The sequence below is a fragment of the Sporomusa acidovorans genome (genome assembly GCF_900101845.1).
Classification (GTDB): Bacteria; Bacillota; Negativicutes; order Sporomusales; family Sporomusaceae; genus Sporomusa; species Sporomusa acidovorans.
Map to the genome: position 1 here is coordinate 1 of NZ_FNAM01000011.1, position 57,671 is coordinate 57,671.

General features: G+C 46.8%; 55 protein-coding genes, 2 pseudogenes and 3 riboswitches (1 of these 60 running past the window's edge). Of the genes and pseudogenes, 7 read left to right on the forward strand and 50 right to left on the reverse strand.

Translation table 11 applies throughout. The features are described 5' to 3' along the window. Window positions 1-313 precede the first annotated feature (313 nt). From BLR65_RS09500 to BLR65_RS09525, 8 genes are all read right to left on the reverse strand, one after another. Window positions 314-4,705, reverse strand: a complete 4,392-nt coding sequence (locus tag BLR65_RS09500; protein ID WP_093793961.1) for a TonB-dependent receptor domain-containing protein — start codon at window positions 4,703-4,705, stop codon at window positions 314-316. Between the two features lie 96 nt (window positions 4,706-4,801). After that, window positions 4,802-4,927 carry a hypothetical protein gene (locus tag BLR65_RS31355; RefSeq protein ID WP_281241510.1) on the reverse strand — a complete coding sequence of 42 codons (126 nt, stop codon included), beginning with the start codon at window positions 4,925-4,927 and terminating at the stop codon, window positions 4,802-4,804. 5 nt (window positions 4,928-4,932) lie between these two features. Beyond that, complete coding sequence (locus BLR65_RS09505; protein WP_093793962.1) at window positions 4,933-5,397, reverse strand: OmpH/Skp family outer membrane protein; 465 nt, start codon at window positions 5,395-5,397, stop codon at window positions 4,933-4,935. Between the two features lie 213 nt (window positions 5,398-5,610). After that, window positions 5,611-5,809, reverse strand: a riboswitch (cobalamin riboswitch). A gap of 168 nt (window positions 5,810-5,977) precedes the next feature. Continuing rightward, a riboswitch (cobalamin riboswitch) is annotated at window positions 5,978-6,166 on the reverse strand. 21 nt (window positions 6,167-6,187) lie between these two features. Continuing rightward, the gene (locus tag BLR65_RS29675) at window positions 6,188-6,340 is read right to left on the reverse strand and encodes a hypothetical protein (RefSeq protein ID WP_169716996.1); all 153 of its coding nucleotides are present in this window, start codon (window positions 6,338-6,340) and stop codon (window positions 6,188-6,190) included. A 129-nt stretch (window positions 6,341-6,469) separates the two neighbouring features. Next, window positions 6,470-6,653: riboswitch (cobalamin riboswitch) on the reverse strand. A 320-nt stretch (window positions 6,654-6,973) separates the two neighbouring features. After that, window positions 6,974-7,495, reverse strand: coding sequence for a PIN domain-containing protein (locus BLR65_RS09510; RefSeq protein ID WP_093793963.1), 522 nt, complete (start codon window positions 7,493-7,495; stop codon window positions 6,974-6,976). Between the two features lies 1 nt (window position 7,496). Beyond that, complete coding sequence (locus BLR65_RS09515; RefSeq protein WP_093793964.1) at window positions 7,497-8,564, reverse strand: XRE family transcriptional regulator; 1,068 nt, start codon at window positions 8,562-8,564, stop codon at window positions 7,497-7,499. A gap of 506 nt (window positions 8,565-9,070) precedes the next feature. Continuing rightward, the gene (locus tag BLR65_RS09520; RefSeq protein ID WP_093793965.1) at window positions 9,071-10,117 is read right to left on the reverse strand and encodes an aminotransferase-like domain-containing protein; all 1,047 of its coding nucleotides are present in this window, start codon (window positions 10,115-10,117) and stop codon (window positions 9,071-9,073) included. Further along, complete coding sequence (locus BLR65_RS09525) at window positions 10,086-10,424, reverse strand: GntR family transcriptional regulator (RefSeq protein WP_093793966.1); 339 nt, start codon at window positions 10,422-10,424, stop codon at window positions 10,086-10,088. Before BLR65_RS09525 ends, BLR65_RS09520 begins: the two co-directional genes overlap by 32 nt. Window positions 10,425-10,548: 124 nt before the next feature. Here BLR65_RS09525 and BLR65_RS09530 point away from each other — a divergent pair, with 124 nt between their 5' ends. Next, the gene (locus BLR65_RS09530) at window positions 10,549-11,748 is read left to right on the forward strand and encodes an MFS transporter (RefSeq protein WP_093793967.1); all 1,200 of its coding nucleotides are present in this window, start codon (window positions 10,549-10,551) and stop codon (window positions 11,746-11,748) included. A gap of 36 nt (window positions 11,749-11,784) precedes the next feature. Here the strand turns inward: BLR65_RS09530 and BLR65_RS09535 are convergent, their stop codons facing one another. The 7 genes from BLR65_RS09535 to BLR65_RS09565 all read right to left on the reverse strand — a co-directional run bounded on the left by BLR65_RS09535 (window position 11,785) and on the right by BLR65_RS09565 (window position 18,254). Beyond that, window positions 11,785-12,003 (reverse strand): hypothetical protein, encoded by a 219-nt coding sequence (locus BLR65_RS09535; protein WP_143122543.1) that lies wholly within the window; start codon window positions 12,001-12,003, stop codon window positions 11,785-11,787. A gap of 194 nt (window positions 12,004-12,197) precedes the next feature. Beyond that, window positions 12,198-13,544 (reverse strand): MFS transporter, encoded by a 1,347-nt coding sequence (locus BLR65_RS09540; RefSeq protein ID WP_093793969.1) that lies wholly within the window; start codon window positions 13,542-13,544, stop codon window positions 12,198-12,200. Window positions 13,545-13,597: 53 nt separating this feature from the next. Continuing rightward, a complete protein-coding gene (gene iolC, locus BLR65_RS09545) occupies window positions 13,598-14,596 on the reverse strand; it encodes a 5-dehydro-2-deoxygluconokinase (RefSeq protein ID WP_093793970.1) in 999 nt (332 codons plus the stop codon). Window positions 14,597-14,638: 42 nt separating this feature from the next. Then, window positions 14,639-15,457, reverse strand: a complete 819-nt coding sequence (locus BLR65_RS09550) for a class I fructose-bisphosphate aldolase (RefSeq protein WP_093793971.1) — start codon at window positions 15,455-15,457, stop codon at window positions 14,639-14,641. A gap of 126 nt (window positions 15,458-15,583) precedes the next feature. Beyond that, the gene (locus BLR65_RS09555) at window positions 15,584-16,618 is read right to left on the reverse strand and encodes an alcohol dehydrogenase catalytic domain-containing protein (RefSeq protein ID WP_093793972.1); all 1,035 of its coding nucleotides are present in this window, start codon (window positions 16,616-16,618) and stop codon (window positions 15,584-15,586) included. Between the two features lie 17 nt (window positions 16,619-16,635). Next, the gene (locus BLR65_RS09560; protein ID WP_093793973.1) at window positions 16,636-17,481 is read right to left on the reverse strand and encodes a MurR/RpiR family transcriptional regulator; all 846 of its coding nucleotides are present in this window, start codon (window positions 17,479-17,481) and stop codon (window positions 16,636-16,638) included. 266 nt (window positions 17,482-17,747) lie between these two features. Further along, the gene (locus BLR65_RS09565; RefSeq protein WP_176772719.1) at window positions 17,748-18,254 is read right to left on the reverse strand and encodes a hypothetical protein; all 507 of its coding nucleotides are present in this window, start codon (window positions 18,252-18,254) and stop codon (window positions 17,748-17,750) included. A gap of 989 nt (window positions 18,255-19,243) precedes the next feature. Here BLR65_RS09565 and BLR65_RS09575 point away from each other — a divergent pair. Continuing rightward, window positions 19,244-19,741, forward strand: coding sequence for a GNAT family N-acetyltransferase (locus tag BLR65_RS09575; RefSeq protein WP_093793976.1), 498 nt, complete (start codon window positions 19,244-19,246; stop codon window positions 19,739-19,741). A 190-nt stretch (window positions 19,742-19,931) separates the two neighbouring features. On the opposite strand, the gene BLR65_RS09580 is transcribed toward BLR65_RS09575, so the two are convergent. Both BLR65_RS09580 and BLR65_RS09585 read right to left on the reverse strand, forming a co-directional pair. Continuing rightward, the gene (locus BLR65_RS09580) at window positions 19,932-20,429 is read right to left on the reverse strand and encodes a GNAT family N-acetyltransferase (protein ID WP_093793977.1); all 498 of its coding nucleotides are present in this window, start codon (window positions 20,427-20,429) and stop codon (window positions 19,932-19,934) included. Between the two features lie 53 nt (window positions 20,430-20,482). Then, window positions 20,483-23,884 carry a UvrD-helicase domain-containing protein gene (locus BLR65_RS09585; RefSeq protein ID WP_245692659.1) on the reverse strand — a complete coding sequence of 1,134 codons (3,402 nt, stop codon included), beginning with the start codon at window positions 23,882-23,884 and terminating at the stop codon, window positions 20,483-20,485. 398 nt (window positions 23,885-24,282) lie between these two features. Here BLR65_RS09585 and BLR65_RS09590 point away from each other — a divergent pair. After that, a pseudogene (locus BLR65_RS09590) lies at window positions 24,283-25,083 on the forward strand (P1 family peptidase); the annotation flags it as partial. 657 nt (window positions 25,084-25,740) lie between these two features. Here BLR65_RS09590 and BLR65_RS09595 read toward each other — a convergent pair. Together BLR65_RS09595 and BLR65_RS29680 are read right to left on the reverse strand one after the other, a co-directional pair. Further along, window positions 25,741-26,610, reverse strand: coding sequence for a class I SAM-dependent methyltransferase (locus tag BLR65_RS09595; protein ID WP_093793978.1), 870 nt, complete (start codon window positions 26,608-26,610; stop codon window positions 25,741-25,743). A 162-nt stretch (window positions 26,611-26,772) separates the two neighbouring features. Next, window positions 26,773-26,955, reverse strand: coding sequence for a hypothetical protein (locus BLR65_RS29680; protein WP_169716984.1), 183 nt, complete (start codon window positions 26,953-26,955; stop codon window positions 26,773-26,775). Between BLR65_RS29680 and BLR65_RS31600 the strand changes: the two genes are divergently transcribed. Beyond that, window positions 26,929-27,225 carry a transposase gene (locus BLR65_RS31600; RefSeq protein ID WP_342741378.1) on the forward strand — a complete coding sequence of 99 codons (297 nt, stop codon included), beginning with the start codon at window positions 26,929-26,931 and terminating at the stop codon, window positions 27,223-27,225. The genes BLR65_RS29680 and BLR65_RS31600 overlap by 27 nt on opposite strands. Here BLR65_RS31600 and BLR65_RS31755 read toward each other — a convergent pair. The 3 genes from BLR65_RS31755 to BLR65_RS09615 form a co-directional block, all read right to left on the reverse strand. Next, the gene (locus BLR65_RS31755; RefSeq protein WP_093793979.1) at window positions 27,124-27,351 is read right to left on the reverse strand and encodes an ArsR/SmtB family transcription factor; all 228 of its coding nucleotides are present in this window, start codon (window positions 27,349-27,351) and stop codon (window positions 27,124-27,126) included. The genes BLR65_RS31600 and BLR65_RS31755 overlap by 102 nt on opposite strands. A 73-nt stretch (window positions 27,352-27,424) precedes the next feature. After that, the gene (locus BLR65_RS09610) at window positions 27,425-27,625 is read right to left on the reverse strand and encodes a small, acid-soluble spore protein, alpha/beta type (RefSeq protein ID WP_093793980.1); all 201 of its coding nucleotides are present in this window, start codon (window positions 27,623-27,625) and stop codon (window positions 27,425-27,427) included. Between the two features lie 165 nt (window positions 27,626-27,790). After that, entirely contained in the window at window positions 27,791-28,255 is a 465-nt protein-coding gene (locus BLR65_RS09615; protein WP_093793981.1) for a hypothetical protein, read from the reverse strand. A 254-nt stretch (window positions 28,256-28,509) separates the two neighbouring features. On the opposite strand from BLR65_RS09615, the gene BLR65_RS09625 reads away from it, so the two are divergent. Next, on the forward strand, window positions 28,510-29,145 hold the full coding sequence (locus BLR65_RS09625; protein WP_093793982.1) for a LysE family translocator: 636 nt from the start codon (window positions 28,510-28,512) through the stop codon (window positions 29,143-29,145). A gap of 84 nt (window positions 29,146-29,229) precedes the next feature. Here BLR65_RS09625 and BLR65_RS09630 read toward each other — a convergent pair whose 3' ends face one another. The 8 genes from BLR65_RS09630 to BLR65_RS09665 form a co-directional block, all read right to left on the reverse strand. Continuing rightward, a complete protein-coding gene (locus BLR65_RS09630; protein WP_093793983.1) occupies window positions 29,230-30,390 on the reverse strand; it encodes a pyridoxal phosphate-dependent aminotransferase in 1,161 nt (386 codons plus the stop codon). Between the two features lie 374 nt (window positions 30,391-30,764). Beyond that, on the reverse strand, window positions 30,765-32,309 hold the full coding sequence (gene citF, locus BLR65_RS09635) for a citrate lyase subunit alpha (protein ID WP_093793984.1): 1,545 nt from the start codon (window positions 32,307-32,309) through the stop codon (window positions 30,765-30,767). After that, the gene (locus BLR65_RS09640; protein ID WP_093793985.1) at window positions 32,306-33,181 is read right to left on the reverse strand and encodes an HpcH/HpaI aldolase/citrate lyase family protein; all 876 of its coding nucleotides are present in this window, start codon (window positions 33,179-33,181) and stop codon (window positions 32,306-32,308) included. The genes citF and BLR65_RS09640 overlap by 4 nt, the downstream gene beginning before the upstream one ends. Further along, a complete protein-coding gene (citD, locus tag BLR65_RS09645) occupies window positions 33,141-33,467 on the reverse strand; it encodes a citrate lyase acyl carrier protein (RefSeq protein WP_093794066.1) in 327 nt (108 codons plus the stop codon). Before citD ends, BLR65_RS09640 begins: the two co-directional genes overlap by 41 nt. A 23-nt stretch (window positions 33,468-33,490) precedes the next feature. Then, window positions 33,491-34,813, reverse strand: coding sequence for a 2-hydroxycarboxylate transporter family protein (locus tag BLR65_RS09650; protein WP_093793986.1), 1,323 nt, complete (start codon window positions 34,811-34,813; stop codon window positions 33,491-33,493). A gap of 137 nt (window positions 34,814-34,950) precedes the next feature. Further along, on the reverse strand, window positions 34,951-35,613 hold the full coding sequence (locus BLR65_RS09655) for a response regulator (protein ID WP_093793987.1): 663 nt from the start codon (window positions 35,611-35,613) through the stop codon (window positions 34,951-34,953). Continuing rightward, window positions 35,606-37,201 (reverse strand): DcuS/MalK family sensor histidine kinase, encoded by a 1,596-nt coding sequence (gene dcuS, locus BLR65_RS09660; RefSeq protein ID WP_169716997.1) that lies wholly within the window; start codon window positions 37,199-37,201, stop codon window positions 35,606-35,608. The genes BLR65_RS09655 and dcuS overlap by 8 nt, the downstream gene beginning before the upstream one ends. A gap of 97 nt (window positions 37,202-37,298) precedes the next feature. After that, window positions 37,299-37,625 (reverse strand): winged helix-turn-helix transcriptional regulator, encoded by a 327-nt coding sequence (locus BLR65_RS09665; protein ID WP_093793989.1) that lies wholly within the window; start codon window positions 37,623-37,625, stop codon window positions 37,299-37,301. A gap of 115 nt (window positions 37,626-37,740) precedes the next feature. Here BLR65_RS09665 and BLR65_RS09670 point away from each other — a divergent pair, with 115 nt between their 5' ends. Next, window positions 37,741-38,394, forward strand: coding sequence for a flavodoxin family protein (locus BLR65_RS09670; protein WP_093793990.1), 654 nt, complete (start codon window positions 37,741-37,743; stop codon window positions 38,392-38,394). 69 nt (window positions 38,395-38,463) lie between these two features. Here BLR65_RS09670 and accC read toward each other — a convergent pair whose 3' ends face one another. The 18 genes from accC to dapA all read right to left on the reverse strand — a co-directional run bounded on the left by accC (window position 38,464) and on the right by dapA (window position 54,776). Next, the gene (gene accC, locus BLR65_RS09675) at window positions 38,464-39,816 is read right to left on the reverse strand and encodes an acetyl-CoA carboxylase biotin carboxylase subunit (protein WP_093793991.1); all 1,353 of its coding nucleotides are present in this window, start codon (window positions 39,814-39,816) and stop codon (window positions 38,464-38,466) included. 51 nt (window positions 39,817-39,867) lie between these two features. Further along, the gene (gene accB / locus BLR65_RS09680) at window positions 39,868-40,314 is read right to left on the reverse strand and encodes an acetyl-CoA carboxylase biotin carboxyl carrier protein (protein WP_093793992.1); all 447 of its coding nucleotides are present in this window, start codon (window positions 40,312-40,314) and stop codon (window positions 39,868-39,870) included. A gap of 58 nt (window positions 40,315-40,372) precedes the next feature. Continuing rightward, entirely contained in the window at window positions 40,373-41,380 is a 1,008-nt protein-coding gene (locus tag BLR65_RS09685; protein WP_093793993.1) for a 5-oxoprolinase subunit C family protein, read from the reverse strand. Further along, entirely contained in the window at window positions 41,377-42,135 is a 759-nt protein-coding gene (pxpB, locus tag BLR65_RS09690; RefSeq protein ID WP_093793994.1) for a 5-oxoprolinase subunit PxpB, read from the reverse strand. Before pxpB (BLR65_RS09690) ends, BLR65_RS09685 begins: the two co-directional genes overlap by 4 nt. A 36-nt stretch (window positions 42,136-42,171) precedes the next feature. Further along, entirely contained in the window at window positions 42,172-42,963 is a 792-nt protein-coding gene (locus tag BLR65_RS09695) for a putative hydro-lyase (protein ID WP_093793995.1), read from the reverse strand. Between the two features lie 25 nt (window positions 42,964-42,988). After that, entirely contained in the window at window positions 42,989-43,753 is a 765-nt protein-coding gene (locus tag BLR65_RS09700; RefSeq protein ID WP_093793996.1) for a LamB/YcsF family protein, read from the reverse strand. Window positions 43,754-43,827: 74 nt separating this feature from the next. Beyond that, window positions 43,828-45,054, reverse strand: a complete 1,227-nt coding sequence (locus BLR65_RS09705; protein WP_245692663.1) for an NRAMP family divalent metal transporter — start codon at window positions 45,052-45,054, stop codon at window positions 43,828-43,830. Continuing rightward, window positions 45,032-45,256: a hypothetical protein gene (locus tag BLR65_RS29025; RefSeq protein WP_143122544.1), complete on the reverse strand. Its 225-nt coding sequence runs from the start codon at window positions 45,254-45,256 to the stop codon at window positions 45,032-45,034. Before BLR65_RS29025 ends, BLR65_RS09705 begins: the two co-directional genes overlap by 23 nt. A gap of 9 nt (window positions 45,257-45,265) precedes the next feature. Beyond that, window positions 45,266-46,207 (reverse strand): 5-oxoprolinase subunit C family protein, encoded by a 942-nt coding sequence (locus BLR65_RS09710; RefSeq protein WP_093793997.1) that lies wholly within the window; start codon window positions 46,205-46,207, stop codon window positions 45,266-45,268. Further along, the gene (gene pxpB / locus BLR65_RS09715; protein WP_093793998.1) at window positions 46,204-46,962 is read right to left on the reverse strand and encodes a 5-oxoprolinase subunit PxpB; all 759 of its coding nucleotides are present in this window, start codon (window positions 46,960-46,962) and stop codon (window positions 46,204-46,206) included. The genes BLR65_RS09710 and pxpB (BLR65_RS09715) overlap by 4 nt, the downstream gene beginning before the upstream one ends. A 28-nt stretch (window positions 46,963-46,990) precedes the next feature. Then, complete coding sequence (locus BLR65_RS09720; protein WP_245692681.1) at window positions 46,991-47,884, reverse strand: LysR family transcriptional regulator; 894 nt, start codon at window positions 47,882-47,884, stop codon at window positions 46,991-46,993. 241 nt (window positions 47,885-48,125) lie between these two features. Next, window positions 48,126-49,085 (reverse strand): aminopeptidase, encoded by a 960-nt coding sequence (locus tag BLR65_RS09725; protein ID WP_093794000.1) that lies wholly within the window; start codon window positions 49,083-49,085, stop codon window positions 48,126-48,128. 26 nt (window positions 49,086-49,111) lie between these two features. Continuing rightward, complete coding sequence (locus tag BLR65_RS09730) at window positions 49,112-50,179, reverse strand: S-methyl thiohydantoin desulfurase family protein (RefSeq protein ID WP_093794001.1); 1,068 nt, start codon at window positions 50,177-50,179, stop codon at window positions 49,112-49,114. Between the two features lie 72 nt (window positions 50,180-50,251). Further along, entirely contained in the window at window positions 50,252-50,923 is a 672-nt protein-coding gene (locus tag BLR65_RS09735) for an AroM family protein (protein WP_093794002.1), read from the reverse strand. Continuing rightward, a complete protein-coding gene (locus tag BLR65_RS09740) occupies window positions 50,908-51,576 on the reverse strand; it encodes a hypothetical protein (protein ID WP_093794003.1) in 669 nt (222 codons plus the stop codon). Before BLR65_RS09740 ends, BLR65_RS09735 begins: the two co-directional genes overlap by 16 nt. A 363-nt stretch (window positions 51,577-51,939) precedes the next feature. Beyond that, a complete protein-coding gene (locus BLR65_RS09745; RefSeq protein WP_093794004.1) occupies window positions 51,940-52,356 on the reverse strand; it encodes a C-GCAxxG-C-C family protein in 417 nt (138 codons plus the stop codon). Window positions 52,357-52,403: 47 nt separating this feature from the next. Further along, entirely contained in the window at window positions 52,404-53,636 is a 1,233-nt protein-coding gene (locus BLR65_RS09750; protein ID WP_093794005.1) for a DUF401 family protein, read from the reverse strand. Between the two features lie 261 nt (window positions 53,637-53,897). Continuing rightward, on the reverse strand, window positions 53,898-54,776 hold the full coding sequence (gene dapA / locus BLR65_RS09755) for a 4-hydroxy-tetrahydrodipicolinate synthase (protein ID WP_093794006.1): 879 nt from the start codon (window positions 54,774-54,776) through the stop codon (window positions 53,898-53,900). A gap of 362 nt (window positions 54,777-55,138) precedes the next feature. Between dapA and dcuC the strand changes: the two are divergent. After that, window positions 55,139-55,645 (forward strand): annotated as a pseudogene (dcuC, locus tag BLR65_RS09760) (C4-dicarboxylate transporter DcuC); the annotation flags it as partial. A gap of 13 nt (window positions 55,646-55,658) precedes the next feature. Here the strand turns inward: dcuC and BLR65_RS09765 are convergent. Beyond that, complete coding sequence (locus BLR65_RS09765) at window positions 55,659-57,398, reverse strand: ABC transporter ATP-binding protein (RefSeq protein ID WP_093794007.1); 1,740 nt, start codon at window positions 57,396-57,398, stop codon at window positions 55,659-55,661. 78 nt (window positions 57,399-57,476) lie between these two features. Next, a protein-coding gene (locus BLR65_RS09770; protein WP_143122545.1) for a hypothetical protein crosses the window boundary here: on the reverse strand, window positions 57,477-57,671 show its 3' portion. 2,751 nt of this gene lie beyond the right edge of the window; the window shows 195 of its 2,946 coding nt (coding positions 2,752-2,946); the start codon falls outside the window, past its right edge; its stop codon occupies window positions 57,477-57,479.

Below are 57,671 nucleotides of genomic sequence, written 5' to 3' on the forward strand. Positions count from 1 at the left end.
AAGTCGCTGTCCCCTTCAAATAAGCTCTGATGATTTATTCCCCGGAAAACTATATGGTAATAACCCGTAGCGCTTAACTTTCTGACCTGTCTGGACATTTTTATCACCTCTCTTTTACATTTTACCATTTTTAGGACGAAAAAGGAACGTCCCTATATGTCCCTTTTACATTTCAGTACATGACACGAATGCTACCACTACCCCCTGAAACAATTAACCTGTCACCATGTTTTTTATAAGCAACTAGGCCTGGACAAAGCAGTGTCCAGGCCTAGTTGCTGTAATAAATGCAGTGTTGTGCCGAAGTCTCTGTTTAGAAGAAATACTGTACCGTCATGTAGTACGTCCGGCCCTGCTGCGGATAGGATACATTGCCGATCTCGTCCAATGGACCGGCGCCGGTTCTGCGCCACAACTGTTCAGGACCTTTGTTAAACAAGTCGTTGACGCCGGCGGTCAATTTGGTTGTACTGTTTAAGTCATATTTCATACCGATATTGGTCAAACCGAGCGAGTCATACAGGGCGGAAGTTTCGCCAAAATGGACGCCGGTCTTACCCAGATAATGATATTCGCCAAAGACGGTGAGTTTATCACCGGGGAAGCGATAGCTTAAGCGGGTATTGGTCTCCCACTTCGGCACCCAGGGAAATGGCTTGCCTGCCTGGGATTCCGATTTCGTAACCATATTGTACATGCCGCTTTTGGTGATTAACGAATCGTTCCAGGTAACGGACTGTAGCAGGTTCCACCGCTGCCAGTTCATTTTGCTCTCCAGTTCAACGCCCTGGATTTTGCCGGCAGCCAGATTAGAATAATAACCATAGCCATACGGATCTAGCGCATAGGTACTCAAATTTTTGACATCCCGGTTAAAATAGGTCAACGTCACATCAGTGTCAGCCTGTAACGCTTTACCCTGCCAGTTGGCGCTGACATCCCAGCTGGTGCCATGCTCGACATAGGAATCCAGCATAAAATCACTCTTTTTACTTCGATACTCCTCCCAGCGAGACCTTACATTAACACCGTCACCGAACAGTTCATAGAAGTTCGGGAATTTGTAATAGGTCCCATAGGTGCCGCGGAAGGTCCAGTGGTCATTCTGCACTTTTTTGAGACCAAGACCGTAGGAGTATTTCCATTCTCTAAGATCGGGATCGCCCAAATCCACATCCATCGTCATCTTCTGGCCCCGCAGCACCGGGGTAAAGAACAGATTGCCGCTCTTGTTCAAGGTCATGGTATCCTGCACCTGGAAAAAATAGTTATTGGTACTGTAATCGGTTTTGAAATATTGCTTGTAAGAATCAATTACGCCGGTAAAACTGTCATTCTGCGGCCAGACATCAAAATTGTTGGTGTCGACCTTCATGGTCTCCCGGGAACAATCAAAGAGAAATTCCACCAGATGATTTTTGCCCATTTTCCAACTGCCGTCGATCGCTCCCTCATAACGCCGGTTGCGGAACTCGTTATCAGCCGTTGCAAAAAGCATGGCAAGACTATCGGGTTTAAACTGAGCACAAGCAGCTTCTTTATGCTGGTAGGAGGTATCCAGTTTCCAGCCCCATTCCAGGTTACCGGCAGTTTGTCGCCGTCCCAGCGACAATTCTGTCTTGGTCGTTTCCAGACACCGTTTCCGATATTTATCATAATTACCAGACGTTCCAATATGCTTTTTGATCTCGTCTAGCGGCATATCTACATAATAATCATATGCCGATTCAGGTAGTTTTGTTTTGTTATTTTTATAAGTCAGTTTGGCAAACCAGTGGTCATCCTGCCATTTTAAGAGGGCATCCGTGTTATGATAGTCGTTATTCATCCGCCAGCGGGATTCGGTAACATCATCGGATACTTCTCCACACGGATGGTGCTTGTCATAGCGAAAATCGCCTTGGGACTGATCCCGGTTTAAAGCAAACAACAGACTTCCCTCGCCAAGTGGCGCAGTCAGTTCCAAATTGCCGGTATAGCCGCTAAAAGAACGCATGCCGGTGGAGATGCTGCCTTTGCTTTCCTGCGGTTTTTTGGTCACGATATTGATGGCGCCGCCTAAAGGCGAGCCGGCAAACCGGGCCGGCACATAGCCGCGGTAGACTTCGACCCGTTCGACATTTTCAACAGGAATGGTGGACAGGTCAACGGCTGCGTCAGCAGAGGAATTGACCAGTACACCGTCAATGTAGATATTAACCTGCCCGCCGCTCGAACCGCGGACTCTGGCGACCGCGTAGTGGCCGGTGCCGCTCAGCCGCTGGACATAGACGCCCGGTACGGTCTGCAGGAGATCAGGGAGGTTCTTCATTTCGCCTTTGTATTCGGGCACATGGATAACCGAGACGGTGCCGGGGGACAGGTTTTTCTCCCAGTCAGGACGTTTGGCTTCGACGACCAGCGGCGCCAGTGTGAAGCTGCCGGGTTCATTGCCGCCGGTAACAATCGGAGCTGTCTCCGGCCCAGCCGTACCGGCAGCGGTTGTTGGGCGTTCATCAGTATCCATTAAACCGGCAGGTTCTGTCTGACCGGCTTGTCCGGTCTTGACCTGCTCTTCCTGGCTGGCCTGTGTTTTCTGATCGGCCTGATCAGCCGGCGGTGTCAGCTTGTCACCGACAACTGTTTTGTCCGTTCCGGCAGCTTCTTGGCCGGACTGTATGGTCTGACCGTCTTGCACCGTCTTATTGGTTTGTGCCGGTTGCGCTGCTTGCGTTGCCTTATCGGCAGCCGTCTTTGTCCCGACAGCCGTTGTTGTCTGCGGTTTCGCAGCCGCTTTTGCCGCCAGGGAAACTTCCGGCGCAGTCATGCTGCGGTCAAAGGCTACGTTCTGCGCGGCCGCCCGTTCGACGGACGAAGGACCATTGAAACGCCAGGACATACCGGCGTTGACCTGCCAGTCGGTATTGACTTTGCCGCCAACAGTTTTGGTCAGTTCGACAAAGGCATTTTTGTCTTTGCCTGTCTGCAGATTGGTGCCCAGGGCAAATTCATACCAAGTGTCGTGGCCGGCCAGGGTATCCACCGCCATGCTGGACCCCACTACATATTTTTGATAGGAAGAACTATAAATCATGGCATCGGCGCTCGCACTGCCGCCGTCTTTAAAATCGTGGTTGACCGCGGCTTTAACATACACCCTGCCTTTCCGGTCACCGTTGGTGAAGTTCCGGCCGGCGGTGACGCCCATACGGCCGGTGAGCATTTCCAGCTTGTCCTGGTTATAGCGCATGTTATTGGCCTGGGTATAACTATAGGCTTTCATTGTGCCGTAGGTAAGGCCGACCTGCGGCTCCAGATACCAGCCGTTCGGCAGCTGTTTTTGATAGCCGTAGCGGACACCGGCGCCATAAGCCCAGGTGCTGTAGTCGTTTTCATACAACTCATCATCCGAGTCGTAGAATTTATAGTTGTTGCTCAGTTTGGAGCCGCGGACGGTCAGATCGAGATAGTGCCCCTTGTCGCCGAGCCAGCTGGTATACAGGCCGATGCCGCCGCTCTTTAGATCACCGGCGGAGCTGCTGTAGAGCGCTGCGTCGGTGCCGCTTTCCATGCTATGCTGGTGAAAATCGGCATCCGAATTGAGCATACTGAGGAACAGGCCGGTATACAGCTTGCCGCCGAAAATCTTCCCCTCCCGCTGTTTGTCATAGCCGACCTGAATACCGTTGTAGCTCTGGTCAAAGCTGGAACCGTAGGCGCCGTCAAAGCTGTATTTGCCGCGCCAGACCTGCGCCCAGGCGCCGTCGGCCCCCTCGCTTTGGCCCCGCGCATTGGAGGCGCGCAGGTCTTCGCCCCGTTTCCAGAACAGACCGTCTTCCATCCGCCACAGATTGCGCATCGACAGCTGGGCATTGGCCGCACTGAGCACGCCCTGGGAAATGAGATCGGTACGGGTGGCCGTCCAGTCTATATTGTAATATTTAGAAACAGCGCCAGTATAAGGATCAGTAGAAGGAACGGATGTTAATTCCGGCACAAATAGATACTTGTGTAGTGAATCGTCAATATAATAGGATTCTGCTGCAAAATTAAGGTTGTTGGCCACATTCGAATCTAAATTAGTGAGAGAAACAATATTACTGCTGCTGCCCGACAAATAGTTCGCCTGACTAGCTTCCCAGTCGGTGCCGCAAAAATATTTACGATACCGGATCTGCACCCTGACCGTGGCGGAATCTTCGCCAGCGGCAAGTTGAGGATTATTAAACATAAAGCTATCCGAATAATCATTTTCGTTTACATTCATGCGCAGAATTGCCCCGTCATGTAAAATAGCGTGGTAGGCTACAAAACCTCGATCGCTACGGGTATCGTTGCGGTTCCAAGTATTAGCCGGATAGTTTTCCCCGTATTTATAAGACATATCCACTAAGGCATCTTTGTACAGTTCAAAAGTCCCATTTACCAATTTAAGTGACGTTGCATCCATGGGGCGCCAGATACCGCCGCCTAACACGACGATATCGCCATTGTATTGAACATTCAAAACGCTGGGCCGTTCCTTGGTACCGGACCAGGTCGTCACTGTTTCGCCTGCCCCAATGGTAAAGGACGTATTTTTCATATTTTTCAAGTCTGGTGTTGCATCGTTCAGAATTGCGCTCGCATATGCCGGCGATGTATAGAGCAAGGCCGACACTGCCAATGCCGCCAGCAGTGCCTGCCTTTTTTTCGTTCTGCCGTCTCGTTTCTTTAGTTTCCGCAAGGTTTTCTCTCTCCTATCTGTTGCTAATTGAATCAGCAGTACGCCGCCGCTGACTTCTTTTCTAAATGTCTTGTGTCAAGCCCTGGGTAGTTTCATTCAATGCCTGCTGCGCGTTTTTACTTCTCTGTGTCTTATTGTTCCTCTGCCCAGACCTTGCGCATCATCACCGGGTATTCTGCCGTCAGGTGCCGGCGGATGATGCCGCAATGTAACTACCGGCATGTGGGCTACCGGGTCACCTTGCCAATGACATCAGCGGTGATGTCGGTGCCGCCGTAGACCACGGCCCCGGCGTCAAGGATCACGGTCAGGCCTTTTTCCGCGGCGACGGCCTTAATGGCCGCTTCAATTTTGTCTCCCACCGGTTTCATCAGTTCGTCTTCCCGCTGGGCTTCCTGCTGCGCAAGCTTATCGCTGTAGGCTTTCTTGTCTGCCGGCGGCAGGCCTTTGGCATTGGCGTCATAGTCTTTTTGCGCCTCGGCCCGCATGGCCTGAATCCGGTTCATGAGATCCTGGATGCCGGGGTAGCCGGCGAAGACTTGCTGCCTGTTGACATAGCCGATTGATTGTCCGCTTTTCGCCGGGCTGGCCAGAGCTGCTGTCGGCATAAATACACCAACTATACCGAAGGCAAAAAATACGGCGATGATAGCGGTTATTTGTTTGCGTATTTGTGTATTGGTTTGTTTCATTGGTTATGCTCCTATCCTGTTCATTGTCGATACTGTCCCGCCTTCCCGGTCGCTTAGCAACTGCGGCTGGCAATAAAAAAAACTCCCTTACAGGAGTTGATTATGTCAGGCCGGAGGGAATTCGGGTTCCAGGTGCTGCCGTAATCCCCTTCCTGTCGCTCGCAGGTGCCGCAGCACGCTCTCCGCCGCAAAACGGCAGACTGACACGCTGCTATGGTGATCGCCGGACAGGCAGTTCTCCTGACTCCGGTTCATCGCTCGTTTGCGTCTTCCCAAAGCTTGCGCTCCAGTGACCCAGTACGTTAGCCGTACTGCTGCAAATTTGCTCCCCGTTACAGTGGCGGGACCGCGCCGGTGTTGCACCGGTCTTCCCTATTAAGCCCCAAAGGGCACCTCTCCCCACTTTATGTTGTTGTTTGGCTTTTGTCTTATGTTCCCTCCCTTGCCAGGCCGGAAAAAACGTCCGTTTCCTGCCCGTTTTTATGTGTTGCTCCGGTTCCCTCCTTTGCTGCTCGTTGCCTTGTGCAAGGATAAATGCTCACACAAGCCCCCAATCCTCTCCCTGTTGATCGCAGGTCCGGCAAGGATGTCAGTACAGGCAGTTCTCCTGGCTCTCCGTCATCGTTAGCCCCGCCTTCCCGGCAGCTTTATCTCCTGCCAGTGGCCTTTTAGGGCTAACTCGGGCTTACAGTGGCGAAACCGCGCCGGCTTTCAACCGGTCTTCCCTATTGAGCCCTCTTGACAGGGCACCTGTACCCGCTAAATTTTCATTCACTTAGTGCATCTGCTGCTATATCCGCTCTTCCCAATGGAGCAGCAGTTCATCAGAAACTCTTGTCCGAAAAAGCTTATCCATAACCACAAAATAAAAAAGAAGCCATCTTTGCCCGGTAGACAAGGAGGCTTCTTCGCTGAGCCGGCACAGCCGGCATACCACACGCATGCAAATCTCCCTTCCTGTCGGTCGCAGGTTGCTACCATATTAACCCTATCTTGCGGATTCCAGCGGTGGATTTTTTGCAAAAAATCTTATCGCTATTCTCCTTACAGTCTTAGAGTCGTCACGGTACTAACGGTGATTGTCATACAGGCAGTTCTCCTGGCTCTGGATCATCGCTCTGCCAAACCTTCCCAAGACGGTTATGTCTCAGTGGCACAATCATGGCTTTGCTCTCCAATACAGTGGCGGGACCGCGCCGGCCTTAAACCGGCTTTTCTGTTAGGCCCTTACGGGCACCTATACCAAATTATTTGATTTTCCTTTGTTTTACATTATCATAGCACAAATTTTTCCTTTTGTCATACCTTTTCTGTTTTATTTCGTTTTATTTTGACATTTTTCACCTTTCATGTTTTGCTTGATTTCTATACCGGTAAATAAATCTTCATTTCGAAGAAGCAAAGGGACGTTTAATTTGCTTTCCTTAAAATTGATAGGGGTATTTTCACGTTCCAGTATATGCCATTAACTATCGTCAAATCCAGAGGGAAAAATTAAAAAATTTTATCGAGAAGCGCAGGTTACCAAATATACTTTGCGTTTCATCGAAAAAATATAAAGCCTACTAGTATTCTCTTATTTAATCCACTTTGCAATCAACATATTTACCTTGGGCTGGCTAATAGATTTTTTACCTCTGGCTAGTTCAGGTGCAATCTTTAAAGCGTCAACTATTTCTACATGGCCTGCTAAAACCATTTCATCAAGCAAATCCAAACCATCTTTACAAGACAAGCCTCGTGCTTCCGCTTCCTTACGTAGCTTTGAATCATGCGCAGCAAGATATACTACCTTAAAATGATTTAAACAACGTAATCCAAGTACAATGTTGCTGGCATCCGGTACAGATAAACCGGAGCGTTTAGCCCTAATTTTCTGTATCGCAACAATCTCATTACTATCAAAACTTTCTATAGTAACCCCCAGTTGTTCAACTTCCTCCGTTGACGGAACGACCAGTTCATCCCAGACAAAATCGGGAACTCTTAACTGATAGGGAAGCTGTCCAATTTGTTCCAATAGTCCAAATTGATACAAGTCCATCCACATGGATGAATCGACAATTAAGACAACACTTTTCTGCATGTTTGAATCCACGTTACATTACCTCACAGCATTCGCTATTAGGTAAATAATATAAAAATTCACGGGCTTTCGACTGTGTGATGCACTGTTCTGCTACTGCGCGAGCAACAAGACGTTCAAAACGCTTCGCCTGTTCGGGAACAAACTGGTTAAATTCCTCGTCAGGCTCAATCCTGTGCCAGCCACGCTTGCGAAATTCCCTAAAAAACTTGTTGGCTGTATCTTCCGTTATAATCCCAAGGTCTTTCGCCCGATAAACTAATGCTTGCATACTGAGCCCGTATTTTCTTTTTAGCTCAATTAACTCCTGCTTTCCAAAGCTAGTCCGTTTCTTACCTATATCCCGATAGGCGCTCATTGCTGGAATTAAAAAAGCCCCTGCAAACCGGTTGGCAAATTTCTCTTCGTCTAGTTCGCAATTGACCAAGCTTTGCCGTTCAAGTAAATGAAAAACAATATGCCCCAGTTCGTGCGCTAGGGTAAAACGGCTCCGTGCCAAGGGATACCGACTATTAGTAACAATTAAAAAGGCACCCTTTCCGTTTACGTAACTTACTGCGTCAAATTTATCGGGTCCGTCTATCAACAATACTTTGACCTCAATATCTTCTAATAGTTCCACCAAATCTTCAATGGCATCCTGACCAATCTGTAACCTCTCACGGAATTTCGGTACGAATTCTTCTAATTGATCAAGCTCGGTAATCGGAAAATTCAAACTACATACTGCCGCCTGAAAGTTGATATCTTGTTCTCCGATTTCTAAATACTCCTCCAATTCTTGGTATTTTTCTGCCCAATCAAGCGCTTTTTCTAAAATTGCATCCATCTCACCCTTAGTCAGTTTATTTCGCTTGCGGTATCCCAACAAAGTAAGCTGAACTGTAGGCTCTTCAAAAAAATAGCTAACCGGTACTTTCAGCACTTTAGAAAGCTGAATTAATACTGTCGAGTTCGGTGCGACTTGATCTTTTTCGTATTTTGCTATAGCTGTATGAGACATCCCCATCCGCTCTGCAACATCTTTCAAGGTCATTTGAGCAGCTTTTCTGGCCGACAATAATCTTTTTCCAATATTCATGAAAGCTAACCTCCTTGTTTAATTATATTTTACACTCACAGTTTAATATATTCAATATCGTTATAATTTTATATTTTTAAACTAAAATTATTAAAATTAAAAAACAAAACCATTTAGCTGGTTTTGTTTTTTCTTTGAGCATTAACTTCCTTAGTAAACATGCCGTCTAACACTTTAACGGCTTCTTGCATTTCCGGCAAAACATGGGCGTAGGTATCTTGTCTCATAGCTACCGTACTATGGCCTAGGCGCTCCGAAACATCTAACCTTTGAAAAATCATAAATACCTTTTAATACTGTATTTACCAGTAAAATATAAAAAATCCTGCAATTATCCATTTATTTTGCAGGATTTGTCAATTGAGGCCTTCATTCTCTTTTTGCAGAAACTCATTTACCTCGTTGCCCGCTCCGGGACAACGAGGCGTTCTCTTCTAGGGCTCAAGGGGACGGAGTTGTCGACACCCCCGTCCTGTGCCGTCCCTGGCATTAGCTAATAACCATCTTCATGACAAAGACATCCTCATAAGCTCGTTGTGAATTTCAGGAAGTCCTTTATTAATGTCGTCCACTGTTGTGCGTGCCACGCTAAGGCGTATGCCTTTTTTATAATAATGACTGTTAACGAAACAATCAATTCCTGGAGTAACTAGAATGCTCTGTCGCCTTTTCAGATTTTCCACAAATTGGCTCTCATTAATGCGGTCAGGCAGTTTCAGATAGCTATAAAAACCACTCTCGCCTCCTACCCACTCCATTCCAAGCTTTGCTGCATCAACAAAATGCGTTTTAAGACATTCAAGCCTTGAAAACAATTCATCTTTAACGGAAGATACATGTTTTTTTAACAGATTGCTGCGTATATAGATTTCTAAAGTAGATTGAGACACCAGAGATGGCGAGAAGTAGGAATGGTAATACGAATACCTTACATGTTCAGTAAATATGGGTAATAGGTGCGATGGAATAACGGTTATACCAATTCTAATCCAGGGTATTATTTTAATGAAACTTTTCAAGTAGATATGATGTTTATGATCACCGTAGGAGTATATGGGATCTCCATAGTTACCAAACATGATATCGCCGAAATAATCATCTTCTACTATATATACATCGTATTTTTCAGCCAGTCGCGCGATAGCTTTGCGCTGTTCCTTATTGTAACAAGTACCTAACGGATTATGACTGCTGGGCACTGTGTAAAAAAATTTAATCTTTTCTTTCTTAAAGAGAGCCGCCAAAAAGTCTATATCAACTCCGTCTTTATCTCGTAGTATGCCAAGAATTTTTGCACCGTTAATTTTTAAAAAATTATTATAATACCTGAATGTAGGTTGTTCAATCAAAATAATGTCTTTCTTATTGGGAAAAGGCATTTGGTTTAAAATGTTGAGAGCTTGCTGAACACCCAGATTGACAAAGATATTATCGGTAGCTGTGAATACTTGAAAATTAGCTAAGTATTTTGGCAATAGGTTTCTTAAAGAAGGAACACCGTAAAGCTTATGCCCAGCAAAACTATTTGTACTGCATGTCAACCGCCCGGTCAAGACAGTGCTTCAGGTCGGGAATGTAGATATTACTAAACAACGGATTACCTCTAGAAAAATCAATTATATCAGTATGTTTCTGTTCTGTATTCGGGCGGTTCTCCACAACATAACATCCACTCTGGGGAACAGAATAGATCAAATGCTTGCTCTTTAAAGTGTCATACGCTTTCACTGCGGTACTTTTACTACATTGATAAGTAGCACATAATTCCCGGATAGATGGTACTCTGTGACACTGTCGAAACCTACCTTCCTGTATGAATGTTTCCATGTCATCCGCAATTCGCTCGTATGCTTTCTTCATACATTCAACCCCCAACTGTATCGGTACAGTAAGAGTATAACACAATTGTTACCGTGAATTTCTAGGGATATAATGAATTTAGTGTCAAATCAATGCGAAAGAATCCTTAGGGGGTAACCGAAATATGCTTAAACAACAATACCGGCTTAATATATTTCATATAATCATTGACGGCCTATTTGCTAGTGTGCCAATACTCCTTTCGTTCATGATCATCTCTTTTGGATCTAGTGAGAAAGTTGCTGGTATTATTATGTCTCTGGCTATTATGGTAAGTACTTTTTCAGGATTATTGACAAAATTCTTTTCGCAACAATTCGGAGCGTTGCGCACCTTAATCATGATATCGTTATTATACGGCTTGGGATTTTTTATGAATACTTTTGCCTGCAATATTTATCTTGCTGGATTTTGCTTTATCATAGCAATCGCAGGATATGGTTTATTTCATAATGTTGCTTTTTCCTATCTTACATCAAATTCTGAAAGACAATCACTTGGAAAAACTATGGGTGATTTTACCGCTATTGGCGATATTGGAAGAATTCCTTTTGCTTCACTCGCTGGCTTTATTGCCGCTTTTTCTATGTTTGGGGTACCAGGATGGAGAATTGTCTGTTTAACATATGGCCTAGGAGTTTTGCTATTTTCAGGATATATATATGTTTCCTCTTTCTGCAAAAAAGAAAAAATCAATCAAAAAAACTCGCCCACAGCAAAAACACCAAGCCATATTCCCTCCTTTTCACTTTTACGCAACCCTCAATATGCGCTGCCAATAAGTGCAAACGTACTTGATGCATTGGCGAGCGACCAAATTTTTACCTTTTTACCCTTCCTCCTCTTGGCGAAAGGTATTGACCCAAGAGTCATTGGAACTTTCGCACTTGCCTTTACATTTGGTTGCTTTCTCGGAAAAGTAGCTTGTGGAAGATTGGTTGATACATTTGGCATGCGCAAAGTATTTGTTATATCAGAGGTTATGATGGCGTTACTTCTTGTGCTTCTTGTTATAGGCCAATATCTTTTTATCATTGTCGGGGCTTCACTCTTGCTCGGCATTGTAACAAAAGGCACAATTCCTGTTGTCCAAACGATTATTACAGAGCCAGTTAGAGAAAAACATAACTATGACGATATTTTTGCAATTAATACCTTTTGCCGTGGAACTACCAACATAATTACTCCTCTGCTTTTTGGCTTCATCGCTTCATCATTTGGCGTAATTTGGATTTATGTTATTATGGCTATTGTTGCCGTATGCGCTATCATACCAGTGCTTATGATGGTTAAAAATATACAGCCATTAGTTTTGCAGAAGTAAACTTTAGCATCTCACCCGTAATAAATCGACCAAGATTTAACCCGATAAATGCACCAGCATTATTACTCTTTGCTGTTTTGGCATACCACTAAACTCATGGTAAGTTTTAATCGCCACCGCATAGTCATACGCTTGCCACATACTAAAAGACCAAATAGCAGGATAGAATAGTATCCATTGAAAGTCGATATTTTTAAGAGCTTGCTCAAAATCTCCATTAAAAACATAATAAATACATAAATTAAGCTTTGCCATATAATTAATTACAGTTTCAAGTATCAAGAGAGTTATTCCCATTATATAATCCCGATTATATAATTGCCCGAATCCTGGAAACATAGCTGACCAACTTGTAAAACAACCAATAGATATGAAAGCAAAAACCGCACCTCAGAAGATGCGGTTAAGAGTACGATTATTTAGCTTTCTGACTTTTGATTCGATCTCTATCAAGCATCGGATGAAGCACTTACTGTCGTTTTTTTCGGTTCTGCCAAGGTCATTATTATGATAAAACCAATTATCGCTGACACCGCGAAATAAGAAAAAACGATGTTATAGCTTTGGAACTTATCCAAAAGAGCCCCGGCTATCATTGGTGAAAAAAATCCGCCAAGATTACCGCCGCTATTGACCAGTGCGATGGCTGTCGGATAGGTATCTTTAGTGGTCAGGCCCATTGGATAAGCGGTAAAGGCCGGCCAGCCGACGTTGATCATAAATCCGACAGCAAACAGAGTAAGGGCGACCAGGCTTACGTTTTCAGGGACATTTATCAATATAATCATCATGATACAAGTTGCCAGAGCAGTAATGAGCATTGTGGGCTTTCTTCTCTTGTCAAAAACCTTGTCCGATAGCCAGCCACCGGCCACTGACCCAATAAAGCCGCCAATCCAGGGGGCTGAGGCAACAAAACCCATTTTTAGGAAGGAATAGCCTTTGGCGGTCACTAGGTAGGATGGTATCCATGTCAGCAGTCCCTGCAGCACGCAAACCATAAAAAAGTATGCGCAGGTATCACCGACGACATTCCAGGACTTAAAAATTTTTGCGTTGCTATCTACTAATTTAACTTCCTTAAAGCGGATAAAACGGTCAATCCAGCCCAGATCTTTATAGTCGGTATTGCTTATACCGCCATCACTTTTTTCCCGGATATATTGCAGTTCCTCGGGAGAACAGTTAGGACTTTCTTCCGGCCGATTCCGTACATAAATATACCAGACGATTGCCATCACGATTCCGGGTATGGCAAAGGAGTAAAATACGTAGCGCCAGCCAAAATTAACGGCAATCCATACAGAAATCATGGGAACAATAATCGGTGCAAACATTGTTGCCCCGATATAACCGAGTCCGGTTGCCGTCGCTTTTTCCTGAGACGGGAACCAATTGTTTATAGTTGACGTCATGCCTACGGGCGTAGGCCCTTCGGCAATACCCAAAACAAACCTCAGCCACTTCATACTTACAATCGAGTTTACTGTCCCTAATAAAAAGGTAATAAACGAAAAGCCGAAGATCGATAATGTGGCCAGGCCCCGGACACCATAGCGGCTGTAAAAGAGACCGGCGGGAATTTGAGATACTGCATATCCGAGGAAGAAAAAGCTCATTATCGCCCCTGCCTCAAAGTTACTAATAGGAAAATCGTTTTTCAGAAACGGAATTAATACGCCTACATTACTGCGATCGGCAAAGTTAATTGTGTACGTAATAAAAATGATTGCCAGGACTACCCAGCGAAAGCGCGTAGCACGGGGAACTGATGTACCAACAACAGGATTTGTCATCTAAATTCCTCCCATAAGATGTATTATTAATAGCTAAGAATCAGGGAAACAGCTCAGTCATTCTTTACCCTGTCATAAGCAGTAATGAACGCTTCAACTTCGCACTTTGTCGGCGTGGAATCAGAGCAGCTGTGCCCTCCGATAGTAATGGCCGAGGCTGCCGACGCATATTTCAGCGACTCATCAATGGTCTTGCCGGAAATCAGGCCAAACATGAAGGTCCCTGCATAGGCATCACCCGCCCCAAAGGTTTTCACCACCTTTGCCGGGTACGGTTTTCCGGCATAGACCTTGCCGTCGGCAGTGTAGATTGTCGACCCCATTTTGCCATGCTTGATCGAAACCAGCTTAACATTCCGGGAAAGCAGATTTTTTACCGTCAATTTGTCGTCGGATTTTCCTTGCATAAGCAAAGATTCCATTTTGTCGTATTCATCGCGGGTTGCAACCACCATGTCAGCTTTTTCGGCTGCCAGCATATAGTAAATGGCCGCTTCGGCATCAGAATTCCAAGTCCCCTCGCGATAATCAGGATCAAATACAATTCGCACACCGTTGCGTCTGGCAAATTCCATCACTAAGAAAACCGCTTCCCGCGCAGGACTATACGACAGGGATGTTCCCGAAATCAGGACCGCCTTAAATTTACTGATGTATTCTTCATCAATCTCGCTGCAGGAAATATTAAGGTCGGCAACGTTTTGCCGGTATACCAAACAGTTACATTCGGTCGGTGATTTGATTTCCCCTATCGTTATACCTGACCGTGCCCCACTTTTATCAATGGCAATATGCGAAGTATCAATCCCCTTTTTCTCAAGATACTGCCTAATATACCGGCCAAACTGATCGTCGGACACCTTGCCGATATAGCCAACCTTCAACCCCATATTGCTCATGGCCACTGCCGTGTTCGCCGGCGACCCACCAACATATTTGGTAAAAGTAACCGCTTCTTCCAGTGGGCCGGTCTCGTTGGCATAAATGTCGATTGTGGCCCGGCCCATTGCCACTACATCCATAGGTTTTGCCTGGTCAAATTGTAGACTCATCCTTATCCCTCCCATACTTTTGAAATAACAACATTCGTGGTTTTATTTCTTCTCGTTTTCCAGGTACGCCAATAAATCTAGCGCCTCTTTAACCGAGTTTTTGCCGTGAATAATTGAAGAAATGGCCTTTATTAGCGAGGCCGGATCTCCGTACTGAAAGACAAATCTGCCAAAGGTAACGCCAATCGCTCCAGCGTCGACAACATCATATGCCATCTGAAAGTAATGTTCCAGGTCTTTACCTGGACTTCCACCGGCCACAACAACCTTGGCCGGACAAGCCTGTACCACTTTGGCAAAACTTTCCGGGTCGCCGGTATAACTGGTTTTGACAATATCTACCCCTAATTCGGCACCAAGCCGGGCCGCGTACATAACATACTCTGCCTTGTAATAGCAGTCTTTCGCAATCTGGTTCCCCCGCGGATATATATGGGCAACCAGCGGCATACCAAAAGAAGCCGCATCCTTGGCCATCTTCCCCAGTGCTGCCACTTGAGCGGGTTGAGTATCCCCACATACTATGCAGCCGACGGAAACAGCATCGGCTCCAAGGCGAACAGCCTCTTCCACATCACCGACAACAGTATCCAAGTCCGGCTGATAGGGCGAAAAGGTTGAACACTTAACGACAAGCGGGATTTTACCGGCATGCTTGGCATAACACTTTTCAGCAAGTCCCTTGTGCATTGTTAGCGCATCCGGTTCTCCGGCTACTAATTTGGCAAGCGTGTCTTCAATCGTATCAAGCCCCCGCATAACGCCCCGTGCCATTGCATGGTCAACCGTTATCCCCAGATAGCGACCGTCCCTTTTGCTTAGCAGCCTGTTCATTCGTACTTCTTTACCCAAAAAACTCATGTTGACCTCCTTATTATTTGCCGAGTTTGAAATCGGCTAATATACTAAAATATATTTTTAATTTTATTGATAATTATTTGAAATTTAATTTCAATAGTGGCAAAAAAACAAGTCCGCCATGACAGGCTACGACTTAATTAATATTTTAAACTCACTGCCGCTCTTTTGTTTTTGGTACGCATCTACAAAATCGTCGATTGTATAGACGGCACTGATAAACGGTTTGACGTCAATCTTACCGTCACTTACTAACGAAAAGGCATCTGCATAATTTTTCTGTGTGTACCCTGACGAACCGGCTAGTTGAATTTCCTTATAATGCAGAGCGTTTAGGTCGATATTGCCCAAACCTCTGTCGGGAAAACCACTGAATAGAACAACAGTACCACCCTTTGCGCAGCAATTTACCAGATTGTTAATTTCAGAGGTTGCGGCACAAGCAAAAATTATTTTGTTAAAACCATCTACCCCATTCTTTTGGGCAACATCCAAAATATTCTCTACCGCCGGGTTTATCGCCCGATCAGCGCCTGTAGTAAGTGCTTTCGCTCTTCTATATTCCAATAAATCACTGACAACCACAAAATTAGCTCCACGCAACTTGCTCAGCAGAACATGAAACTGCCCAATGGTTCCTGCACCGACGATTAAGACATGATCACCTTGACCGATATCAGCCTTATTATTGCCGTTTAAACAGCAGGCCAATGGTTCAATTAACGCAGCTTCTTTAAAGGACAAATGACGGGGAATTACGAATATATTTTTTTTTGTGGCGGCAACCGCCGGAATCCGGATATAGCCGGCGAAACCGCCGTCAATGTCATAGCCAATCGTCGAACGATTGAGACAAAGATTTTCTCGCCCGCAAAGACAATTCCGACAGTGTCCGCAGGCAATAATTGGTGCGACACTTACTCGGTCACCGGGTCGAAACAAGGTGACCTGATTACCAACTTCATAAATAGTTCCGCTGATTTCATGGCCGACAACCCGGGGATAAGAAACGCCTTTCGTTTTTTTACCTTCCAGTATTCTTATATCTGTCGCACAAATAGCGCAATAGGCAACCTTTATCAGCAATTCATCGGCTTCAATTCCAGGAGGCGGGGAAATTTCCAATCTAAATTCATTTGGATTGGATAAAACTATCTTTTTCATATAATTCCTTTTTGAATTTAAATTTTTCCGTCCGAAGTTGCGCTACGGGTAATATACATGGCGTTTTTGCATTCCTCATACCTGTTCATAGTATAGGCGATCAACAAAGCGTCAAGCACGGTAAACTCTGCCAGCCGTGAAGCCGATCCCTCGTATTTGTAATTGGTTTCCTTAGCGGCGGTAAAAAGAACAATGTCGCTCACCTTCAGTATTGGCGACTTAGCCTGGTTAGTCAGGGCAATCGTTGTGGCACCAACTTCTTTGGCAAGCCGCAAGCAACGGATAGTCTGCACGCTGCTGCCGGTATGGGATATACCTATTGCCACATCACCCGGCCCCAGTAAGCTGGCAGAAATAGCCTGGGTATCCGTATCCAACTCTGTCCCGCACTTCTTGCCGATTTTGAGGAACTGATGCTTCATGTTTATACCTACATATGCGGATGCGCCCGTTCCGTAGAATTCCAGCCTGTTAGCCGTGTTAATGGCAGCGACGGCACGCTCAAATTCATCGTCATTAAGCACAGCCAATGTATCGGAAATAGCCTGTATTCGTGATTGAAATACCTTGCGCTTAATCACCCTAAGAGTATCATTAACGTCATAATCTTCCAAAATAACTTTCTGAGGATTAACGATATATTTGGCAAAATTAATTTTAAGGTCCTGAAAGCCCTTATAACCTACCGATTTGCAAAAACGCACAACCGTTGCCTCACTCGAGTCAGCCCGCGAAGCCAACTCCCCCACGGTAAGGTAAATGATATCTTCAACATTATTTAAAATATAATGTGCTATTTTGGACTCTGCTTCGGTCAGAGACGGCAACTGATTTTTAATAGCGGTAATGGCCGGTATACTCACAATATTACCTCTCTTGGCGGACGCCTTTATACGGCATGTTTTCTCCTGATTCAGGAAATTGTCCGATAATTTATAATAATTATATCATTTCAGAAAATTAATGTCAATAATTCGCGATTTTTATTGAAATTTAATTTCATGTGTTGTATAGCTTGTTATCCGGCGGCTCATACCATAGGTTGCTTCCTGTAGTCGTGGACTTGACTAACTAAAAATAATACATAATTAAGTAAATACTCAATATAGTGTCATATGCGCCCTTTTATCTACCGTTTGCACCGAAGTACTTTTTCTATGTAATAGCCTACGATAAAACCGGCTGCTCCCATACCCAATCCCCAAAAGATGATTAATTGGTGGTGCCACAATGTACCAAATAACAAACCAAGATTTAACCCGATAAATGCACCAGCATTATTACTTCTTTGCTGTTTTGGCATACCACTAAACTCATGGTAAGTTTTAATCGCCACCGCATAATCATACGCTTGCCACATACTAAAAGACCAAATAGCAGGATAGAATAGTATCCATTGAAAGTCGATATTTTTAAGAGCTTGCTCAAAATCTCCATTAAAAACATAATAAATACATAAATTAAGCTTTGCCATATAATTAATTACAGTTTCAAGTATCAAGAGAGTTATTCCCATTATATAATCCCGATTATATAATTGCCCGAATCCTGGAAACATAGCTGACCATAAAAATGAAATCCAAGGTTTTGGGTACATACCGACCTGCTGTATTATATTTTTACGCACAATAATCACCGTAGTTAGTATTATACATAACTATAATAGTTATCCTTGACTCTCGAATAAACCTTCTACTAACACCTCCTACCTTAATAATTATAAGTAGATATCGGTATAATAAATGGTATCTGTATGTCGCTACCGAGGGGGGGATCACTTGAGAGAATTGCAACAACAAATTGCTGAAAACCATTCGATATACCTGCAATACACTTACAACCTCTGGGTACAGTATACTCTCTTTACTTGGAAGTGGTGGCTTTTATTATTTGTCTTAGTAGACACAAGTGTGTTACCTATAACATATATGTTAATTTATCAATACAATTCAAAGTGGTCTTCCTTCTTAATTGCTATCGTTATCATGTCAGCGTTTTTTAGTTTTATCGCCGAACCCTTTTTAGTATGGCTAGGTATCTATGAGTTGATAACCTGGAAACATTACTATAGCTTTCCGTTATATATTCTATATGGCGTTATTTTAAAGTTCATCGTAGATTTAACTAAGTCAATACAATCTAAAAATAGCAGTTGAGTTCTTCTAAGCTTAGTTCTAAACTCAAACAGTCCATTTATTTCCGTTTTTTTGATTGACCCAACAACTGGTATGTTAACAAATAAAACAAATAATGAATTGATTCTTCATCAGGTGCCTTAGATTCTCCTGTTACTACGATAATTGCTAACACAATCGAAGTTTCTATGGCAATAAATTCTTTAAGTACTTTTGCTTATGTACTAAATAAAGATAAAAAAACCGTTTCGATAAAAAATCAAGCCAAATATTAATAATAAAGTCTTTAATCTAACTTTTGATCCAACATGCAATTATTTCTACACCGCATCTGAAGAAACTTCTACTATTATCGGTTTTTCGATTAATAAAACCAATATTATTGAGAATGTAATTCTGGTCTATCGGTTATTTGACCAAAGATGTTCAAAGCACCGTTTATTGTCGGTGCTTTTTTATTACCAAAAATCTTCCAAGGAGGAATTCCAACATGAAAAAATATTATTTTAGTGAAATGAAAGAAGAATATCTTGATGAGGTGTTGCAAATTTATACTCACTATGTCTTAAATACTACGGCGACTTTTCACTCGCGGCCGTTGAAGCGGGAAGAAATGCGCGAAATCGTATTTTTCAATAACGAAAAATATAAGGCATTTGTAATTTGCGAAGAAACTGAGATTTGTGGGTATGTTCTCATAACTCAGCATAAAAAAAGAGAAGCATATGATGGAACTGCTGAGGTTACAGTATATTTAAAGCCGGCCTATATTGGCAAAGGTCTCGGTAGCATGGCTGTCAAATATATTGAAAAATATGCTAAAAAACAAGGTTTACATGTACTTGTAGCCACTATATGCGGCCAAAACGAGGAAAGCATCCGGTTATTTGAAAAAAATGGGTATAGTCAGTGTGCTCACTACAATGAGGTAGGACAAAAATTTGGGCTACTCCTTGATGTTGTTGCTTATCAAAAAATAATTTCCTGATAAGATATTCTTCTAAGAATCAAACCCGCCAAAATCATCTCCTCCACCGTCATAGTTGTCAAAGCTGGCGGAATCATTGGAGTCCTCAATCCGGTTTTATTTATCATCATCGTCAAAATAAGAATAATAGATTTCCATCAATTCCTCATAAAAGCCCCAGCCGATATCACTGCCGGCATCACCTTCCATATTATGGTTTTAGTACAAGCGTCATATCAAACCATTGCGCGCCACCGTGCGTTGACGCGGAAATTCCGTCATATGCATAGCCAAATGATTCATAGTAAGGAACCAATCTTTCCTTACATGTCAAAATGACTTTTCTTTTACCCGTATTTTTAGCTGTCTGGATAAAATGCTGCATAAGCTGAGCTGCAACCCCCTGCTTGCGGTATTCCGGAATTACGGTCAGCCCAAATACAGTTAAATTTTCGCCATTAGGTATATGATAGCTTGTACTATGGAACATTTCATCAAAAATCACCGGACTGTTGGTGACACAGCCATTAATAAACCCAATCAAACCTCTTTGTACTTCAGCGACAAAAAAGTACTCGGGAAAAGCCGCAATTCTCTCCTGGAATGATTCCCGCGTCGCCGCTTCGGCAGCCGGAAAACACACAGCCTCGACGGCAGTGACACGTTCCAAATCTTCGGGACAAACCCCTCTAACCGTTACTTCTTCCATAAACGTCTCCTTATTTCCATATAAAAATATATATTTATACATTACTGTCGTTATCAATCAAATAGACTGTCCTGCTTATAATGCGGCACCGGCTTTGATTTAACGGCATTCTCCCTGCTAAGTTGCCCGCCGGCTATATCGGCCACGAACGGTGACGGTGTCCGGGATGTCAAAAGAATAAGTTCGTCCCGGGCCCTTGTCATACCGACATAGAAAAGCCGCCTTTCTTCATCCGTGTCACAGCCGGCATTGCTGCTGCGCAAAGGGATCAGGCCGTCGTTTACGCCGCAAATGAACGTTACCGGAAATTCCAAGCCCTTGGCCGCATGCATGGTCATTAAGGTAACCGATTCCGGCGAATACACCTTACTGCCGCAGCGGACAATATCACTTTCCCGGCCGAGCGCGAGATTTTGCATAAAGGAGGACATTTTGCTATGGGTAAGCGCTGTATGTAAAAACAGCTCCATACACTGTACATCTGACAGGTGATTATCGCTGATCCAGGCAGCAATAATTTGCGAGGGCTTTTCCGTATGGATAATTGCTTTATATTTCTTCAGCATGTCTACGAAATTTCGAAGATCGTCCGTTTTATCGACCGGCCCCGGAATCTCTGCCAACAGCCTCTCAAGCGACGGGATGTTTTGTTTGCCGGCGGCATAACGGTTCAGAATGGCAAAATTGAATTCCGGTGAATTGATGGTTCTTGCTTTGAGACAGATTAGCAGGGAAGTGATATCCCTGGGGTTAAGCAAAAATTTAAAGAACGCCAGCGTCTCACGGACTAATCTTTCGGCGAGAAACTCATCCCTTCCGGCAACTACATAGGGAATCCCTTCTTTTTGGCAGCACTGTTCCAAAACCGCTGCCTGACGATTGGTGCGGTACAATACGGCAATATCGGCAAAGCCTCTTGGTTTTCCGGCCGCAGACTTGGCTCCGTGGGCTGCCGCCCGCGTCTGGGTATCAAGCATGTCGATACCGCCCACCAGCCGGTTAATTTCTTTGGCGACAAAAATTCCCTCGGAAAATTCATCATTGGTTTCCACCAGACGCACTTGGGTGCCGTTTTTTCTGGTGGCAGCAAGTGAATAAGTACCCTCTCCCGCCGTCTTTTTAGTGATTACCTCCCGGGCGGCAGCGATAACTTCCGGCGTTGAACGGTAATTCTGCGTCAGCCGAACGTTGCGGATAGTGGGGAACGCTTTCGTAAACTTGGCAAAATAACGAAAATCCGAACCACGGAAGCCGTAAATCGATTGGTCGGGATCACCAATAATAAAAATACTCTTGCTTTTCCTGCCCCATTCTTTGATCAGGCTGTATTGCAGTTCGTTGATATCCTGGAACTCATCCACAAGCAGGTGGGAGCAGAAATGTTCCGGACTTTCTCCGGGCATACCCCCGGTATTATCCTCAGCAAAGCGCTGAAGCACTTCGAGGAGGATGTCATCATAGTCCAGCACATTGTAGTTCTTAAGCTGCGAACAATATGCCTCGTACACCCTGGCCAAGGCCTCTGACTTTTTTTCATCACCCGCCGACGGTAAACTATTTTTTAGCAGCGAAAATTCCTTCAGGGCATCCCGGGCAGAAACCTTTACCTCTAAGTTTTTCACTATTTCTTCCATAATGGCAAGAGCGTTGTATTCATCAATGATTGTAATGTTGTCCTTGCCCCGCCATCGGGACAGCAGCCGCAGGCAGATAGCATGAAATGTGCCGATGGTCATAGCAGCGGCTGTCCGCTTGTTCCCGAAATGCTGTTCCAGTCGCTGACGCATCTCCTGCGCCGCTTTATTGGTAAACGTAACGGCGGTAATCTCTCCGGGCGGTATGCCGCACTGTTCCACCAGATAGGCAATACGGCATACCAGGGTTTTGGTCTTTCCGGTTCCCGGTCCGGCAATGACTGCAATTGCCGGCTCAGTGGCGGCAACGGCTTCCCACTGTTCCTGATTCAGTCCGTAGGGAAAGTCTGCGGCAACTTGTTTCGCAGCATTGCTATTTTCCGGCAAGCTGGCGGCCGCCAAGTTCCGTGCCAGCTCCGTTTCCCGATAGGGAGCCGCTGTGCCGGCAACCGGTTCCGGTATTGCCGGTTTTACGCGATCAATATTTGTAGCAGCGGGAACTGGATCATTCATGAGACAGAGTTGGCCGGAAATCTTATCTATTTCGCTTTTGTCCAGTACTTTTACTTTACCGTATTCACCGTCAAATCCGGGCTGTATATCGACCCGGCCGTCTCGCAACCTGCGGATGCCTTCGGCAATGCAGGGACCTGCGGCTAATTTAATATCCGTAAGCGGTGCCTCCCGAAGAATAAACAGCTCCGGGCCGAGATCCTGCAGCAGATGATCATATTTTCGCTTTACCTTCATACTGCTGGCAGTAGCGCCTATGGAGGAAGCGATGATCTCATACAGGGGAATAAGACTTTCAAAATGCTTGGCGCCCGGCGGGATAAAGCCTTCGGACCTGTCAGCCAGCGCCTCTACCCGATGCAGTACGCCGACGGTAATCTTGCCGCCACATACTGGGCAGATCCCGTCCGCCGCTTTTGTCGCGGCAGGCTGCCAACACACCTTGCAATGCCGATGCCCGTCGTAATGATATTTGCCTTCTTCCGGGAAAAACTCTATTGTACCGTAAAATTCTTTCGTACCGTGGTTTTTTAACGCCTGCAGCATACAAGGATACGAAATTTCCGTATCGAACAGGTTGGCTTCCCGGGCCAGGTTGGCCGGGGAATGGGCGTCCGAATTGGAAACCAGCGTAAAGTTATCCAGCGCGGAAAGCCGCCAATTCATGGGCGGATCCGAGGACAATCCCGTTTCGAGGGCGTAGATGCAGCCGGTAAGGTCGCCGAAACACTCCCGGATATCGTCAAAACCGGAATAAGCACCATAAAGGGAGAAATGCGGCGTCCAAATGTGGGCGGGAATAAAGATAGCCTCCGCACAGGTGTCAAGTACGATCTCCAATAAATCCCGGCTGTCAAGCCCCAGGATCGGCCTGCCGTCCGAGTGCAGATTGCCGCCGATGGCCTCCAGCCTGCGGGCTATCGCTGCCGCCGGTTCCAAGCCCGGCAGCAGAATCAGATTATGAACCTTGCGCACCCGGCCGTTCTTTTTGTATATGGAACTGATCTCGCCGGAGACGATAAATTGCGGCCTGCTAGCCGTTCCGGCAACGTTATCGGCCTGGCAAAACTCTGGTTTGAGGGTATAAAGTCCCTCTCCCGAAGGAACGAGTTTTTCCTCTAATTCCTCCCGCCAAGCCGCGTGTGTGAAATCCCCCGTACCAATAACGTGGAGTCCTTTGCGCAACGCCCAATAGGCAAGCATTTCCGGCACGCACTCCCGGCTGGTAGCCCTTGAGTATTTCGAATGTATATGAAAATCAGCGATAAACATCATAATACCTCCGTTTTCCTGGAATCCGGCAATCATGCAGAGCACCCGGAAGATCTTACCATTCTACATTCTCACCCACATGACAAAACTCCTGCCAAGCATGACGCTAGCAACTTCATTCATCGTCCTGATGCCATCCGGAGTAAAATTCGACGGCATAACCAAAATCCGAAGCCTTACTCAAAGACTTCGGATTTTTTATTTATTCCGCGATCAAGCTTTCGCCAACCTTGATTATTTTTTTACTTATCCAAACTTACCAAATCACATTTTTGTTTCAGTTTACATATTATGATATTGAATAAAAGAGAAGTTTAAATACCCCGCTGTAAAGAAATCCGGACTAATTGAAGATAATCGTTTTATGTTATGACCGTTGCAGTTGAGATTGGCGATATGCTTGGCGATATAGAAAACCCTCCGTAAGCGGAGGTAGCCCCGGTACCCAAAACACCGATATACTCCGCCCTGGCACCGCGGAGTATCCTGTATATGGCGTCCTCCTCACAGGCGGTAGTTTCTTCGGCCTGCCAGCGTCGGGTGGAGTGATGCGTTGGATCGTTGAACAAGGAATCGACGATGTACCGCTTGTACCCGCGGCGGTCATCTACGACCTCCCCTTCGCCAAGGGGTCCCCCCCGCCAAACGCGGCGCTGGCCTACGCCGCCTGCCAGGCTGCAAATGCGGGTCCCGTGCCAGAAGGAAATGTGGGTGCCGGAGCAGGAGCGACAGCGGGAAAAATCTACGGTAGGCCGATGAAGTCCGGACTGGGCACTGCCTCCCTTTGCATTCCTGGCGGTCCCGTGGTGGCAGCCTTGGCGGTAGTCAACCCCGTCGGAGACGTATGGTGCGGGGGGCGTATCGTCGTCGGAGCACTAAATCCTGACGGAACCTTTGTCAATCAGACCCGGGCGATGCTGGCTGGTGTGCCGTCACCGCACAGCCAGACCAGAAACACCACAATCGCCGTAGTGGCGACCACCGCGCTGCTGACCAAGGCAGAAGCCAACCGGGTGGCAGTACTCGCCGAAGACGGAATGGCCCGAGCCATCTCCCCCGATCACACTCAGTCGGATGGTGACACGATTTTCTGCCTCGCCCTGGGTTCAGACCCCAGTGATCTGTCGAGTGACGAACTCGTTACACTGGTGGGCACAGCCGCTGCAGCGGTACTGGAGGAAGCCATTATCCGGGGGGCATTGGCGGCACAATCTGGGATATATGCACCAAAGTAGAAGTTGAATCCGTGACAGTTGATCCTGCCAAAGGTTTCCGTTTCTGCGATCATTTCTCTTTTATTCATAAGTAAAATCTCTAACTTGAGTGCCTTTAATATACATCATCTTGGATGGTGTACACAGCTTTTAAGATAGTCTCAATAAGAATGACCTGAAATTTCAAATAAAACTTCAGGTCATTCTATTTATTTTGCATTCTGATGCGCCGTATCATTTTTCGCTTCGCTGCTGCGTTGAACTCAAATCAACACTTCGGACGGCAAAAAATCGATTTATTCTTCCCCCTTATCACGACAACTAACAAACCAATGAACATATTCCACCATTTGCTGTTTTAATCTCTGTTTGAGAATGATTCTAATCCGAGGAAGAAAAATCCTGTTACTTTTTGTCAAATAAAAAAATATTTCTTGTTTCCCACCTCGCGCCCCATGCCGCTTTGCTACATGGAAAAAAAACAAAAAGCCTCGAAGTCTATTAGAATAGACCTCAAGGCATTTCCCTTATAGTAGCGTCGCCCAATGACAGTTCCGCCTGCCAGTATTGAAATTCATATTCTGATTGGCGAAATCATTTCAGGTATGGAAAATCTTGAATAAGTAATGACTTCTATACGAACTATTTTTCTCCTCCAATTCGCGAATTGCCGTATCTTTAGATTACCCTTGCATAAGCAATTCGTTCAATTTCTGACACCTCTAACCGCCGCCCTAGCGGCTTTAAATATTGTTCCTGGTAAAATGACGCTCCCATATCTTCAACTAAATTAAGATTAAACTGTTGCAAAAAATCTTCTACCTGTAACGGATCGAGTCCAAAATGCCAGATTATTCCATATTTTTCAAGATATTTCACCAGCTCGTTCGCACCTTCAATGTCGGAGTTTTTTTCTACCACACTTTTTAAAATATACGTGAATACGACGATACTCCCTGGAGAACTCCGGGAAATGAAACGCAGGGTATTACTTACGGCTTCTTCGGTAATATACGGTGTAACCCCTTCCCAGATATAAACTACCGGTTTAGAAAAGTCCAATCCCTTTCCGGTAAAAACTTCATCCAGCGTTTGGATATTGAAGTCAATTGGAATGAACACCACATTGCCCGGCAATGAGCCGAGGTAGTTTTCAACTTTTTTCTTCTTATATTCCTGGATAGAAGGCATGTCCACTTCGAAAAACTTAATTTGGCCGCGGCCGGGTAGCCGATACGGCCGTGTATCGAGACCGGCGCCCAATATTACAACTTGTCCTATCCCATTTTCGATAGCCGCTTGCAGCGAATCGTCAATATATTTAGTCCGACAAATTTGTGAACCAAAAATGCCCTTAGTTTTGTTGTCACTGAATCTGATTATCCAATCTCTAATTATTTTAAACTTCATCAGGAATCGGATAGGCCAATTAAAAAAGTTTTTAATTACAGGATCTGTAAACAGTCTGATTTCTTTGTATTGATACTGTTCAATCAAGCGTGCTGCCGCAACATTAAAGGCGGTTTGCCCGTTTTTTTTATTTGCCATAGCATACTTTCCCTTCTACTCTTAGACTCCGGACTCTAAGTTATTTAGGGTTATTATTCCCCTGAATTAATATATAAAAATCTATAATGACCAATAAATGCCATGCTAGGCAACTACGCACCCAATATCAATTGCCAGGCGCCCTAAATGATTAGCTGCGGGTTAGGAAAACCACGGACACATAACCACAGGTGATTCCTCGTCCTGCAATGCATGTAAAAATTTTGGCCCGACATGCAAATTACTTGCAATCAGTTCGGGAGGAGTAACGGCCATCATTTTTCCGCCATTGCCGTGGTTTCGGAAATCGGCGTGAATATGGACGTGTTCCCGACATCCAAGCATTTGTGCTCTTGGGCAGGACTTACTCCTACTAACAATGAGAGTGCCGGCAAGAAAAAGTCAGTAAGAATTTCGAGAGTCGGCTGCTACATCAAGCCTCTTTTGGTACAGTGTGCTACCGCTATAGTCAAAAGCGAAAAACATCCCGAAATCCGAAACCGCTACTTGCAACTAAAGCGGCGTAGGGGCCACAAACGCGCAATCATTGCGATTAATTGTATAGAATACTCTAAAACCCCTTCGATTCTCCTCAAGAATTCCAACATTCTTTAAAATCTTTATGTGTTGAGACGCAGCAGGCTGGGAGATGCCAAGTTGCTGGGCCACATCAGAAACGCAAAAGACTTCATTAACATTCGTAGCAAAAAATGATGCCAACCTTTGTAAAAAGATTGACATCAGAAAACTTTTGTTTTTTTACTGTCTACTTGGACAGGGGGCGCTTCATATCAAGCTCCGGGGGATCTTTCTTTTATTTCGCATTCTGATGAACTGCGCCATTGACTTTTGCTTCTTCCGCTATTGCCTGCTCACCACGTTTAATTGCTTCTCTAACCATCGAGCCAACCTCACCGGTGGTTACATCCGACCAATCATGGTCTTCAACCTTCTCACCAAAACCAAGATCATGCGCTAATTTATATTTTGTTTCTTCCGACATAACTTTTCCCATATACAGCCACCTCCAGCTATAATTTTTGGAAACCTATGTATAGTATTTGCCGTTATGCCAAAAGCTATTCTGTTAAAAATGCTTATCCAAAGCGCACGAAAAATTGCTTTTGGGAATATTTAGCAAGTCTCAAAGTGGAATTGAGTCTGTGATTTGTTCCTGTTTTTAATCTTTTAAGCTAAAGATATGATCATGCCAAACCTGATAGCTATAAATTATTAAAGCAATGATAATATTAATTAGCCATAAGAACCATTCATTGATATTTACATACTGAAAAATTTTCATTCGTTCAAGAAAATGAAGTATCGGGAAAACCCATAACCCACCGATTGCGGTATTTAATAGCATGTATAACCAAAATCTTCTATAAGTAAAATGGAAAACCCAATATGTCCCTACTAAGAAAAGGCCATATGAGTAAGATATATTCGTTATGTAACCCCATGGGACAATACTATCAAGCGCTATCCACCATCGAAACGCATGGGCAATTTCATGGGTAATTGTTACTATTAATGCCGTTAGTATTATAGCAGGTGAAAAACGTTTAATGCTATCCTTCTTCATAAAGGGCAAGGTAAACCACGGAATTATTAACATAGACCACATTATTATTTGATTGTTCATGGGAAGCCCCCCTAGAAAGGTTATTCAGCTACATCTCACCCGTCATGGTCTTCGACCTTCTCACCAAAACCAAGGTCATGTGCCAGTTTATATTTTGTTTCCTCCGACATGATTTTGCCATAAAAATAATTAGGATGCCTATGTATAAGGTTCACCGTTTTGTCACAAGCTATTCATTTTTATTTTGCTATGAATCGTGTATAATAATACATGGATGGAACAAAATGGATATTTAAAACAGGAGGCAAAAACTTATGGATGATATTACATATTGGCTGTTGTTTCTTTCGGCTTCACTCGCTATTAATATTTCGCCTGGACCTGACTTGCTGTATATACTCTCCCGCACAATCGCCAGTGGCAAAAATGTCGGCATGGCTTGTTCACTTGGCGTCGGTACAGGAGCTTTAGTCCACGTAACGGCTGCCGCCTTGGGGCTGTCTGCTATCCTGGCAACTTCGGTTCTTGCCTTTTCGCTTGTCAAGTATGTAGGGGCTGCCTATTTGATTTACCTGGGCATCAAAAATTTTCGCAGCCACGGAAATACGCTGGAACTGCCTGCCGCAAATTTGCTGACCGTATCTTCCTGGGCCGCATTTAAACAGGAAATGCTTGTAGATATTCTCAATCCCAAAGCCGCCATCTTTTTTATGGCTTTCCTACCGCAATTTATTCGTCCGGAAATCGGGACTGTGCCGTTGCAGTTATTGGGGCTGGGCATTCTTGTTATTCTCATGGGTTTTGCCGTTGAGTTCTCTTTTATTTTCCTGGCTGCCAAGATTACCGGCTGTTTACGCAGACATCAAGCCATGAGTTCTTGGCTTGACCGTGCCTTTGGTTCCATTTTGATTGCCTTGGGGGTACGCTTGGCATTTGTAGAAAGAACATAACAAAATACATATAAATAAGGCCTGGACCACAGTACATGGTTCAGGCCTTATTTCTTATCCTGATTTCTTTGATCAACAAAGGAGCTACTTGGTTAATGCCTTTTTTATGGCTGCGCAGGCTTCTTCGATAGTTTCTTCGTCACGCACGTAACATAGGCGGACATAACCTTCACCGCCCTCGCCGAAGCAGCAGCCCGGCACAACGGCCACGCCGGCTTTTTCCAGTACAACCTTGGCAAATTCCCTGCTCGAAAGTCCGGTACCGGTAATATTGGGGAAAACATAAATGGCGCCTTTCGGTGTCGCACAAGTAATACCGGGGATTTCGTTCAATCTTTTCACCATCAGATCCCGCAATTTTTTATAGCGACTTACGCGCTCTGCCATCAATTCTTTTGGTGTATTCAGGGCCGCTATACCGGCATATTGAATGAAAGGCGGCACGCAGGTATAGACAGTCTCAAACATTTGACCCATTTTGGCAATCAAATCACTGGGGCCAATCGCATATCCCAACCGGAAGCCGGACATGGAGTGTCCCTTGGAAAATCCGCTTAAAATGATGGTCCGTTCCCGGCATTGATCAACCACAGCCGGTGAATAGTGCTGGCAGTCATAGATGTTTTCTGCATAAATTTCATCACTTAATAGATAAATATCCTTTTCTTTGGCAATTTCTGCTACCCGCAGCATTTCAGCCTCTGTCATTACCCCGCCGGTCGGGTTCTGAGGCGACGTAATAATTGCCAGTCTGGTTTTGTCCGTAATCCGTGCTAACAGATCTTCGGGGTTAAGCCTGAAATCATTTTTCTCCAGAACGGGAACCTTAACAGCCTTCATTCCCAAATAACTGGCAACCGCAATATATACGGCAAACCCCGGATCGGAGAAAACAACTTCTTCACCCGGGTTGACTACGCTGCGCATAACAAAGTCAATCACACTATTAGCCGGCATAATGGCAACCTGCGACACATCAGGCCTAAATCCCAGCTTCCGTTTGGTGTAGTCGCAGATGGCCTCTCTTAAGGGTAAAATGCCCAATGAGTCAACATACTTGGTATGTCCTTCATCCAGAGCCTTTTTAACTGCATCCACAATGTGAGGATACGCATCGATAGCTGAATCCCCCACTTCAAAGCGGTATACTTTTTTCCCGGCAGCTTCCAGCGCGCAAACAGTGGTTAAAATCTCCAGCATTGGCTGACCTAATAAGCCTTCGGTAAGTTTTGAATAACCTTTCATATAATAAACGCACTCCTATACCTAAAGATTTGCAATAACATATACACTCATCTAAGTCAACCATTATTCTCGCACCGAATTGTCTTGAAGTGTATCATGGTTTAACTATATATGTCTTGCTATAGTGAACTCTATGAATAGTTACATTCTGCACGCACAAAGAAACTCCTGCCGCTTACATTTATTAGAAAATTGTTTCTTTTTTACTTATATTGAACACCATATCGTATACTTTGCCTTCCCTATCCTGTAATTGCCTGCTGCGCTCTTAAAATTGACGCAACCCAACAATAAAGAAAGGCAGGGCTCTTTATCGGAAGTCCCCTGCCTTCTACTCGATTGTGGTATTCCAGTAATGCTTACCGCCAATCCTGCTATTTATCAAGCACTTGGCGCACAACATCGATCATCGTTCCATCGCGGTATTCCACAACTGCGACAATCCGGTCGCTTGTTTTTATTTTTTCCGGAACGCCGGCCAACTTTTCCGCTTCCTGTTTCAGTTCGCGAATATCCTTCACTGATAGGCCGGCGGCCAGTAATTTTTCCCGCAAATCGCCGCGCCGCGGATTAACGGCTACCCCCCGTTCCGTAACCAGTACATCGACCGTCTCCCCGGGTGTGGTTACGGTCAGTACTTTGTCCACTACCGTCGGCAAGCGCCCGCGCAATAAATTGGCAACAATTAATGTGATCTTGGCACCGGCCGCAGCATCACTATGACCGCCCGAGCCACCCATAATCAGACCATTAGAGCCGGTCGTCACGTTGACATTGAAATCGGTATCAATTTCCGTGGCCCCTAAAAATACCGTGTCCAGTTTGTTAACAATGCAGCCGGAATTAAAGGGATTAGCGTATTGGCCGGCACTTACTTCCAGATGGTTGGGATTGTTCCCGATGGAATGAACCGCATCAAGATCAAAGCCTTGCACATCGGTAATTTTACGCAGCAAACCGCGGTTTAGCATATCGACCAAATAGCCGGTAATCCCCCCCATGGCAAAACTGGCCGTAATCCCGGCCTGTTCCATCATTTTGCCGACAAAATGGGCAGTTGCCAGCGATGCGCCGCCTGCCCCCGTCTGGAACGATAAGCCTTCTTTGATAAGTCCGGCTGCTTTAATAACCTTGGCTGCTGTCTGCGCAATTCTAAGGCCAACCGGGTCTTTGGTCACTTTAGTACTGCCGGAAACAATTCCCTTGGGATCGCCGATTGAGTCTACCTTTACTACATAATCCACTCTGGTCTGGGAGATGGAAACCGGAGCAAGCGGGTATTCGCAGAGATAATCGGTAACGGCAACCACATACTGCGCATACTCGGCATCAGGTATTGCATAGCCTAATGAACCGCAGGCCGCCGGCCCCTGCACGCCGTTAATATTTCCATAATCATCGGCGGCAGGAGCGGCAATAAACGCCACGTCAATCTTGAGCTGGCCGCACTCAATGGCGCGGGCCCGCCCGCCATGGGTTCGCATCATGACCGGTTTGTCGAGTAATCCCCGGGAAATGGCCTCGGCCACCGGCCCGGACATATAGTTCGTGTCCAGCGCGGTTACCACACCGTTTTTGATGTGCTCGATAAGCGGTGCATGCACAGGAAATACTGAACTTACGGCGATTGTCAGATTTTTGAGTCCCAGTCTGGCGGCTGTAGCCAAGACCATATTCAAGACGCCGTCACCGTTGCGGAAGTGATGGTGAAAAGACAGTGTCATGCCGTCTTTTACGGGAATCTGTTGAAACACTTCTTCCAGATTATTGACAAGCTTGCTTTGACCCGGCTTGCAAATTTTTACCGCCGGCGCCTGCCGACACATAGCAGGAATTGTATGAAAAGCACCGGCAAACGGTTTTACTGCACCATATCCAGCCAAGTGTTCAGGTACTACACGGCCAACTGCATTTTTCATGACTGCTGCCTCCCTTCCAGGCCGAGCACCTGCGCGAGCTGTAATACCCGTTCAGCACGCTCGACAATAGGTTTGTCAATCATCTTGCCATCCAGCGATACGGCACCGGTGCCCTGCTCCGCCGCCCGTTTGATAACCGCTACAACCCGGTGAGCCCACATAATTTCTGCCGCACTGGGACTGAAGCCTTCATGGACAGCATCAATATGGCGAGGATTGATAACCAGCTTACCTTTAAAGCCAATGTGTCTGGCAAAGGCGACATCCCGGACCAGTCCTTCTTCGTCCAGCATATCGGTAAACGGTGTGTCAATAGACTGAATACCGGCCGCCGCCGCCGCATTAACCAAAGTGGTACGGGCAGTAAAAATTTCCCGGCCTTCTTTGGTTCTTTGCACGCCAAGGCTGGCGGTATAGTCCTCAGCGCCAAGGGCCATAGCGACAAGCCGTTGGTGGGCACTCGCTATCGGGAAGCAGTTCGCAATTCCCAGCGGCGTCTCGATCAGAGCAATCAGCTTGACCGGCTTTTGGTCAGGAGCCTCGTATTGTTCAAGCCACGTGGCTGCTTGCCGTATATCTTCGGGCGTATTGACTTTGGGAATCATTAACGCATCAGGATGGCAGGGCACAATAAAACGAATATCCTGCTCAGCGGATACATCCAGCGGATTGATACGCACTATTTTCTCGCACCGGCCATAACCAATCGTGCGCAGCGCCTGACCGACCAGCAGCCTGGCAGCATCTTTTTCCTGCGGCGCCACAGCGTCCTCAAGGTCAAAGATGAGCGCGTCAGCCCCCAAAATCCCGGCATTTTGCAGCATTCCGGAATTATTGCCCGGTATAAACAGTAAGGTCCTTCTCAGTCCCATGGTGCACCTCCTTCAGCGTCACTCCGGCCCGGGACAAAGCGGTAAGGGTCCGGGCCCGAATGGTACAATCCAGAGCCCCGCGGTCGATTGCTTTGACAGCTAATGCGGTAACGCCCTGCTCTCTGACAGTGTCCGCAATCACTTTACGGATTTGCTTTCCATACTGAGCCAGCACCAAGCTCTGCAGCTCAATGGTAACTTCTTTTTCAGCCTGGTTGGGAACTACGGTTATCATAATATCATTGGATTCCAGCGTTCCCGCCTGGGCTTGTGTTAGCTGGGTCATATTCATCCTTCCCTCCGGATTTTTTAACTCCATAACCTCATGAAGATGGCCGCTATGACCACCATGCAGGCGCCGCCAAGCCTTGTGGATACCTGTGCAAAGGGCATAAGTTCTATACGATTGGACGCTGAAAGAATAGCCACATCACCTGTTCCGCCTAAACCGCTATGACAGGCGGTAACAACAGCGGATTCTACCGAATACATTTTAAGAGGCTTCGCCACATAGAAACCGGCAGCAATCATCGCTGCCACCGTCGAAAAGACAGTAACGACATAAGCGGGCGTTATGGCAGCCACTACGTCCTTCCAGGGAGTATACATAACACCAACCCCGACCAATAGCGGCCAGGTTAAGCTTGCTGTAACAAACCGGTATAAATGGTACGCTCCCTGTTCCATTTTGGCCGGCATAATACCAAGCGCCTTAAGGATAGCGGCTGAAAAGATCATGATAATGGGAGCCGGAATAGGAATAAACAGGCTGACAACTTGTCCAAAGACGAAAAAACTCATTGCCAGAATAAGCCCGGCACCCATAAGCGAAAAATCTACAGGCTTTTCGGCTGTTTGGGCGGCACGGATCAGGTCGTCATTGCCTGTCTTTACTAACACACCGTTACCGGTAAGCTGGGGTTTCTTTTCACCCAACCGCCGCAAGTAGCCTGCGGCCATGATTGCAAACAAATTGCCCAGCATGGCAGCAGGAACAAGTTGGGGAATAAATTTGTCATTCGTCAGCCCCGTTATATCGGCATAAGCCATAGAAAGCGGCAGAATGCCCTCGCCTACACCACCGGAGATAATGGGAACCACCACATAAAAAAATGAATGGTAGGCGCCAATTCCGGTAAGCGTACCCACCGTCACACCAACGGCAATACACCCCAGCGTACCCACAAGCAGCGGAAAAAACATCCGGACAAAGCCTTGAATCAGTACTGCCCGCTGCATTCCCAGGATGCTGCCGACAATGAGGCAGGAGATATAAAAATACAGGAAATTGGAACCTTTCATAAATGCGGTAATCGCCTTCAAAGAAGCAGGATTAATCAGGTTATAAAAGAGCATAATGGACGGAACAAAGATAGAAAGAATTGCCGGGCCGCCGATATCCTTAAGCACCGGTACCCTCATGCCGATATCCCCTAATAACATTCCCAGAATCATCAGGACAGCTATGCCGCCAATCATATCGGCGGGTAGCTTACTGTAAACAGAAGCTGTATAAATGATCACTGCCAGAATGAGATAAATAGGCAACGGAAGCGGGCCAATCTTTAGCGTCATGAGAGAATGTTCCTTTGCCTGCGGCTGCGGGGCGGAATTTTGAGTCTCCACGTTCATGAAATTACCTCCTTTATTGATTTGATTTTATGGTAACGGAAAAAATAGAAATATTAAACTTTATTAAACTTTTTAAAGTATTTTGAAATTAAAAACTGCGATCCGTAGATCGCAGTAAATAAAATCGTCAATTTATTTTAGTGGGGAATATAGCGGTTGACCGGCCGGCCAACGGAACCATACATAAGTTCCACGGTTAACATTCCGCTGGTTTCCAGATAGTCAAGATACTTGCGCACAGTTACCCGGGAAACACCGATTTCTTTAACCAACTCCTCAATCGTAAAAGGGGCCCCGATCTTATCAATTGCCGTTTTAACAATTTGCAGTGTATGCTTCTCCAGCCCTTTAGGCAAGCCACACTTTCTCTGCCGGTCCAGCACTTGTGTATCAATATCCCGCTGACAGACCGTATCACAGCTGTCAATGGCCTCCACTCTGACCTTATACTGCTGCAAGGCCATATTCAGCCTCTCAAACTCAAAAGGCTTGATCAGGTAGTCTACAGCCCCCAGGCGCAACGCTTTTTTTACGCTGGCCGAATCCCGGGCCGCTGTCACCATAATAACATCCACTCCATGCCCGGCCTCTCTAATCTTTTTCAACATTTCCAAGCCATTCATACCAGGCATAAAAATATCAACTAATATCAAATCAACGGTACCAGTTTCCAATATTTTAAGCGCCTGCCGGCAGTCATTGGCGATGCTGTGAAGTTGAAACCCTTCAACATGAGCCAAATAGCGGCGATTAAGCTCAGCTACTGTAGGGTCATCTTCCACGATAAGTACATTAATCATTCCGATTCTCCTCTCTATAACGGGGTATCGTAACGACAACTTCAGTTCCCGGCGAAGAATTCTTAAATTCTATTGTGCCTTGCATTTTTTTTACACAGCTTTCCACTAAATGAAGCCCAAAACCACGGTTTTCCCCTTTGGTGGAAAAACCTCTTTCAAAGATCCGCTCCCTCACATCCTGCATTAATCCAGGCCCGCTGTCCGCAACCCGGATAATACAGTGATTATCTGTTTCACTAATAGACAAAGTAACCTTTTTCTCATCCGAACTCTCCGCGGCCTCCAGAGCGTTGTCAAGAAGATTACCCAGTATGGTAATTAACTCGTAGTTGGCCGCAGACGCCGTTTCCGCAGTCATGAGCGTTTCTTCTTCAATTGCCATGCTGACGCCCATTTCCCTTGACCTGCTCAACTTGCTTAACACCAGCCCGGCCACCGCCGGTTCTCTGATCCGCTTGCCGACAAAGGCGACCTCGGCTTCCTGATCGTTGGCAATCCGTTTGATATAAGCCGCAAGCTGATCATAGCATTCCAGCCGGACGAGTCCTAAAATTACATGTAACTTATTCATAAATTCATGTGTCTGCGACCGCAAAGCATCGACATAACCCCTGACGCCGGTGAGTTCTTCCGCCAGTTTGTTAATCTCGGTTTTATCCCGAAATGTGGCAATGGCACCAACAATCGTGCCATTAACATGGATGGGAACCCTATTGGTAATGATGCGCACACCATTTAAATCCTGTTCTTGGTTTAACTCAGGTATACCCTGTGCCATCACCCGTCTGAGGCCAGTGTTGGGAATATACCCTTCAATTTCCTGCCCGATAGGATTACCTGACGTACCTGCACTATGGAGTATCGCAATGGCTGCGTCATTTGCCAATGTTATTTTGCCAGTTAGGTCGACGGCAAGAATCCCCTCTCTAACCGATTGCAGCATTGCATTTCTTTCCTCTAACAGTTTGGCAATTCCCGCCGGCTCTAATCCGAACAGTGTCTTCTTGATACTCCGGGCAAGCAGAACAGCACCCGTTATGCCAATTGCCATTCCCAGCAGAATTGCGAAAAAGATGCGATTACGGCTTTCCCTTACCGCCTGTTCTACATCGCCAAGATGAATACCCACCACGACCGCGCCAACTTGTTGTCCGTTATGATATACTGGTGTAAAGGCCCTAAGCTGGGGTCCTACTGTTCCACTGGCATACGAAAGATATTCCTTGCCTTGAAGTGCCGGTTGCTCATCACCACCAACCACATGGTAGCCAAGTAAGCTTTCATCAGGATGTGATTTACGGATTCCCTGCATGTCAAACACGACCACAATGGCTGTATTCGTTAAACTCCGCATGACTTTTGAATAACCCTGCATATCCTTTTCGTCGCGTAACCCTGCCAGCCCTTCAGCTACCACCTCCGAATGAGCAACAATACGGGCTATGTCCATAACAGACCGCCCCATTTGATTAGTGATGCCATTAGCGACATGCGTGGAAATCAGCCAATTAGTCGTCAGTAGTGCCAACAGCACAACACTGCAAACCAGCAAGATAATTTTCCCTTGCAGATTTAATGTATAAGTCACATTTCTCCACCCCTGTTTTCCGATTTTTAGAGCCATGTTCCGCTGACTATATATTCCGCACTAAAAAAGTTTGCAGGCATAGGCGGATGAGTCCGGCTTATTTAAACGGTCCGTTTTTCCTTCCCCATTCAGACATGCATGTTAAAATCGGCATCAAGGTCTTCCCCTTATCGGTTAGTGAATATTCCACTTTGGGTGGAATTTGATGATACTCCTCACGATGAATCAACTGCTCGAGTTCCAACTCTTTAAGCTGCTGGCTCAACATTTTATGGGTAATGGGCGGCAGTGCCCTTTTGAGTTCCCCGTAACGCAGCACCCGGTTTTCGGACAATTTGTATAAGATTAACCATTTCCACTTGCCGCCAACAATAGAAAGTGTATACGTAATTGGGCAATTGCAATTTTTCGGCCAGTTTGCCATGACACTCTCCTTTTCGATAGTATCTATCCTGTAAGTGCATACTTTTCTTTTTAATAAAATGATATATAATTTAAGTCAGATAATCAAGTACCGATGATAAACTGGGAGGGATTCGATGAACGTACTGGCTATTAACGGCAGCCCCCGGAAAAATTGGAACACGGCAATACTGCTCAACAAGGTATTGGCAGGGGCCGCCTCGCAAGGGGCTCAGACTGAACTCATCCACCTTTACGACCTAAATTTTAAGGGTTGTAGAAGCTGCTTTGCCTGTAAGGTCAAGAATGGCAAAAGCTATGGAAAATGTGCATTGCAAGATGACCTGACCCCTGTCCTTAAGAAGGTTGAACAAGCTGACGCACTTATTCTGGGGTCACCGATTTACTTTGGAAATGTTACGGGAGAGATGCGCTCTTTCATGGAACGCCTGGCATTTCCCTACCTGGTATATGACGCTAACTACTCTTCCTTGTTTACAAAAAAAATTCCTATAGGACTTATCTATACCATGAATGTATCCGAAGAGCGAATGAAAGCCGCCGGCTACGACAATAATCTTAAAGCAGCCGAAATGGCGCTAGGCCGGATCTTGGGAACAGCCGAGCCGCTATTTGTTAACGACACTTATCAGTTCGATAATTATTCCAAATACGTTGTAACAGCATTTAATGAAGCGGATAAAGCGCAAAGACGCAAAGAGGTATTTCCTCTAGACTGTGAAAAGGCCTTTAACATGGGAGTAAGATTTGCATCTCAGACTGCTCAATAAAGCCACAAACCCTCCTGTGAGTACCAAATGGTGCTCGCAGGAGGGTTTGTTTGCATTTTATTTGCCCGTTTACTCTAACAGGCTATCCCCGTAGTTTTCCACAAATCCTGTCGTCACCCTGCCCGCAACAAACAGGGGATGATTCAGTAATTTTTGATGAAAAGGAATGGTCGTTTGCACCCCTTCAATGACAAATTCGGCCAGTGCCCGTTTCATCCGCGCAATGGCTTCCTGCCTGGTCTTACCCCAAACGATTACCTTGGCTATCATGGAATCGTAGAAAGGGGTGATTTCATAACCACTGTATACGGCACTGTCAATTCTGACACCAAAACCGCCCGGGGGAAGGTAACGGCCAACCTTTCCGGGGGAGGGCAGAAAATTCCGGGCCGGGTCTTCCGCATTGATGCGGCACTCAATCGCCCAGCCGTCAACTTGCACAGTTGCCTGCGAAAAAGACAGCGGACAACCGGCTGCCACGGCAATTTGCTCTTTTATTAAATCAATACCGGTAACCATTTCAGTAATGGCATGCTCAACCTGAATGCGGGTATTCATTTCAATAAAGTAAAAATGTCCATGCTTATCCAGCAAAAATTCTACCGTGCCGGCCCCCTGATAATGAGCCGACCGTGCGGCCAGTACAGCGGCCTGCCCCATCTGCCGCCGGACCTCATCATCCAGGGCTGCCGAAGGTGCTTCTTCCACAAGCTTTTGGTGACGGCGCTGAATCGAGCAGTCGCGCTCGCCCAGATACACTACATTGCCGTGATTGTCGGCCATAATCTGCATCTCCACATGGCGGGGCTCTTCCAAATATTTCTCTAAATAGACGCCAGGATCACCAAAAATAACTTCTACTTCCTTTTGTGCCTGGCGAATAGCCTGTTCTAAATCGGCCGCATTGGTAACAACCCGCATACCCTTGCCACCGCCGCCGGCAGTCGCCTTGACAATCACCGGGTAACCAATCTTCGCCGCCACAGCCAGAGCTGTTTCCAGGTCTTCAATAATTCCGTCCGTTCCCGGAATGATCGGAACTCCCGCCTGCTTCATCGTTTCCCGGGCAATTGCTTTTGCACCCATTCGCCGGATGGCATCCGGGCTGGGACCGATAAATGTTACCCCACAAGCACCGCAGGCTTCGGCAAACTCAGCATTCTCAGCCAAAAAGCCATAACCGGGATGAATGGCGTCGGCCTGGGCTGCTGCCGCCACACTGAGTAAATTTGTTATACATAAGTAGCTTTGTTTGGCCGCAGCCGGCCCGATACAATAGGCTTCATCTGCCAGCTTTACATGTAATGCCTGTTCATCGGCTTTCGAATACACGGCAACAGTCGTAATCCCCATTTCACGGCAGGCCCGGATAATGCGGACAGCAATTTCGCCCCGGTTAGCAATTAGAATCTTTTTGAACATTGTTTTTCTCCTTTATCCGTAAACACACCTTTTTGCTACACCCAGAGCCGCCTAGGGCTTTACCAAAAACAATGGTTGACCATATTCGACAAAATCGCCGTCCTTGGCCAGGACTTCTACAATTTCCCCGGTTACACCCGCAGAAACATCATTGAATAATTTCATCGCTTCCAAAATGCAAACAACCGTATCCGCTTCTACCTTGCCGCCAATTGTAATAAACGGTGCGGCACCGGGCTCGGGGGCTGCATAAAAAGTCCCGACTGTCGGGGACAGAATTTCAACAAATGCCGATTGCGCTGTTTCCGTGATAACCGGCGCTGCGGTTTCCCGCGGAGCAGGATTAAATCGTGCCGGCTCGGCGGCAGGCTGACCCTGCGGCAAATTGGGATTTTTCGCAATAACCAGCTTGGCGCCCTGATGATTCCATTCAAAGTGATTAATGGACGATTGATCCACAGCCTGAATCAATTCTTTTATTTCAGCAATAGTAAACACGTATGTCACTCCTTGATCTTTCCTACCGCTACGCATCAGCCAAACAGCTTCTCAAAAGCTACATTACGCGCAGCGCAATGGCCTGTTTGAGTTGCTGCAAATAGGCTTCCCGCTCAAGATAGAGCTGTTCGGCTGCTATATGTGATATCTCCTGAAATTTGATATGGTCTCCCGGCCTGGCCTGAGCAATCAGGGCAATATCAACCGCCGCCACCTGGGCTATTTTGGGATACCCGCCGGCGGTCTGCCGGTCTGCCAGCAGGATGATCGGCTTGCCGTCAGGCGGTACCTGAACCGTGCCCAGCGCAACCGCCTCGGAAATCATTTCCGACGGTTCCTTTAATTCCAGCACCATCCCTGACAAGCGATAGCCCATCCGGTCAGACTGCGCGGCAACCTGAAAAGGTTGGTTAAAAAACCGGGTTTTGCTATCTGCTGTAAACTGTTCGTATTGACTGCCGCAAGTCACCCGTACCTGAATAGGCGCGGATGACTGAGGAATATGCATTTTTGCCGCATGCCAGTCGGTTGCGGCAAAAAATTTTCCCTGCAGTTTGCCGGCCAGTTGTTTGACTAAGCGGCCGGCTTGCTCTGGCAGGGAAGACGTAAGCGGCAGTATATCTCCCTGTTGTAAGGCGCGCCCGTGAAAACCGCCGATGCCGGCCCGCAAATACGTGCTTTTGCTGCCCATGACCGGCGGGATGGCAAACCCGCCGGCCACAGCCAGATAGGTGCGGCAGCCCGGCTTGCAGCCTTTAAACTCAAGCACACTGCCTTGTTTGACAAACACTGGCCGCCATAATGGCACGGCCGCGCCATTGACGGCAGGCGCCATATTGCCGCCGGTTATAGCCAGCAACGTATCCTGTTCCAACCGCAGCGACGGCCCCATTAAGGTCATTTCCAGCGCGCCCTCGCCCTCTTCATTGCCAACCAGAATATTGGCTACGCGCAGTGCATAGGAATCCATCGCGCCGCTTACGATCACACCGTATTTTTGAAAGCCGTACCTGCCTAAATCCTGAATACTGGAAAGCAGGCCGGGACGTAAAACCGTGATTTTCATGGCCTTGCCTCCTGATATTCTTCATACTCGGCCGGCGAGACCGGTCTAAACCGGATAAGGTCCCCGGCTTGCAGCAGGCTGGGAATTTCCTTCCGGGGGCGAAATAGCGGCAGCGGCGTGCGGCCGATCAACTGCCAGCCACCGGGAGTGGCAATGGGATAAACGCCTGTCTGCATACCGGCTATACCCACGGAACCTGCCGGAATTTCGAGACGTGGCGATGACCTGCGGGGAGTAGCGATTTTTTCCGACATGCCGCCAAGGTAGGGAAATCCCGGAGCAAACCCAATCATATAGACCAGATACTGCCCCTGGCAGTGGGTTTCAATAACCTCTTCCACCGTTAGTTTATTATGCTCGGCCACATATTCAAGATCCGGCCCGTACTCGCCGCCATAGCAAACCGGAATTTCCACTGTCCTGGGCGTTGTTACCGTACTGTGATCCAAACTTCTCAACACTTCAGCAAGCCTGGCGGCAACAATTTGATAAGCCAGCAGCCCGGGTTGCTGATCAGACTGTTGTTTGTGGAACTCTTGGACCTGAGCCGGGTTAAAGAATACGGTAACGCTGGAGTAGGCCGACACATATTCCAGCATTCCCGGTAAAGGCTGTTGATCAAGATGATCGGCCAAGGCCTTTACTTTTTTATTGGTTTCCGGATGAATACCCTTGCCGAATTCCACCATAATGGCCGCTTCGCCGACAGGCGACAGTTGATAGTGAGGAGCGGCAGATGCTGGTTGTTGCTTCATTTGTATCACCTCAGTGTCGCTTGCGCCATTTTTTACTCACAGCACGCTGAACTTCTCATCCTGCACATCGGTTATGAACATATGGCCGGGGGCATGGGTAATCATCAGTTCGGGTTTGATCTGCATCGCCACTGCCTGGGGTGTAACGCCGCAGGCCCAGAACACAGGAACCTCGCCCGGTTTTATGGTAACACGGTCGCCAAAATCAGGCTTATCAATATCTTTTATGCCAATGCCGGCCGGATTGCCGATATGAATCGGCGCACCGTGAACGGAAGGAAAACGGGAAGTTATCTGCACGGCCCGCACGACATCTTTTTCGGGTATCGGCCGCATGCTCACTACCACCGGTCCTTCGAAACGCCCTGCTTTTACACAGGGAATATTGGTCTTATACATGGCCACATTGCAATTTTCTTCAATATGCCGTACAGGAATGCCGCTGTTCATGAGCGGATGCTCGAAGGTAAAACTGCAGCCGATGAGAAAAGCCACCATATCGTCTTCCCAATAGTGAAGAATATCTGTTACTTCGTCTACCAGTTCACCCTGCCGGTAAATCCGGTACTTGGGAATATCGGTCCGGATATCGGCCGTCGGCGCCACAAGCCTGGGCACCGGCGACCCGGCTTCGGTAACATCCAGTACCGGGCAAGGCTTGGGATTACGCTGGCAAAACAGCAGAAAATCAAAGGCAATGTCTTTTCTTAAAATAGCCAGATTGGCCTGGGTAAATCCTTTGGCCATACCTGATGTCGGTTTTGTCCACTCATTCCGGCGAATTATGGCACGCACTTCAGCCGGACTCATATTCGCAAATTCACTCATCGTTATCCCTCTTTTGTTACTTAATCTATTGTTTACCGATCGCCTTAACGGCAATTCCACCAGCAAGGAGATCTTCCCGTATCTTGCGGGCAAACTCCAGCGCGTGAATGCCATCACCGTGAATGCATACCGTATCCGCCTTGACGGCAATATCCTGTCCCTGGCGCGACAACACCTTGCCTTCCCTGACCATGCGAACGACTTGCCGCACGGCCTCCTCCTGGCTGGTAATCAGGGCATCCGGCTGTTTGCGCGGCGTTAATGAGCCGTCCAGTTGGTAAGTACGATCGGCGAACACTTCATGCGCGGTTTTGAGACCGATTCTTTCACCGGCACTAACCAACTCGCTGCCGGAAAGGCCAAACAGGATTAACCGCGGATCCACTTTATAGACGGCTTCGGCAATAGCCTCTGACAAAAGTTTACTTTTAGCGGCCATATTATACAAAGCACCGTGCGGCTTAACATGCTGCATGGCTCCCCCTTCTGCTTTGACGAAAGCGGCTAAGGCGCCAAGCTGATAGACAATCAGGTCATATGCTTCCTGCGGCGCAATATCCAGTTGCCGACGGCCAAAGCCAACCAAATCCGGCAGGCCGGGGTGAGCCCCAATGGCCACGTTATTTTTCAGCGCAAGGGCAACTGTTTTCCGCATAACCGCCGGATCACCGGCATGAAAACCGCAGGCAATATTCGCCGAAGTTACAAACGGTAATATTTCTTCGTCCATGCCGATTGTATAAGCGCCAAAACTCTCACCCAAATCACAGTTTAGGTCAATCCGGTACATATTCTATACCTCCAGAAATTTTATAAATAACTATACTTTTAGGTTCGGTTTCCTATACCGCATAGTCTCTCACATTATAAGAAAAGTTTCGGTAATTCGTGAATTAAGGTGTAACCGCCCATATAGGCCATAACCACCACAACAATTCCGCCAAAGATAGTCATCCACAACGGATGTTTATAGTCGCCGACAATTTTTTTCATGTAAGCGCCAACCAAAATTGTGGCCAAGGTGATCGGCAGAATAAGTCCGTTCAAGGCTCCCACAAGCACCAGTACTTTGATAGGCCGGCCGACAATGGCAAATATCAAAGTCGAAACTAAGATAAAACCAATAATAACCATTTTTTCATTGTTAGCAACCGCGGAACTAAAAGTCTTGATAAAAGAAACCGATGTATAAGCAGCCCCGATAACAGAGGTAACGGCCGCCGCCCACATGACAATACCGAACACCTTATAGCCTACATCGCCTGCTGCCAGCTTAAACACCGAAGCGGGCGGGTTAGCCGGATCAATGGCAAGACCCTGGGCGACAATACCTAACGCTGCCAAGAATAATACAATCCGCATAATAGCTGTAACCAAAACACCGGAAACCGAACTTTTCGTTACTTCCGGAACTGCCTCTTTGCCACGAATACCGGCATCAAGCAGTCGGTGCCCGCCGGCGAAGGTAATATACCCGCCTACTGTACCGCCAACCAGCGTAATGATGGCAAACATATCAATTTTGTCAGGCAGAATACTTTTTACCACAGCTTCTCCTACCGGCGGCGCCGAAGAGACAGCTACATAGACAGTCAGGCCGATCATGACAAAACCGGCAATCTGGGCAAACCGGTCCATGGCTTTGCCTGCTTCTTTCACAAGAAAGATTCCAATACCAATGACCGCACTAATCATCGCGCCGGTTACCGGGGTAACGCCGAAAATTACGTTCAACCCCAAGCCCGCCCCGGCAATATTGCCAATATTAAAAGCAAGACCGCCTAAGACAATCAGCAAGGCGACGAAATAGCCCAGCCCCGGAAAAACCATATTGGCAATATCCTGCCCGCGCTTTTCGGAAACGGCAATGATCCGCCAAACATTCAACTGGGCACCGACATCCAATACAATCGACATAAGAATGACAAAACCAAAGCTTGCCGCCAACTGTTGCGTGAATACCGTCGTTTGCGTTAAGAAACCCGGGCCGATAGCCGAGGTTGCCATCAAAAAGGCGGCGCCTAACAACACTTCCCAACTGGATTTCACTTTCTTCTGATAACCTGGATTAACATTTTTTACTGGTTCCACAGTAACCCCCCCATTTTATTGTCTTGTCTTCTTCCGCTACCGAACAAAAGATTTCAGTAAAAAGACAAAAAGGCTCTCCAAACAAAACTGTGTTTGTTGGAAGCGCCTTTGCTTCTTGCGGAATTTGATTTTTCTTATCATACCATCTAACTGCCGGGATGTAAATTTGAAAAATTAAATAGGGGCATTCGATTTTCCCCAAAGTTATTTTTTACCCGTTTACGGCTGCGGCAATAGACGCAAACATTTGCTGCTCATCCTTGAGGGCAGCAATAGCTTCGGCCTCACTTACACGGCAAAAGCGAATGCTGTCGCCTGTTTTGGTTTGGGCCACCTTCGGCAGGTCGCTGCGCAGAACATAGCCAATTTTGGCAAAGCCGCCGGTTGTCTGATGATCGGCCATCATAATAAACGGCATACCATTGGTGGCAATCTGAACAGCCCCCTGATAAACAGCGTCGGAAATAATATCGGCCGTGCTGACAGGCAGAATCCGGGGACCGGTCAGCCGATAGCCAATCCGGTCCGCTTGCTTGGTAACCGTATAGGCTTTCGTAAAAAAAGTAGCTATTGCTTCGTCGGCAAACATGTCCTGCTGTGGACCCAGGATGACTCGGACTGAAACCTTGCCACCATAGGCCGGAACATACTCATGGGGAAGCGTCCGCGCTCTCCCGGCCTCTTCACCCGCCTGCCCTACAGCTAACACATCCCCCTGACGCAGCGTTCTCCCCTGGTAGCCGCCAATACCCGCTTTCACACAGGTAGAGCGGCTGCCCAATACCAGGGGAACATCAACGCCGCCGCGCACGGCCATATAGGCCCGGTAGCCGGTGACGGCCGCCGCAAACCGTACCTCCCCGTTCTTGGGAACAACAAACGCCGACCAGTTAGGGACCGAAACGCCATTTACCTTAACCTGCATATCGGCACCGGCAACCGCCACAAGCTGTTCTTCATCAAACCGAAAAGCAGCTCCCATCGAAGTCATTTCCAGCACAGCCGCCTGTAAGGCGTTGCCGGCCAGCAGGTTGGCGGTTCGTCCGGCCTGCCGGTCCATCATGCCGGCGGTGGGTAAGCCATAAGCCTGATACCCCCATCGCCCCTCATCCTGCACGGTTGTAAAAAAGCCTTGTTGAATAACGGTAATCATGACGCATTACACTCACTGTCAAAGCAAATTCGCGGTACATAGGTACCTGCTGCCACTTCGCGGCGTATGCCAAAATATTCATCCACAGTGATCGCATAAAAATGCAGAGAATCACCGGGAGAAAGCAAAAAAGGCTGTTTGGCTTTAGGATTAAAAACCTTAACCGGCGTGCGTCCGATCAACCACCACTCGCCCGGGCTTTCCACCGGGTAGAGGCCTGTCTGGCTGCCGCCAATTCCCACCGAACCGGGGGGAACCTTAGCACGCGGCTTTTCCTGCCGGGGTACGGCAAGTTGTGCGGACAAACCTCCCAAGTAGGGAAATCCCGGGGTAAACCCCAGCATATAAACCCGATAGGATGTGGCTGTGTGTACTGTGATGACTTCTTCTGCCGGCAAACCCGTATACCGGGCCACATAATCCAAGTCAGGCCCCAGTACGCCTCCGTAACAGACCGGCACATACACGGTCTTTGTTTCCCGTGACTGGGTATTATGGGGATTCATATTCTGCAGCATTGGCCGGATAAAGCCCGACAGTTCCTGCCGGGTGATAACCAAGGGATCAAAATAGACCATAACGGTCCGGTAAGTAGGGACCACTTCGATTACACCTTTTACCACACTGCGGCCAATCAGGCCGGCAAGTTGTTGTACAAGCCCGTTAATGGCTGGTGATATTTCGGCTTTAAATTCGATAACCAACCCGTATTCACCGGCAACAAGCAATCTAGCCCCGCTTACAGATTCGTCCATACGCACCCCTCCGCATCTCTTTGAAAGTTCATTTTAATAACCTTTCCTGAATAAGCTTGTAGAAAGCATGAATAGTCGGTGACAGCCATTTTTCCTTATGGTAGGCGAGATAGGCATTAATTTTAAAATCAGGCCCCTGCCAAGGCAGCGCAATCAGAGTGCCGGCCGTAACTTCGCCTTGCACGGCAGCATACGGCAGGATAGTCAGCCCGACATTGCTGATGACAAATTGCTTAATAACTTCAATTTGGCAGATTTCCAGTACATTCCCCGGCTGAACAGCCATCTTTTCCATACTTTCCTCTAACAAGGTCCGGTAACTGCTGCCTGAATCGGGAAAAATCAGTGTTTGCCCTTCCAGGTCTTTTACCGCCACCGCTGTGAGCTTGCTTAAGGGGTGGGAAGGTGAAGCCGCTAAAATCACGGGCTCCGGCCACAGCCATTTGCTGACCAAGTCAGGTTCGTCGATATTGCTTTCCAGGAAAAATGCCATATCCATCATATTTTTTCGCAGCAAAGTTCTAAAATCACTGGATATACCCAATTTCACTTTTAGCTCTACCTCAGGATAGACGATTGCATATTCCTGTAAAATTTCGTTCAAGCGGTAGACACAGAGCGACTCAGGCATACCGATCACAATTGGTCCCCGCGGTATCGACAGGTCATCCAGGGCGTTTTTCGCTTCATCGGCAAGTTTAGTAATGCGTTCGGCGTAATCATAAAGGCGCTCACCGTCGCTTGTCAGCATCAGCTGATGGCCAAAGCGCTCAAACAAAACTGTGTTTAGTTCTTTCTCCAAAAGCTGAATATGGGTTGTTGCGGTTGACTGCGTATACCCAAGAAATTGGGCAGCCTGTGAAAAATTCCCGAACTTAACAATACTTATAAATGTCTTTAATTGTCGTATTTCCAAAAACATCACTCCATACACAGCATCTAGCGAATTGTAGTGAGGCCAGTCATCTATAACACATTGTATACTTGTTCGCGACCGAAGTCCATAAATTTACTTCATATAAAACAATCACCTTACCTGGCTCTTTATAACCGTAAAAAAAAACCTAAGTCTAAAACTTAGGTTTAGCCGCGGCAGTCATTACCGTTATCTGTTTTTTACCGGTTTATTTCCTTGGCGTTTATTTTATTCACCGGCTATTTGCTTAATCCAATACACTTTTCCCGGCCACCATCATAGCTTTGCCGTCAAGCCAGACATTGGGCTGCGTCACCACACCGTCCAGGTGAACGCCGGCGCTGATGGTTCCCCCAAAGGTATCGTTACTGCCAAAAGCCACATGAATGGTTCCGCAAACTTTCTCATCTTCCAGAATAATGCCGGTAATCCTGGCTTTATCATTTGTGCCGATACCGAATTCACCCAGCAGCCGTCCGTCTTTATCCCCCAGTTTGCTCAGTAACGCTTCGGCATCCGGGCCTTCCGCCCTGGTAAGGCGGCCTTTTTCCACTGTTAGTAGGAGTGGGGAAGCCAGTTTGCCGATACCTGCAAATGATCCGTCAATCAAAATTTGTCCGTTTGCCGTTCCCTCCAGCGGGGCGATATAGGCTTCCCCGGAGGGAAGGTTGCCTGACTCCCCGGGTTTTGTATAGACTCCGGTGCTGGCAATTCCCTGCCTGTCCGCAATGGAGAATTGTAGCACATACCCCTGTTTTTCAATCCGGACTTCCCGGCCTTTTGTCAACAATGCGGTAACTTTCTCTGTTAACTCTTTAACTTGGGTATAATCGGCCGTAATCGCTCCTGCCAAAAACATATCCCTGGTAATGCCCGGCATGGTGGCAATGCGCGCGCCTGCGGCAGCCGCCTGTTTTCTTGCCTGCGTATGCGTAAGCGACTGTTGCGTGATGGCAACAACCACCTGGGCGCTTGCCATAGCGGCCGCCACCGGTGCCGGCGGTTCCTGTCCCGGTTTTTCCCTGGCTCCCATAACGATCAGCATCGCCTCAGCACCTAAGCGTTTTCCTGCCAAACATACGGCTTCGGCCAATTCTTGCTTGATCTCATCGGCTACAACCAGAAAATTTTCTCCCGGCTTTACCCCCAGGCAATCGGTTAAAAACTTTTCACTAACCGTGATTAACTGCTCCACTTTGTCGATCATCTCCATTTTCTGCTTCGTACCTTCCCTTATTCTGAACAAGCAAACGGAAGTACCGGTTTCCCAATAATTGTTTCAATGGGTGCAAGTAATTTCTTGTTGCGCATAGTCGTGCTAAGCAGCAGTTTTTCTTGCGGCACCGTAATAACAGCCACCTTTTGCCCTTGCCTGATTCCTGCCGAAACAATCGGCCGCGCCGTTTGAGCATCCAGTGTCATGATTAAATCCGGAAAAGTAGCCAGGCGTTCGCCCTGCTTTTCCACTGTCATATATTCATTCCAAAAAGTCAGCTCATAGCTGTCTTCAATCACAACTTTACCTACGTCAAAGCCACCGGTTGTTTCCATCGAAAAAGAAGTGATACTGCCTGTGACAATCACCTTCCCCCCCAACTGGGAAACAACGGCCTCAATAGCCGCTTCTCCCTGGTGTCCCAGGAGGGCCTGGCCCACTGCCATTGCCTGCTGAACTGCCCCCGGCGCGCCGTTCTGTTTGGCGTAAGCAACACTAACCGGGTTGCGGGCCACGGCAACCAGCCCGCCTGCCTCCACCGAAGCCCGGCGCACCATAGCAGCCGCTTTATCCAAGGACCCGGATATGCATAGCTCGATATAGTTGTCATCCTTCCCGCCGATAGCCGCCTGATAAGACACATAATCAGCCTGATCGGATAAATTCAGCGAACCCATCAACCCTGTCGGATGAGCCCGGCCGTTGCAGGGGCAGTCGACAACGGGCAGACCGCTGACGGCCGCCTGAAACCATCCGTTTACAGTCGTCCCGGCCCCATTTTCATTGGTCGTAATTCCCTGGACAGGTTTCGGCAACTGCTTACATAACAACTCAAGTGCCTTTGCATAATAAATTGGTTTAACAAACCGGTTTTTCGCTCCCGGTGCGCCTACCAGGGAAACCGCCGCCAATAAATCGTCGTCCGCTAATTCATCAACAGTATACAGCTGCGGCTGTCCAACCTCCAGCGCCAGCCGGCCGATTTGCAGGCCATCCTCAATCCAGCCGCCACCACCGCCGCCCAGCACGGCACCACCGTAAACCGCCCATTCTACATGCTTTTGATCCAAGAGAATTTTTGCCACAATCATTCCTCCTTTTTATAAAAAGGCAAGAAGCCCCCATGCAGCCAAGTGCCGGAGCTTCAAAAAAATCAATTATCCGAACAATTCCGCAACTGCCCGGGCAGCCACTGTCCGGGGAAGAACAACAGGCACACCGGTAATTTCGGCAACTTTGTCTTTCATATGCTGGGTAAAGCCGATGCAGTCCATGACAATAAGCTCCACTTCACTGGCTTTCAAAGCTGCGGCGGCCTGCCAGATGTTCTCTTCAGCCCCATATGGCGAGCCGGCTGCGGCGGCAACGGCTCTCACGCCGGTTGCCGACCACCGTTTCGTCACTTGCGGTATTTGATCCTTGTCGGGAGTAATAATCCCCAGTTTTTTGCCACCGGCAACGGCACCGATAAAATTGGTAAGCAAAACCTGCGGATACAACAGCGGTTTAGGGCACGAAAAAGGCGGAAATTCGCCGCTGCACAACATTAAAATTCCCTCGGCCCCCTCGCTTACCAGTCTGTCGATTTGCGCTTGCAGGCGGGCCAATATATATTTCTCGGCAATCTTCACCGACCTGCCGTCGGCGAGCCTGGTTACCAGTACGTAATCCCCTGCCTGGGGTGCCAGTGCCGTTATTTCTTCATACGCAAGGCCGTCTAAAGCCCCGCCTTCCACCAGTTCAACCCGGCCAATAAGGCCGGTGATTTCAGGGACAACGTCAATCCGCGGGGACTGGCCAATGGTAACAGCCCCTATTTTTTTCCCCATTGCAACTTCTCTCCTTTTTGCGTACGCCAGGCGCAAGTATGATGAATCCCGCAGCCGGTCGAACCGGTCGAACACTCTGTCAGGCTGTCCGCCTGGCCGCTTGTCGCTGTTTGTTTCAAGGAGAGCGTAATTTTTATTGCTTTTTCAACTTCTGCCTGCTCTCCTTCCACGACCAGGGTATACGCCCCTTCCGCTCCTTGAATGCCGCCGGCCCCAATAACGGTGCAGGTTACGTCCGAGAGCAGCCTAAATGCTTCTATCTCCGTGATTACCTGACCGCTGAGCGGGGTTAACCCTACCGACATTCCCATGGACCAGTCCATCGACCGCATCCCGGCGGCCTGCACGGCTTGATCAATGGAAATGGGAATCAGCTTTTCCAAGCCGCAGGCAATCAGGATTTTGCATCCCTGGGCCATTAACCCGGCAAAACCACAACCGGGCATTCCTCCCAGCGGACTGCCAAACATCATCGCTGCCCGGCCATGAACATCAAGGGCATTGGCGCCGATAATGGCTACGTCGGTTTTCGCCAATTTTTGTACTGTCTCGGCAAAACAATGATCAATCGTTACGATTTGACCGTGATCAAGAAGTACGCTATGCGCGCTGCCGTCACGCTGTGCAGCCCCCTTTGTCCCTTTAGGGCTCACACGGCCGGAAATGCGGCAACTAAAACCGCCTGCTTTAAGCCGCCTATCGTTAATGCCTCTTTAACTCTGATTGCCACTTTTCTCACCTCAATCGCAAATTACTTATTATAATCAAATATGGCAAATAATAGAAATTATAAAAAAAGCTTCGTCTCATTAAGAACCGAAGCTTCATTGCCACACGTATCTTTTATCTACTTTTCTCATAATCCTGTACTCCTCATAAGCCTGCATAATATTCAATAAGCCAAGGCCTGTGTTGGAGCATCAGGCAACACCCTGACAGAAGAAAATCTTTATTGGATTTTTGTCTACATAAATTATATCACATAATAACATCGATGAAAAAGCTGTCTCAGCAGCTTATTTACCGATATTTTTTTCTATAAATTCCATCGAAAACAACACTGCCTGTTTCGTCAGCTGCTCGCAAAGGTGCGGGGGATTGCTGGGGCTAAATCCTTCCGGCCTGAGTTGGCTGCACAGCATACTGCCGAATTGTTCCTGAAACTCTTGGCAGAACAAACGGCACAGAGCAACGACAGCTGTATTATCAGTCTGTTTTTTGCGGCCATACATACCGATAAACAGCAAAGTCCCCTCAACCAAACCGCATTGCAAGCCGCACCTGCCTGCATTGAGCCCGAAAACAGCCTCGATGACCTGAGGCTGAAGTTCAAGGTTATAAATTTCCGAAAGAATTTTTAAGGTTGTCACTGCACAACTAAAATCATCTTTCCAATAATAATCGTGGACTCTCGCATTGATTAATTCTTGCACACTTATCTCTCCTCTCATGCTTAGCAACGCTATAATAACAAAATTGGTTACAGGGCAAAGAAATGCAGCTTTATTTCGATTGACAGCGCCAATAGCAGGAAAAACGCCATAACGGCTATACTCCGCAGAGACTTGATAAAATCTGCTTTAAAGTATTCCAGCGTAACTAAAAAGCACAAATGCGCCGGCGATAAAATCTGGCCGGCAAAACCGGCAACATAAGCAACAACGGCGATAGCAACATCTTCACTGGCTATAGCGGCAACAAACGGAAAGGTAATGGCCACAGCCCCCTGGGACGTGCCGGTAAGAATTCCGGCAAGAAAACCGAGCACGCCAATCACCAGCACCATGGGCGTACCGGAATTTTGCAATACGATCGCGACTTCGCCAACTATTCCTGTCTGGGTTAATATGTATTGAAAGAACAGGATATTGGTAATTCCCCAAAATAACTTATAATCCAAGGCATGTTTAAGCATGGCAACTATGTTCGGCCAATTTAATCCAAGAACTACCGTCATGGCGGCAACAACCAGAAACATAGAAAGTGCCGGACCCAGATTAAAACCTACCACCATGATCAAATTGGCTAAGATTGGTCCGATTGACAACAATAAATACCGGTATTTATTCTTCTGCTTAGGCGTTTTAGCCAGCTCGCCGTGTATCGCCAAACCGGCGGCATGACTTTTAAGGGGAGCAATATAATAAAACCATCCCACGACTACGCACAAAACAGAAACCCACAGCATATTCGCAATCAGTTGATTAATAGGAACATGCGCAATTTCACCGGCTAGCAGGAGTGCTGGAATAATGGGATTGGTGCACTCCCAAATATGCCGAAACCAATAATTAATTGCCGTTTTTTTCTCCGGGGAAAGCCCAAATGGTTTTGCGGCTGCCTCTACCAGCGGCGCGGAAAAAATCGCGCCCCCCAAAGAAGGCAGAAATCCCAGGAATGCCGGCATTAAAGCCAACAGTACCTTATCGCTTTTGAGTAATTCCCGGGCAACTGCCATGAAGCCGTCAATGGTACCGCTGGTTCGCAGTTGATATTCCAAGCACATCACCAAATAGAGAGCCAATAAGATTTCCCAGGTACTGGAACTCAGCAACAAACTTCTTCCGGCCGTTGCCACAGTTGACCAATGCGGCGAACAGGTGATAAGCAAAAAAGCGGTACCTGCCAGTATGGCATTACCCAGATTAACTTTTTTATGCAGTAAACTTACAACAATGGCCAGGGTTAACACTACCTCAAAAATGGCGGTCATATTTTTTCTCCTTACTTATGAATCTCCCATTAAAACCCAATAAAGATTTTCTTCTGCCAAGCTGCAACTATAATACGTTGCTAACGGCTGTCTAAAATCTTATTTGGATACTAAAAAAAGTGTGTGGCTTGTGCCCTGTCCTGAGGACACTGGCACAAGCCCGCTGTTTTGTTTGACCTTTTTCTCGAAAAAATTGCGATAAAAACAAACATCCCTCCAAAGTTTCTAGTTAATTCGGAGGGATTAGCGGTTTAAGCCGAATTAGATCAGCCCGTACGCTTTCATTTCCTGGCGAAGAAGCTCAAGATGATCTTCAGCAAGCTCCGTGAGCGGCATCCGACATTGCCCAACCTTGAAACCCATTAAGTTGACGGCGGCTTTTATGGGAATCGGATTTACTTCGCTAAATAAGGCCTTGATAAGATTTAATGTTTTCAATTGCAGGCTAATGGCGCCCCGGGTATCGCCCTGGAAAAATTTCATGACCATATCATGCGTATCCTGCGGGATAATATTGGCCATCGTTGAAATAACGCCTTTACCGCCTAGCGACAATACCGGCAGTATAGCATTATCATCGCCGGAATATACGGCAAAGTCGTCACCACACAAATTGACCACATCACCGACCTGACCCAGGTTGCATTCCTTGACAGCAATAATATTATCAATCTCTGATAATGCTTGTATCGTTTCCGGGTTCATATTTAAATTTGTTCTGCTTGGTATATTATACAAAATCATGGGTATTTTGATGCTGTCCGCTATGGCTTTAAAATGCCCATACAAGCCTTTTTGCGTAGTTTTATTATAATAAGGTGTAACTGACAATATCCCATCTGCACCAACGGCTTCCGCCGCCTTCGATAACTCGATCGCATGGCGGGTATCATTACTGCCTGTACCGGCAATTACCGGTACCCGCCGGTTAACTTTCTCCGCCGCGAATTTGATAACAGCAATATGTTCTTCATCCGGCATAGTGGATGCTTCTCCGGTTGTGCCGCAAACCAAAATAGCATCAGAACCGCCTTTAATCTGAAACTCGATTAATTCGGCATAAGTTGCATAATCAACACCATTATCATGAAAAGGAGTTATAATCGCGGCTGCAGAACCGATAAATAATGGATTTTTCATGAATTGACCACCTTTTAATTTTATATTTAACATGTCAAGCTTATTCATATTTTGATTATATCCTATATTTTTATAAAAAGAAATTATTTCCGTATTGTTTTCTGCGAAATTCCCGGCTACTGCCGCCAAACTGGGAATAGCAGGAATTTTATGGACCGCGTCAAATATATATATAAAGAATGTCTTTTACCTAAAGACAGCATGGCAACCGGCCTAATCAAAACAGGGAGGAGGGAAAAATGGCTGTTGATACGACATTAGTTTTTTTCAAAAATCAAATTATTCAGATTAAATTGTCGAAACCACTGACTGCACGCAAGGATCGCAAATAAGGAGGATAGAAATTTTGGGTATTATTATTTCATTATATCCGCCATCGTGACGGCAAAAAGGTTTTTGCTGACATTCAGGCCTTCTTTGACGGGCTTGGCATGCAAATGGCAAATGTCATCACCCTGATTGTAGCAGGTGAAACCTTTGCCAAAGGGCTTATGACTATGGGTACGATAGACTCCATCATCGCTGCGGCGCAGGCGTCCGGCTTTGGCGCGGCAGGCATGATTCTCGTCATGGTAGGCATTATTGCTGTTTCATCTGTGGTTATGGGGTCAGGCAATGCTCCGTTTTTTGCTTTTGCCGCCTTAACACCGACTGTTGCCGCCAAAATGTCGGTTGCACCGGTGGTCATGTTATTGCCGATGCACTTTGCCGCCAGTGCGGCGCGCGCAATTTCCCCCATAACGGCTGTTATCGTAGTTTCTTCCAGCATGGGCGGCGTATCTCCCTTTGAGGTTGTCAAGCGCACGGCAATTCCGATGATTGGCGCACTGCTGACCCTTGTAGCCGCCAATTTTGTCTTCTTCTATTAATTCATTTAACTGTCTACTCATCCATTCCGTCAAATTGCATAGTATAATACATGGCGTATAAGCCGTTCTGTGCCAAAAGGGCTTTATGGTCGCCGCGTTCCTGGATCTGCCCGTCATTAATTACGATAATTTCATCTGCGTGGCGAATCGTACTGAGGCGGTGCGCGATAATTATCGTTGTCCTGTTTTGGGCCAGTTCCTCCAATGCAGACTGGATGTGACGTTCGCTTTCATTGTCAAGAGCTGAAGTCGCTTCGTCCAATATCAAAATCGGCGGATTCTTGAGAAATAAACGGGCGATAGCAATCCGTTGTTTTTGACCGCCGGACAGACGAACGCCCCGCTCGCCGACGTAAGTGTCATAGCCATCTTCCAGCCCGGCAATAAACTCGTGGATATTAGCCCGTTGTGCAGCCGCTACAACCTCTGCCTGCGTCGCATCCGGGCGCCCGTAGGCAATATTATCCCATATGCTGCCGGCAAATAAATAGACATCCTGCTGCACAATTCCTATGGCATTGCGCAGCGACGCAAGGGTCACATCCCGTACATCCTGCCCGTCAACCAAAATAGCGCCTGCCGTTACATCATAGAACCGGGGCAGCAGGGAACAGACCGTCGTTTTGCCGCCACCGGACGGTCCAACCAGGGCGATGGTTTTACCGGCCTCAACTGTAAAATCAACATGATTAAGCACACCCTTATTGCCTTCATAGGCGAAAGAAACATCGCGATATTCGATGTGCCCTTTTACCTGACGCAGCGGGATAGCCTGCTCCTTATCGATAATCTCCGGTTGTGTTTGCAGCACTTCGGCAAACCGCTTAAACCCGGCATACCCTTTTTGAAATTGTTCGGTGAAATTAATCAGCACATCAAGAGGATTGATAAAAATGGCAATATACAGCGCATATACGGCCAGGTCGGTGGCCTGCAATTGGCCCTGGGCGATGAAATAGCCGCCGCTTACCAAGACAACAACATACAGCAAGCCCTCCAGCAGTCCGTTACCGGCGTGGAAACTCCCCATAATTTTATAAACACTTTCTTTCGAACCAAGAAACTGCAGATTGCCCTGCCGGAACTTTTCCCGCTCAATCCCCTCATTGGCAAAAGATTTTATTACCCGAATACCGGCTAAACTATCCTGCACAAGCGCATTGACGGTAGCGATCCGTTTGCGGTTTTCCATAAAGATGACTTTCATCCGCTTATTCTGATAGTAGCTGAAAATCGTCATGCTCACGGCAATACTAAATAAAATTAGCGTCATAGGCACATTAACCAGCAAGAGTAAAATAAACGAACCAATTAATTTTAGACAGGAAATAAAAATATTTTCCGGGCCATGATGGGCCAGTTCCGAAATGTCAAATAGATCCGACACCAGTTTGGACATCATTTCGCCCGTATTGTTTTTATCATAATAAGAAAAGGAAAGGCGCTGCAAATGATCAAATAAGTCCTGTCTCATATCGCTTTCCATTCTGGCGCCCATTACATGGCCCCAGGTGGTAATATAGTACTGACAGGCATAGCGAATGCCATATAAAATCAGCATTCCTGCCCCGATATAGCCAATAATTGCAATAAATTCAACCGTTTGCTGGATTAATAGATTTTTCGTCAGGTAATTGAGGACCTGCGGAAAAACCAGGTCAATGGCCGAAACGATAATGGCACAAATCATATCGTTGTAGAAAAGCCTCTTATAAGGTTTATAATAGTGCAAAAAGCCTGCAAGAATCGACATCAGAAACCCCTCACCATTTGATAAATTGCAGTTTTTTACAAACTGCCCTCCTCATTATACACCCCGTGTAGCGTAGAATTAAATGTTTGCCTTACCTGGCAAAGTTCTATAAACAGCAGTTACTTTTCGATAGGCCTGAGGATCACGCCGATAAAGTTCTTCCAACCAAAGTATCAGCTCATCATGGTTTTTTCCTTGCATCAACCAGGCTAATAACCGGGGGAAGCCGAGCTCATATACATCTGTCGTAACATATACGGACAAAAGTTTGCA

Bases quoted from the DNA above. Each gene is read 5' to 3' on its own strand.
- BLR65_RS31355 (WP_281241510.1), bottom strand. From the start codon at position 4,927: ATGCCGGTAGTTACATTGCGGCATCATCCGCCGGCACCTGACGGCAGA.
- BLR65_RS09505 (WP_093793962.1), bottom strand. From the start codon at position 5,397: ATGAAACAAACCAATACACAAATACGCAAACAAATAACCGCTATCATC.
- BLR65_RS29675 (WP_169716996.1), bottom strand. From the start codon at position 6,340: ATGCGTGTGGTATGCCGGCTGTGCCGGCTCAGCGAAGAAGCCTCCTTG.
- BLR65_RS09515 (WP_093793964.1), bottom strand. From the start codon at position 8,564: ATGAATATTGGAAAAAGATTATTGTCGGCCAGAAAAGCTGCTCAAATG.
- BLR65_RS09525 (WP_093793966.1), bottom strand. From the start codon at position 10,424: ATGAAGAAAGCATACGAGCGAATTGCGGATGACATGGAAACATTCATA.
- BLR65_RS09530 (WP_093793967.1), top strand. From the start codon at position 10,549: ATGCTTAAACAACAATACCGGCTTAATATATTTCATATAATCATTGAC.
- BLR65_RS09535 (WP_143122543.1), bottom strand. From the start codon at position 12,003: ATGGCAAAGCTTAATTTATGTATTTATTATGTTTTTAATGGAGATTTT.
- BLR65_RS09540 (WP_093793969.1), bottom strand. From the start codon at position 13,544: ATGACAAATCCTGTTGTTGGTACATCAGTTCCCCGTGCTACGCGCTTT.
- iolC (WP_093793970.1), bottom strand. From the start codon at position 14,596: ATGAGTCTACAATTTGACCAGGCAAAACCTATGGATGTAGTGGCAATG.
- BLR65_RS09550 (WP_093793971.1), bottom strand. From the start codon at position 15,457: ATGAGTTTTTTGGGTAAAGAAGTACGAATGAACAGGCTGCTAAGCAAA.
- BLR65_RS09555 (WP_093793972.1), bottom strand. From the start codon at position 16,618: ATGAAAAAGATAGTTTTATCCAATCCAAATGAATTTAGATTGGAAATT.
- BLR65_RS09575 (WP_093793976.1), top strand. From the start codon at position 19,244: ATGAAAAAATATTATTTTAGTGAAATGAAAGAAGAATATCTTGATGAG.
- BLR65_RS09580 (WP_093793977.1), bottom strand. From the start codon at position 20,429: ATGGAAGAAGTAACGGTTAGAGGGGTTTGTCCCGAAGATTTGGAACGT.
- BLR65_RS09585 (WP_245692659.1), bottom strand. From the start codon at position 23,884: ATGATTGCCGGATTCCAGGAAAACGGAGGTATTATGATGTTTATCGCT.
- BLR65_RS09595 (WP_093793978.1), bottom strand. From the start codon at position 26,610: ATGGCAAATAAAAAAAACGGGCAAACCGCCTTTAATGTTGCGGCAGCA.
- BLR65_RS31600 (WP_342741378.1), top strand. From the start codon at position 26,929: ATGGACGTGTTCCCGACATCCAAGCATTTGTGCTCTTGGGCAGGACTT.
- BLR65_RS29680 (WP_169716984.1), bottom strand. From the start codon at position 26,955: ATGCTTGGATGTCGGGAACACGTCCATATTCACGCCGATTTCCGAAAC.
- BLR65_RS31755 (WP_093793979.1), bottom strand. From the start codon at position 27,351: ATGTCAATCTTTTTACAAAGGTTGGCATCATTTTTTGCTACGAATGTT.
- BLR65_RS09610 (WP_093793980.1), bottom strand. From the start codon at position 27,625: ATGGGAAAAGTTATGTCGGAAGAAACAAAATATAAATTAGCGCATGAT.
- BLR65_RS09615 (WP_093793981.1), bottom strand. From the start codon at position 28,255: ATGAACAATCAAATAATAATGTGGTCTATGTTAATAATTCCGTGGTTT.
- BLR65_RS09625 (WP_093793982.1), top strand. From the start codon at position 28,510: ATGGATGATATTACATATTGGCTGTTGTTTCTTTCGGCTTCACTCGCT.
- BLR65_RS09630 (WP_093793983.1), bottom strand. From the start codon at position 30,390: ATGAAAGGTTATTCAAAACTTACCGAAGGCTTATTAGGTCAGCCAATG.
- citF (WP_093793984.1), bottom strand. From the start codon at position 32,309: ATGAAAAATGCAGTTGGCCGTGTAGTACCTGAACACTTGGCTGGATAT.
- BLR65_RS09640 (WP_093793985.1), bottom strand. From the start codon at position 33,181: ATGGGACTGAGAAGGACCTTACTGTTTATACCGGGCAATAATTCCGGA.
- citD (WP_093794066.1), bottom strand. From the start codon at position 33,467: ATGACCCAGCTAACACAAGCCCAGGCGGGAACGCTGGAATCCAATGAT.
- BLR65_RS09650 (WP_093793986.1), bottom strand. From the start codon at position 34,813: ATGAACGTGGAGACTCAAAATTCCGCCCCGCAGCCGCAGGCAAAGGAA.
- BLR65_RS09655 (WP_093793987.1), bottom strand. From the start codon at position 35,613: ATGATTAATGTACTTATCGTGGAAGATGACCCTACAGTAGCTGAGCTT.
- BLR65_RS09665 (WP_093793989.1), bottom strand. From the start codon at position 37,625: ATGGCAAACTGGCCGAAAAATTGCAATTGCCCAATTACGTATACACTT.
- BLR65_RS09670 (WP_093793990.1), top strand. From the start codon at position 37,741: ATGAACGTACTGGCTATTAACGGCAGCCCCCGGAAAAATTGGAACACG.
- accC (WP_093793991.1), bottom strand. From the start codon at position 39,816: ATGTTCAAAAAGATTCTAATTGCTAACCGGGGCGAAATTGCTGTCCGC.
- BLR65_RS09685 (WP_093793993.1), bottom strand. From the start codon at position 41,380: ATGAAAATCACGGTTTTACGTCCCGGCCTGCTTTCCAGTATTCAGGAT.
- pxpB (WP_093793994.1), bottom strand. From the start codon at position 42,135: ATGAAGCAACAACCAGCATCTGCCGCTCCTCACTATCAACTGTCGCCT.
- BLR65_RS09695 (WP_093793995.1), bottom strand. From the start codon at position 42,963: ATGAGTGAATTTGCGAATATGAGTCCGGCTGAAGTGCGTGCCATAATT.
- BLR65_RS09700 (WP_093793996.1), bottom strand. From the start codon at position 43,753: ATGTACCGGATTGACCTAAACTGTGATTTGGGTGAGAGTTTTGGCGCT.
- BLR65_RS09710 (WP_093793997.1), bottom strand. From the start codon at position 46,207: ATGATTACCGTTATTCAACAAGGCTTTTTTACAACCGTGCAGGATGAG.
- pxpB (WP_093793998.1), bottom strand. From the start codon at position 46,962: ATGGACGAATCTGTAAGCGGGGCTAGATTGCTTGTTGCCGGTGAATAC.
- BLR65_RS09720 (WP_245692681.1), bottom strand. From the start codon at position 47,884: ATGTTTTTGGAAATACGACAATTAAAGACATTTATAAGTATTGTTAAG.
- BLR65_RS09725 (WP_093794000.1), bottom strand. From the start codon at position 49,085: ATGATCGACAAAGTGGAGCAGTTAATCACGGTTAGTGAAAAGTTTTTA.
- BLR65_RS09735 (WP_093794002.1), bottom strand. From the start codon at position 50,923: ATGGGGAAAAAAATAGGGGCTGTTACCATTGGCCAGTCCCCGCGGATT.
- BLR65_RS09750 (WP_093794005.1), bottom strand. From the start codon at position 53,636: ATGACCGCCATTTTTGAGGTAGTGTTAACCCTGGCCATTGTTGTAAGT.
- dapA (WP_093794006.1), bottom strand. From the start codon at position 54,776: ATGAAAAATCCATTATTTATCGGTTCTGCAGCCGCGATTATAACTCCT.
- BLR65_RS09765 (WP_093794007.1), bottom strand. From the start codon at position 57,398: ATGTCGATTCTTGCAGGCTTTTTGCACTATTATAAACCTTATAAGAGG.